The 57,671-nt window shown below is 63.9% G+C and carries 45 protein-coding genes and 1 pseudogene; 18 read left to right on the top strand and 28 right to left on the bottom strand.

The window, feature by feature from the left end; translation table 11 throughout:
* Positions 1 to 5 precede the first annotated feature (5 nt).
* The 6 genes from AB4Y81_RS13930 to AB4Y81_RS13905 all read right to left on the bottom strand — a co-directional run bounded on the left by AB4Y81_RS13930 (position 6) and on the right by AB4Y81_RS13905 (position 9,663).
* Positions 6 to 566, bottom strand: a complete 561-nt coding sequence (locus AB4Y81_RS13930) for a hypothetical protein (protein ID WP_189075714.1) — start codon at positions 564 to 566, stop codon at positions 6 to 8.
* On the bottom strand, positions 563 to 1,132 hold the full coding sequence (locus AB4Y81_RS13925) for a DUF402 domain-containing protein (RefSeq protein ID WP_189075715.1): 570 nt from the start codon (positions 1,130 to 1,132) through the stop codon (positions 563 to 565). The genes AB4Y81_RS13930 and AB4Y81_RS13925 overlap by 4 nt, the downstream gene beginning before the upstream one ends.
* Complete coding sequence (dxs, locus tag AB4Y81_RS13920) at positions 1,129 to 3,102, bottom strand: 1-deoxy-D-xylulose-5-phosphate synthase (RefSeq protein ID WP_018778677.1); 1,974 nt, start codon at positions 3,100 to 3,102, stop codon at positions 1,129 to 1,131. The genes AB4Y81_RS13925 and dxs overlap by 4 nt, the downstream gene beginning before the upstream one ends.
* 173 nt (positions 3,103 to 3,275) lie before the next feature.
* Positions 3,276 to 6,083: an aconitate hydratase gene (locus AB4Y81_RS13915; RefSeq protein ID WP_018778678.1), complete on the bottom strand. Its 2,808-nt coding sequence runs from the start codon at positions 6,081 to 6,083 to the stop codon at positions 3,276 to 3,278.
* Between the two features lie 230 nt (positions 6,084 to 6,313).
* The gene (locus tag AB4Y81_RS13910; RefSeq protein WP_441996106.1) at positions 6,314 to 7,690 is read right to left on the bottom strand and encodes a class I SAM-dependent RNA methyltransferase; all 1,377 of its coding nucleotides are present in this window, start codon (positions 7,688 to 7,690) and stop codon (positions 6,314 to 6,316) included.
* Entirely contained in the window at positions 7,687 to 9,663 is a 1,977-nt protein-coding gene (locus AB4Y81_RS13905; protein ID WP_039240785.1) for an APC family permease, read from the bottom strand. Before AB4Y81_RS13905 ends, AB4Y81_RS13910 begins: the two co-directional genes overlap by 4 nt.
* A gap of 114 nt (positions 9,664 to 9,777) precedes the next feature.
* Between AB4Y81_RS13905 and AB4Y81_RS13900 the strand changes: the two genes are divergently transcribed.
* Both AB4Y81_RS13900 and AB4Y81_RS13895 read left to right on the top strand, forming a co-directional pair.
* Complete coding sequence (locus tag AB4Y81_RS13900; RefSeq protein WP_026267290.1) at positions 9,778 to 10,449, top strand: potassium channel family protein; 672 nt, start codon at positions 9,778 to 9,780, stop codon at positions 10,447 to 10,449.
* Positions 10,449 to 11,183 carry a potassium channel family protein gene (locus AB4Y81_RS13895; protein ID WP_018778682.1) on the top strand — a complete coding sequence of 245 codons (735 nt, stop codon included), beginning with the start codon at positions 10,449 to 10,451 and terminating at the stop codon, positions 11,181 to 11,183. Before AB4Y81_RS13900 ends, AB4Y81_RS13895 begins: the two co-directional genes overlap by 1 nt.
* On the opposite strand, the gene AB4Y81_RS13890 is transcribed toward AB4Y81_RS13895, so the two are convergent.
* The 4 genes from AB4Y81_RS13890 to dut all read right to left on the bottom strand — a co-directional run bounded on the left by AB4Y81_RS13890 (position 11,150) and on the right by dut (position 13,705).
* Positions 11,150 to 11,932 carry a DUF3159 domain-containing protein gene (locus AB4Y81_RS13890; RefSeq protein WP_018778683.1) on the bottom strand — a complete coding sequence of 261 codons (783 nt, stop codon included), beginning with the start codon at positions 11,930 to 11,932 and terminating at the stop codon, positions 11,150 to 11,152. The genes AB4Y81_RS13895 and AB4Y81_RS13890 overlap by 34 nt on opposite strands.
* Positions 11,929 to 12,306 (bottom strand): hypothetical protein, encoded by a 378-nt coding sequence (locus AB4Y81_RS13885; protein ID WP_275779066.1) that lies wholly within the window; start codon positions 12,304 to 12,306, stop codon positions 11,929 to 11,931. Before AB4Y81_RS13885 ends, AB4Y81_RS13890 begins: the two co-directional genes overlap by 4 nt.
* Positions 12,299 to 13,057, bottom strand: a complete 759-nt coding sequence (locus tag AB4Y81_RS13880) for a DUF3710 domain-containing protein (protein ID WP_018778685.1) — start codon at positions 13,055 to 13,057, stop codon at positions 12,299 to 12,301. The genes AB4Y81_RS13885 and AB4Y81_RS13880 overlap by 8 nt, the downstream gene beginning before the upstream one ends.
* A 117-nt stretch (positions 13,058 to 13,174) precedes the next feature.
* Positions 13,175 to 13,705 carry a dUTP diphosphatase gene (gene dut / locus AB4Y81_RS13875; protein WP_018778686.1) on the bottom strand — a complete coding sequence of 177 codons (531 nt, stop codon included), beginning with the start codon at positions 13,703 to 13,705 and terminating at the stop codon, positions 13,175 to 13,177.
* Between the two features lie 94 nt (positions 13,706 to 13,799).
* Between dut and AB4Y81_RS13870 the strand changes: the two genes are divergently transcribed.
* A complete protein-coding gene (locus AB4Y81_RS13870; protein WP_018778687.1) occupies positions 13,800 to 14,297 on the top strand; it encodes a DUF3093 domain-containing protein in 498 nt (165 codons plus the stop codon).
* 24 nt (positions 14,298 to 14,321) lie between these two features.
* On the opposite strand, the gene AB4Y81_RS13865 is transcribed toward AB4Y81_RS13870, so the two are convergent.
* On the bottom strand, positions 14,322 to 14,621 hold the full coding sequence (locus AB4Y81_RS13865; RefSeq protein ID WP_018778688.1) for a DUF4193 domain-containing protein: 300 nt from the start codon (positions 14,619 to 14,621) through the stop codon (positions 14,322 to 14,324).
* A 288-nt stretch (positions 14,622 to 14,909) separates the two neighbouring features.
* Here AB4Y81_RS13865 and sepH point away from each other — a divergent pair, with 288 nt between their 5' ends.
* On the top strand, positions 14,910 to 16,235 hold the full coding sequence (gene sepH / locus AB4Y81_RS13860; RefSeq protein WP_210077268.1) for a septation protein SepH: 1,326 nt from the start codon (positions 14,910 to 14,912) through the stop codon (positions 16,233 to 16,235).
* Here the strand turns inward: sepH and AB4Y81_RS13855 are convergent.
* From AB4Y81_RS13855 to AB4Y81_RS13840, 4 genes are read right to left on the bottom strand one after another with little or no spacing between them, the layout of a single operon-like run.
* Complete coding sequence (locus AB4Y81_RS13855; RefSeq protein WP_018778690.1) at positions 16,232 to 16,954, bottom strand: thymidine kinase; 723 nt, start codon at positions 16,952 to 16,954, stop codon at positions 16,232 to 16,234. The genes sepH and AB4Y81_RS13855 overlap by 4 nt on opposite strands.
* A complete protein-coding gene (locus AB4Y81_RS13850; RefSeq protein ID WP_064722897.1) occupies positions 16,947 to 18,167 on the bottom strand; it encodes an alkaline phosphatase family protein in 1,221 nt (406 codons plus the stop codon). The genes AB4Y81_RS13855 and AB4Y81_RS13850 overlap by 8 nt, the downstream gene beginning before the upstream one ends.
* Positions 18,164 to 18,889, bottom strand: coding sequence for a DUF5998 family protein (locus tag AB4Y81_RS13845; RefSeq protein ID WP_018778692.1), 726 nt, complete (start codon positions 18,887 to 18,889; stop codon positions 18,164 to 18,166). The genes AB4Y81_RS13850 and AB4Y81_RS13845 overlap by 4 nt, the downstream gene beginning before the upstream one ends.
* Before the next feature lie 57 nt (positions 18,890 to 18,946).
* Entirely contained in the window at positions 18,947 to 21,634 is a 2,688-nt protein-coding gene (locus AB4Y81_RS13840) for a bifunctional acetate--CoA ligase family protein/GNAT family N-acetyltransferase (RefSeq protein ID WP_018778693.1), read from the bottom strand.
* Positions 21,635 to 21,689: 55 nt separating this feature from the next.
* Here AB4Y81_RS13840 and AB4Y81_RS13835 point away from each other — a divergent pair, with 55 nt between their 5' ends.
* Positions 21,690 to 24,203 carry a DNA gyrase/topoisomerase IV subunit A gene (locus tag AB4Y81_RS13835; protein ID WP_018778694.1) on the top strand — a complete coding sequence of 838 codons (2,514 nt, stop codon included), beginning with the start codon at positions 21,690 to 21,692 and terminating at the stop codon, positions 24,201 to 24,203.
* Positions 24,204 to 24,288: 85 nt separating this feature from the next.
* On the opposite strand, the gene AB4Y81_RS13830 is transcribed toward AB4Y81_RS13835, so the two are convergent.
* Positions 24,289 to 24,672: a VOC family protein gene (locus AB4Y81_RS13830; RefSeq protein ID WP_018778695.1), complete on the bottom strand. Its 384-nt coding sequence runs from the start codon at positions 24,670 to 24,672 to the stop codon at positions 24,289 to 24,291.
* Between the two features lie 129 nt (positions 24,673 to 24,801).
* On the opposite strand from AB4Y81_RS13830, the gene AB4Y81_RS13825 reads away from it, so the two are divergent.
* Positions 24,802 to 25,320, top strand: coding sequence for a DinB family protein (locus tag AB4Y81_RS13825; RefSeq protein WP_018778696.1), 519 nt, complete (start codon positions 24,802 to 24,804; stop codon positions 25,318 to 25,320).
* 3 nt (positions 25,321 to 25,323) lie between these two features.
* On the opposite strand, the gene AB4Y81_RS13820 is transcribed toward AB4Y81_RS13825, so the two are convergent.
* Genes AB4Y81_RS13820 through AB4Y81_RS13805 form a run of 4 tightly spaced genes read right to left on the bottom strand, consistent with a single transcriptional unit; the run spans position 25,324 to position 32,476 of the window.
* Positions 25,324 to 26,334 (bottom strand): GNAT family N-acetyltransferase, encoded by a 1,011-nt coding sequence (locus tag AB4Y81_RS13820; protein ID WP_441996105.1) that lies wholly within the window; start codon positions 26,332 to 26,334, stop codon positions 25,324 to 25,326.
* 9 nt (positions 26,335 to 26,343) lie between these two features.
* Entirely contained in the window at positions 26,344 to 29,763 is a 3,420-nt protein-coding gene (gene cydD / locus AB4Y81_RS13815; RefSeq protein ID WP_441996104.1) for a thiol reductant ABC exporter subunit CydD, read from the bottom strand.
* Between the two features lie 7 nt (positions 29,764 to 29,770).
* Complete coding sequence (gene cydB, locus AB4Y81_RS13810) at positions 29,771 to 30,853, bottom strand: cytochrome d ubiquinol oxidase subunit II (protein ID WP_441996103.1); 1,083 nt, start codon at positions 30,851 to 30,853, stop codon at positions 29,771 to 29,773.
* An 18-nt stretch (positions 30,854 to 30,871) separates the two neighbouring features.
* Positions 30,872 to 32,476: a cytochrome ubiquinol oxidase subunit I gene (locus AB4Y81_RS13805; RefSeq protein WP_018778700.1), complete on the bottom strand. Its 1,605-nt coding sequence runs from the start codon at positions 32,474 to 32,476 to the stop codon at positions 30,872 to 30,874.
* Between the two features lie 280 nt (positions 32,477 to 32,756).
* On the opposite strand from AB4Y81_RS13805, the gene AB4Y81_RS13800 reads away from it, so the two are divergent.
* The 3 genes from AB4Y81_RS13800 to AB4Y81_RS13790 all read left to right on the top strand — a co-directional run bounded on the left by AB4Y81_RS13800 (position 32,757) and on the right by AB4Y81_RS13790 (position 35,418).
* On the top strand, positions 32,757 to 33,143 hold the full coding sequence (locus AB4Y81_RS13800; RefSeq protein WP_018778701.1) for a BlaI/MecI/CopY family transcriptional regulator: 387 nt from the start codon (positions 32,757 to 32,759) through the stop codon (positions 33,141 to 33,143).
* A gap of 5 nt (positions 33,144 to 33,148) precedes the next feature.
* Positions 33,149 to 34,135 carry a M56 family metallopeptidase gene (locus tag AB4Y81_RS13795; protein ID WP_039240773.1) on the top strand — a complete coding sequence of 329 codons (987 nt, stop codon included), beginning with the start codon at positions 33,149 to 33,151 and terminating at the stop codon, positions 34,133 to 34,135.
* An 80-nt stretch (positions 34,136 to 34,215) separates the two neighbouring features.
* Entirely contained in the window at positions 34,216 to 35,418 is a 1,203-nt protein-coding gene (locus AB4Y81_RS13790) for an MFS transporter (RefSeq protein ID WP_441996102.1), read from the top strand.
* A 13-nt stretch (positions 35,419 to 35,431) separates the two neighbouring features.
* Here AB4Y81_RS13790 and AB4Y81_RS13785 read toward each other — a convergent pair whose 3' ends face one another.
* Positions 35,432 to 37,540 (bottom strand): DNA gyrase/topoisomerase IV subunit B, encoded by a 2,109-nt coding sequence (locus tag AB4Y81_RS13785; RefSeq protein ID WP_039240769.1) that lies wholly within the window; start codon positions 37,538 to 37,540, stop codon positions 35,432 to 35,434.
* A gap of 267 nt (positions 37,541 to 37,807) precedes the next feature.
* Here AB4Y81_RS13785 and AB4Y81_RS13780 point away from each other — a divergent pair, with 267 nt between their 5' ends.
* Positions 37,808 to 38,029, top strand: coding sequence for a DUF7455 domain-containing protein (locus tag AB4Y81_RS13780; RefSeq protein ID WP_441996101.1), 222 nt, complete (start codon positions 37,808 to 37,810; stop codon positions 38,027 to 38,029).
* Positions 38,030 to 38,255: 226 nt separating this feature from the next.
* Here the strand turns inward: AB4Y81_RS13780 and AB4Y81_RS13775 are convergent, their stop codons facing one another.
* From AB4Y81_RS13775 to AB4Y81_RS13760, 4 genes are all read right to left on the bottom strand, one after another.
* Entirely contained in the window at positions 38,256 to 39,569 is a 1,314-nt protein-coding gene (locus tag AB4Y81_RS13775) for an RNA polymerase sigma factor (RefSeq protein WP_018778706.1), read from the bottom strand.
* A gap of 244 nt (positions 39,570 to 39,813) precedes the next feature.
* Positions 39,814 to 41,085, bottom strand: coding sequence for a DUF4192 domain-containing protein (locus AB4Y81_RS13770; RefSeq protein WP_441996100.1), 1,272 nt, complete (start codon positions 41,083 to 41,085; stop codon positions 39,814 to 39,816).
* Between the two features lie 95 nt (positions 41,086 to 41,180).
* Complete coding sequence (locus tag AB4Y81_RS13765; protein ID WP_018778708.1) at positions 41,181 to 42,548, bottom strand: MFS transporter; 1,368 nt, start codon at positions 42,546 to 42,548, stop codon at positions 41,181 to 41,183.
* A gap of 34 nt (positions 42,549 to 42,582) precedes the next feature.
* Entirely contained in the window at positions 42,583 to 43,521 is a 939-nt protein-coding gene (locus AB4Y81_RS13760; RefSeq protein WP_018778709.1) for a proteasome assembly chaperone family protein, read from the bottom strand.
* A 289-nt stretch (positions 43,522 to 43,810) separates the two neighbouring features.
* On the opposite strand from AB4Y81_RS13760, the gene AB4Y81_RS13755 reads away from it, so the two are divergent.
* The 4 genes from AB4Y81_RS13755 to AB4Y81_RS13740 all read left to right on the top strand — a co-directional run bounded on the left by AB4Y81_RS13755 (position 43,811) and on the right by AB4Y81_RS13740 (position 49,360).
* Entirely contained in the window at positions 43,811 to 45,334 is a 1,524-nt protein-coding gene (locus tag AB4Y81_RS13755) for a leucyl aminopeptidase (protein WP_018778710.1), read from the top strand.
* A gap of 295 nt (positions 45,335 to 45,629) precedes the next feature.
* Entirely contained in the window at positions 45,630 to 47,012 is a 1,383-nt protein-coding gene (gene lpdA, locus AB4Y81_RS13750; RefSeq protein ID WP_018778711.1) for a dihydrolipoyl dehydrogenase, read from the top strand.
* A 113-nt stretch (positions 47,013 to 47,125) separates the two neighbouring features.
* On the top strand, positions 47,126 to 48,868 hold the full coding sequence (sucB, locus tag AB4Y81_RS13745; protein WP_055977730.1) for a 2-oxoglutarate dehydrogenase, E2 component, dihydrolipoamide succinyltransferase: 1,743 nt from the start codon (positions 47,126 to 47,128) through the stop codon (positions 48,866 to 48,868).
* Positions 48,869 to 49,006: 138 nt separating this feature from the next.
* Positions 49,007 to 49,360 carry a hypothetical protein gene (locus tag AB4Y81_RS13740; RefSeq protein WP_018778713.1) on the top strand — a complete coding sequence of 118 codons (354 nt, stop codon included), beginning with the start codon at positions 49,007 to 49,009 and terminating at the stop codon, positions 49,358 to 49,360.
* An 83-nt stretch (positions 49,361 to 49,443) separates the two neighbouring features.
* Here AB4Y81_RS13740 and AB4Y81_RS13735 read toward each other — a convergent pair whose 3' ends face one another.
* Positions 49,444 to 49,827 carry a VOC family protein gene (locus tag AB4Y81_RS13735; RefSeq protein WP_055977733.1) on the bottom strand — a complete coding sequence of 128 codons (384 nt, stop codon included), beginning with the start codon at positions 49,825 to 49,827 and terminating at the stop codon, positions 49,444 to 49,446.
* Between the two features lie 133 nt (positions 49,828 to 49,960).
* Here AB4Y81_RS13735 and AB4Y81_RS13730 point away from each other — a divergent pair, with 133 nt between their 5' ends.
* Complete coding sequence (locus AB4Y81_RS13730) at positions 49,961 to 50,389, top strand: OsmC family protein (protein WP_018778715.1); 429 nt, start codon at positions 49,961 to 49,963, stop codon at positions 50,387 to 50,389.
* 102 nt (positions 50,390 to 50,491) lie between these two features.
* On the opposite strand, the gene AB4Y81_RS13725 is transcribed toward AB4Y81_RS13730, so the two are convergent.
* Positions 50,492 to 53,995: a S41 family peptidase gene (locus tag AB4Y81_RS13725; protein ID WP_441996099.1), complete on the bottom strand. Its 3,504-nt coding sequence runs from the start codon at positions 53,993 to 53,995 to the stop codon at positions 50,492 to 50,494.
* Between the two features lie 85 nt (positions 53,996 to 54,080).
* Here AB4Y81_RS13725 and AB4Y81_RS13720 point away from each other — a divergent pair, with 85 nt between their 5' ends.
* Complete coding sequence (locus AB4Y81_RS13720; protein ID WP_035733932.1) at positions 54,081 to 54,980, top strand: TIGR01777 family oxidoreductase; 900 nt, start codon at positions 54,081 to 54,083, stop codon at positions 54,978 to 54,980.
* Between the two features lie 37 nt (positions 54,981 to 55,017).
* Here AB4Y81_RS13720 and AB4Y81_RS13715 read toward each other — a convergent pair whose 3' ends face one another.
* On the bottom strand, positions 55,018 to 56,604 hold the full coding sequence (locus AB4Y81_RS13715) for a serine/threonine protein kinase (RefSeq protein WP_441996098.1): 1,587 nt from the start codon (positions 56,602 to 56,604) through the stop codon (positions 55,018 to 55,020).
* 155 nt (positions 56,605 to 56,759) lie between these two features.
* Here AB4Y81_RS13715 and lipB point away from each other — a divergent pair, with 155 nt between their 5' ends.
* A complete protein-coding gene (gene lipB / locus AB4Y81_RS13710; protein ID WP_018778719.1) occupies positions 56,760 to 57,428 on the top strand; it encodes a lipoyl(octanoyl) transferase LipB in 669 nt (222 codons plus the stop codon).
* Positions 57,425 to 57,671: pseudogene (locus AB4Y81_RS13705) on the top strand (lipoyl synthase); the annotation flags it as partial. The gene lipB and the pseudogene AB4Y81_RS13705, both read left to right, overlap by 4 nt.

Here is a 57,671-nt window from a genome sequence, read left to right as displayed (position 1 = left end):
GCTACTTAGAGACTAAAGCCCATACCTTGCTTCGGCGAGTGCTTCACCTTGAACGCTGCGGGATCTCCATGGGGCGCGGCAGCCACGGTGAGCTTCGTGAAGTCCAGGTCTTCGCCGCGGACACAGATCTTGACGGCGTTGACGGCTTTGTTGACATCCGGGCACAGGCAAAAAATGTTGAGGTGGCCGTTGCCGATCTCAGAGCGGTCCACGATCCCCAGTCCACGCCACGCCAGTTCGCCGGTAAGGGCCGCTTTCGCCTTCCTTTCCAGATGGCGGTCGCGTTCTGTGCCGTCCTTGGTCTTCAGCGCAATCTGCGCCACCACCCAGAACTGCTCGGACTCGGGAATCTCGGCGTAGCCGTCTTCCTCGCACTGGGCGGCAAAGGCGGTCATCAAACCTTCGACAGCGGACTCGTCATCCACTCCGGTTTCGTTGGTCTTGCTCTGGTGGCCAACTACCCCGTGGTTAACCACGAACTGCTGGTCTTCGTCGTCGTACCAGGCTTCGCGAAAGTGCAGTACACCCTCGTCGTCTGTCTTGTACGTCCGGATAATCCCGGTCATGCGCGTCCTTTCCTGAACCACTCGGCGCTGGGACTGCTGGACCCCAGAACGTCGAACGGTGGTTTCATGGTGTCCACTGCTTCGTATAGCGCTGCGCATTCGGTACGCATGGCGTCCACTGTTTGTCCCGGATAGACCATGGCTGCCCGGTGTTCCTCGAACTCGTCCTCATCATCAACAAACACCCCGTGCGTGGTGGAACGGATGACGTCCAGGTCCATGTCGATCATGTGGAACTCGGTCACACCGGCTTTGATGGGAGTCCAGGCGTGGGCGGTGGCCAGGTCCACATAAATGCGGAAGTCGCCCGGGTAGCTGTCATCGTAGAACGTTGCCACGTACTCGCCTGTCCTGGGTACAAGCAAGATGGCATCAGAAGCGGTGTAGAACGCCGCCCCCGGGCGGGAACAGAACTCCCCTGCGCCCTGGAATATCCACCAGCCGTAAATGTCCTCACCAAGATAACGGCCGGGAACAACCCAGTGGGCGGTGCCGTCCCACTTCCTGTTCCGCGCCACAACAAGGTCTCCAGGCTGCAGGGCGCCCGGTCCGCGATCGTCCCTCACAGGGTGGGCAAGCTGCCTGTAGTGGGGTGCTCCTGACCCGGGAGGGGGCGTGCAAAGGGGACCTTGGTCCCCAAAACCTGGGCAACGACGTCGTGCGTTATCTTTTGCGCGGTGAGCCCGACGCGTTCCAGCACCTGGCTCCGGGAACCGTGCACCAGGAACTCCACCGGCAAGCCGACCTCGTTCAGGGCAGTATCCACGCCGGCTGCACGCATTTCCTGGCGGATGCGGGAACCAACGCCACCGGCGCGTACGCCGTCCTCGATGCAGATCACCAGGCGGTGACGGGCTGCAAGGGCGATGATTGATTTCCGGACGGGAAGGACCCACCGCGGATCCACCACTGTTGAACTGATGCCTTGGGCGCCCAGGCGGTCGGCCACGTCCAAGGCCAACTCGGACATCGCACCTACGCTGACGATCAGGACGTCGTTCTCAGTGGAGCCTGCAGGCCTGCGCGCAAGGATGTCCACGCCGTCGTGGAGCCGTTCGATGGCTTCAACTTCGGAACCGACACTGCCTTTGGAGAAGCGCACAACGGTGGGAGCATCGTTGATGGCAACAGCCTCACGGAGTTCTTCGCGGAGCCGGGTGGCATCGCGGGGGGCAGCCAAATGGAGGCCAGGAACAATCTGGACCATGGCCATATCCCACATGCCGTGGTGGCTGGGCCCGTCCGGACCGGTCACTCCGGCGCGGTCCAGGACAATGGTGACACCGGCTTTGTGCAACGCAACGTCCATCAGGAGCTGGTCGAAGGCACGGTTCAGGAAGGTTGCGTACACGGCAACCACAGGGTGCAGGCCGCCGAAGGCCATTCCTGCGGCCGAGGTCAGGGCATGTTGCTCGGCGATGCCGACATCGATGACGCGTTCAGGATGGCGCTCAGCGAACTTATGCAGCCCCACCGGGATGAGCATGGCGCCGGTGATGCCGACGATGTCCTCGCGCTCGTCAGCAATGTCCGCGATCTCCTCGGCGAACACCGAGGTCCACGACCTGGCACCGGGGATTTCAGTGGACTCCCCTGTTTCGGGGTCGATGATGCCCACGGCGTGGAACTGATCCGCCTCGTTGGCGAGGGCGGGTGCGTACCCGTGCCCCTTCTCGGTCATGGCATGCACAATGACAGGCCCGCCGTAGGCTTTCGCCGTGTTGAGGGCATGCTCCATGGCCTGGAGGTTGTGTCCGTCGACGGGGCCGATGTACTTCATCCCCAGGTCCTCGAACATGCCTTGCGGGGCCCACCAGTCCTTGATGCCCTTCTTCATGGCGTGCAGGCTCTTGTAGGTGAACTGGCCGGCCGGGCCGCCGTTCTGCAGCTTCTTCTTCCACCAGTCGAGCATCCGCTCGTACGCGGGGGCAGTGCGGAGCGAATCGATCGTGGGGCGCAACGAGGCAAGGTAGTCGGCAAAACCACCGACAGTGGGCGCGTAGGAACGTCCGTTGTCGTTGACCACGATCACGACGCGTCGCCGCTTGTCAGCGGCAATGTTGTTGATGGCCTCCCATGTCATGCCACCTGTCAGCGCACCATCGCCGACAACCGCGACGACGAACCGGTCACCTTCACCGGTGAGCTGGCGGGCGCGGGAAATTCCGTCGGCCCAGGACAAGGATGACGAGGCGTGGGAGCTTTCCACGATGTCGTGTTCGGACTCGGCCCGCTCCGGGTAGCCGGAGAGCCCACCCTGTTGACGGAGGGTACTGAAGTCCTGGCGACCCGTCAGAAGTTTATGGACATAGGACTGGTGGCCGGTATCAAAGACGATGCTGTCGCGCGGCGAATCGAACATCCGGTGGACTGCAAGGGTAAGTTCAACCACGCCCAGGTTCGGACCGAGGTGGCCGCCTGTCGCGGCGACGTTGGTGATCAGGAACTTCCTGATTTCGCCAGCCAATTCTTCCAGCTCTTTGCCGGACAGTTTGGCCAGGTCCTGTGGATCCTTGACGGTTTCCAAAAGTCCCAACGGCCCTCCTTAGGGTGAATGACGTGCTCGTTAACTTTAGCGCGTGCCCGGTGCCGCGCGTTCCCCCGGCCACCGCTTCGGCGGGGCGGAATTATCCCGGACGCCAGCAGCCCCGGCCGGTCAATCGACCAGCCGGGGCTGCATGGCACCGTAATCGGCTGAAACCAGCCGGATTATGCGGAGATCTGACGCAGAACGTACTGCAGGATGCCACCGTTGCGGTAGTAGTCCGCTTCGCCCGGGGTATCGATACGCAGCACAGCATCGAAGGACTTGGACGTGCCGTCCTCAGCCGTTGCCGTGACCTTGAGCGTCTTCGGCGTGGTGCCGTTGTTCAGCTCGGTGACGCCCTCAACTGCAAAGGTTTCCGTACCGGTCAGGCCCAGCGTTGCAGCCGACTCACCGGCCGGGAACTGGAGCGGAAGGACACCCATGCCGATCAGGTTGGAGCGGTGGATGCGCTCGTAGCTCTCGGCGATGACTGCCTTGACACCCAGGAGCGCAGTGCCCTTGGCTGCCCAGTCACGGGACGAACCGGAACCGTATTCCTTGCCTGCCAGGACAACCAGCGGCGTTCCCGCAGCCTGGTAGTTCTGGGCGGCGTCGTAGACGTAGGCCTGCGGTGCGCCTTCCTGGCTGAAGTCGCGGGTGAAGCCACCTTCGACGCCGTCCAGGAGCTGGTTCTTGATGCGGATGTTGGCGAAGGTACCGCGGATCATGACTTCGTGGTTGCCACGGCGTGAGCCGTAGGAGTTGAAGTCCTTGCGCTCCACACCGTTGGCCAGGAGGTACTGGCCGGCGGGGGTGTCCGACTTGAAGGAGCCGGCCGGGGAGATGTGGTCCGTGGTGACGGAATCGCCAAGCTTCAGGAGCACGCGGGCACCCGAGATGTCCTTGACGGGATCCGGCTGCGCCTTCATGCCCTCGAAGTATGGGGGCTTCCGCACGTAGGTGGAGTCCTCGGCCCAGGCGAAGGTGTCACCGGCAGGGGTGTCGAGTGCCTTCCAGCGGTCGTCGCCGTCGAAGACGCCTTCATAACCCTTGGCGAACATGGCCTCGTCGATCGAGGAGTCAATGACTTCCTGCACCTCGGTCGGGTTCGGCCAGATGTCCTTCAGGAACACCTCGTTGCCTTCGGAGTCGGTGCCCAGGGCATCGGTGTCGAAGTCGAAGTCCATGGAACCAGCCAGTGCGTAAGCGATGACCAGCGGCGGCGAAGCCAGGTAGTTCATCTTTACGTCCGGGTTGATGCGGCCTTCGAAGTTGCGGTTGCCCGAGAGGACTGCCGTCACCGAGAGGTCGTTGGCCTGGATTGCTTCGGAGATTTCCGGCTCAAGCGGGCCGGAGTTGCCGATGCACGTGGCGCAGCCGTAACCCACGATGTAGAAGCCGAGCTTCTCGAGGTACGGGGTCAGGCCGGACTTTTCGTAGTAGTCCGTGACCACCTTGGAGCCGGGGGCGACGGACGTCTTGACCCACGGCTTGGAGGTGAGGCCCTTGTCCACGGCGTTGCGTGCCAGGAGGGCGGCAGCCAGCATGACGGAAGGGTTGGACGTGTTGGTGCAGGACGTGATCGAGGCGATCGACACTGCGCCGTGGTCCAGTTCGAATTCGCGTCCGTCAGCGGTCTTCACGTGAACCGGCGACGACGGACGGCCGTTCGCACCATTGGCGGCGGACGCAACGCGTGCCGTCTCCGTGGTGTGCGAGTCGGCGTGCGTGAAGGACGGCGAATCGGAAGCGGGGAAGGATTCGTCCAAGGCCTCGTCCACGCTGCCGTCTTCGATGGAGACGTAGTTGTGGATGTCCTTGCGGAACTGCTCCTTGGCATCCGTGAGCTCGATGCGGTCCTGGGGACGCTTCGGGCCGGAGATCGACGGAACAACCGTGGAGAGGTCCAGCTCGAGGAACTCGGAGAAACGCAGTTCGCGGGAAGGGTCGTGCCAGAGGCCCTGCTCCTTGGTGTACGCCTCCACCAGGGCGACGTTCTCTTCTGAGCGGCCCGTCAGGCGCAGGTAGTCCAAGGTGACGTCGTCGATCGGGAACATGGCGGCCGTGGAACCGAATTCCGGGCTCATGTTGCCGATGGTGGCGCGGTTGGCCAGCGGCACAGCCGCAACGCCTTCGCCGTAGAACTCGACGAACTTGCCCACAACACCGTGCTTGCGCAGCATTTCGGTGATGGTCAGGACGACGTCCGTAGCGGTTGCGCCGGCCGGAATGCTGCCGTTGAGCTTGAAGCCGACAACACGCGGAATGAGCATGGAGACCGGCTGGCCGAGCATTGCTGCCTCGGCTTCGATGCCACCGACGCCCCAACCCAGGATGCCAAGGCCGTTGACCATGGTCGTGTGGGAGTCAGTGCCCACACAGGTGTCGGGGTAGGCACGGACGACGCCGTCAACCTCGCGGGTCATCACGGTGCGTGCCAGGTACTCGATGTTGACCTGGTGGACAATACCGGTTCCCGGGGGAACGACCTTGAAGTCGTCGAACGCGGTCTGGCCCCAGCGAAGGAACTGGTAGCGCTCACCATTGCGCTGGTACTCGATCTCCATGTTGCGTTCCAGCGCGCCCGAGTTACCGAACGCGTCGATCTGGACGGAGTGGTCGATAACCATTTCCGCAGGCGCCAACGGGTTGACGCGCTTGGGGTCGCCGCCAAGTTCCTTGACGGCTTCACGCATGGTGGCCAGGTCAACAACGCAGGGAACGCCAGTGAAGTCCTGCATGATGACACGTGCCGGGGTGAACTGGATTTCCGTGTCGGGCTCCGCGTTGGGATCCCAACCGGCCAGGGCGCGGACATGGTCAGCCGTTATATTGGCGCCATCCTCAGTCCGCAGGAGGTTTTCAAGCAATACCTTGAGGCTGAACGGAAGGCTGTCTGCGCCCTCTACGGAGTTCAACCGGAAAATTTCATAGTCGGTGCCGGCTACATTCAGTACGCCTTTGGAACCGAAGCTGTCCACAGTGCTCATGGCAGGACTCCTCTCGCAACAGTTTCATCTTTGTCGCGTGGTTGGCCGCTAGCCAGTTAGGTGGACCTTACTTAGCCGGGCGGCATCTCTGTTGGTCACCCCACCCCGGGGGTGTTCATTCCTGCGGAGCGGGACTACTACGCCCATCGTAGTGGCATTGTCTCCGCCACGGGCAGCCATCCGCCAAAGCCGCCCCGTCCGCAGTCTCGCGCGGACGGGGACCGGCCCAGCTAGGCGGCCGGAACGATCAGGCCAACCGTTTCGAGATGGTGGGTGTTGGGGTAGAGATCAAAAGCCCGCAGCGACTCCAGCCGCCATCCGCCCTGATGGAAGTAACCCAGATCACGCGCAAAGGAAGCGGGATCGCAGGACACATAGGCGATTGCACGCGGGCCGGTGGCCATCAATTGCTTGACCACGGTTTTGCCTGCGCCGGCCCTGGGCGGATCCAGCACCAAGGAGTCGAAGCTGCGGGACCGCTGGTGCAGGACCCGCTCCACGCGGCCCTGGACTATTTCCACCTGGGGCGCTCCATGGAGGTTCTTGCGGGCGTCCCGGCTGGTGCCCGGCGAGCCCTCGACAGAGAGGACCGAACCAGTGATCCCTACGGCGTCCGCCAGAGGGGCCGTAAACAGCCCGGCGCCGGCGTAGAGATCGGCGACCGCCGCACCGGGCTCCAGATACCCGCCGCGGGAAAGATAGTCCGTCACAGCTCCAACCAGGGTGTCCGGTGCGTCCTTATGGATTTGCCAGAAACCCTCTCCTGTTACCCGGTAGTCGTGGCCTGCGGCACTCTCCTGGACCCAGGTCCTCCCCCGCAGTTGCTGGACCTCGCCCTTGATGGGATCGAAACCCGCCACGGAGACGTCGCCTGGCAGTTGGGAGACGATGCTGTGCAAGCGTTTGGGGCTGCTGCCTTCCTCCGGAGCCAGGAGGATCAGGGGTCTGGAACCGTTGGCTGGGACAGCGACCTCCACGCGGGCTATGCCGGAAAGGTCAATGTCCCAAAGCCGGAGGTCGTTGATCCCCTGCAGGGCCAACGGCATTTCCTTGACCGGAAGCACCATGTCCGAGCGGTGGGCATGCATGCCCAAGCGTCCGTTGGAGGTCACCGCGAAGCTGGCGCGCGTACGCCAGCCGCGTCCGTCGTCGTGGTTCCCGCCGACTGCCTCCACCTCGGTGACGAGATCAAGGCCGGCGAGCCGTTTCAGCTGTTCGGCGAGAACCTCTGCTTTCAGGCCACGCTGCCGCTCGAGCGAGATGTGCCCCAGTTCGGCGCCGCCGACCGGCGGGGCACCCCGGTTCCAGGACGCCAGGGAATCCGCCGCCTTCCAAAAATGCGGAACGCGGTCGGGCGAAGCGTCCAGGACCTCCACGACGTCGGCGCGCCAGAAGCGCGACGAGTCACCCGAGTCGGTCAACCGGACGCGGACCTTCTCACCGGGGATGGCATGCCGGACGAAAATAACGCGGCCCTCGTGACGTGCGACGAAATGCCCGCCGTGGGCGATCGGACCGACGCTGACGACGAGTTCATCACCGTCCGCTGCCTGGGCTCCGTGAGTGTCGCTGTGCCCCGTGCGGGGCGGATTGCTGTGGGGGGTCATTGGGTATCCTGCAGTGCCTTTGCTTCTTCTGACGACTTCAGTTGCCACGGAACGCTGGCAACCATGACTCCGGGTTCAAAGTGGAGTCTCGTCTTGATTCTGAGTGCTGTCTGGTTGTGGACCAGCTGTTCCCACCACTTGCCCACCACATACTCCGGGATGTATACGACGATGAGGTCGCGTGGAGAGTCCCGGCGCATGGTTTTGATGTAGTCCATGATGGGCGTGACAGTTTCACGGTAGGGGCTGGCCAAAACAGTCAAGGGAACGGGAATTTCCAGTTTTTCCCAGTCCCTGACGGTGTGCTCCGTCTCTTCGGAATTGATGTCCACGGTCACGGCGTCCAAACGCGATGGCCTTGATGCGCGGGCATAGGCCAGCGCCCTCAGGACCGGTTTGCGCACGTGCGAGACGAGAAGTACGGCATGGACCCGGGTAGGCAGTGCGCGGGGAGAGGAGTCTTCGTCGACTGCGAGTTCCTTGGCGACATTGTCATAGTGGGCCCGGATGCTCCACATGATGAGGAAGAGGATGAACATCGCGAGCAGGGCGATCCAGGCACCCTGTTCAAACTTTGTGATGAGGACAATCACCAGCACCAGTGCCGTCATCCCGAAGCCCATCATGTTGATGGTGCGGGATTTGATGATGCGCCGCCGGACAACCTTGTCCTTGGCCAGCTTCAGCTCACGGCCCCAGTGGCGGATCATGCCCAACTGGCTCGCCGTGAAGGAGATGAAAACGCCCACGATGTAGAGCTGGATCAGCTTGGTGACATCTGCGTTGAACGCGAGGATGAGGACCAAGGCTCCGGCTGCCAAGGCCAGGACACCGTTGCTGAAAGCCAACCTGTCGCCCCTGGTGCGCAACTGGCGGGGAAGGTATCCGTCCTGCGCAAGGATGGAGCCCAGTACGGGAAATCCGTTGAAGGCGGTGTTGGAGGCAAACACCAGGATGATGCCGGTGGCTGCAACGACAATGTAGAAGAGGATGGAGCCGGAGCCGAAGATCGTATCGGCGATCTGGCTGATGGCCGGGGTTTGGATGTAGCCCTCGGGAAGCGGCTTGCCGTCCACCAGGAACTCCTTTGCCGGGTCCAGGACGATGTGCACCTTCGTGGCATTGGCCAGGTAGAGGATTCCAGCCAGCATCGAAGCGGCAATGACACCCAGGAGCAGCAGCGTCGTCGCTGCATTCTTGCTCTTGGGCTTCTTGAAGTTGGGTACGCCGTTGCTGATGGCTTCGACGCCGGTGAGGGCCGCAGCTCCCGAGGAGAAGGCCCGAAGCAGCAGGAAGGCGCCGGCAAGTCCCACCAGACCTTCATCGAATCCGGGCGCGGGAACGATTGTGAAGTTGGCTGACGGGGCCTCCCCCAGCTGTCCGGTCGCCGCCTGGAAGATTCCAACGGCCGTCATGCCCAGGATGGACGCCATGAAGATGTAGGTAGGAATGGCGAAGACCGTGCCGGCTTCCTTGATTCCCCGCAGGTTGACCAACGCAAGGATGGTGACACCTATGGTGGCGATCAACGCCTGCTGGCCGTGGAGCGAGGGGATGGCGGTGGTCAGGTACGTCGCAGCCGACGACATGGACACCGCGACGGTGAGGACGTAGTCAACCAGCAGGGCCGACGCAACCGTAAGGCCCGCATACTTGCCGAGGTTGACGTTCGCGATCTCATAGTCGCCGCCACCGGACGGGTAGGCATGGACGTTTTGGCGGTACGAGGCCACCACTGTGAGCAACACCACCATGACGGCGAGGCCAACCAGGGGCGAGAACGCCACGGCGCTGACCCCGGCCAAGGCGAGCGTAAGCAGGATTTCATCCGGGGCGTACGCCACCGACGACAGGGCGTCCGAGGCGAAGATCGGCAATGCGATGCGTTTGGGCAACAGCGTGTGGGACAGGCGGTCGTTCCGGACAGGCCGGCCCACCAGCACCCGCTTCGCGGCATTCAAAATTGTCAGCACTCCGCAAAGCTACTCTGAATACCCTGCGATGTCATGACGACGAAGGCGTGCTTAGCCAGCCGGCGACGGTAAAGTCATACCGAGCGGCAGGGACAACACACATTAGGAGACATGGTGGCTCACTTCGTGATCATGGGTTGCGGGCGTGTTGGCGCAACTCTGGCACACACTTTGGAGGATGCAGGCCATTCCGTGGCCATCATCGATCAGGACGAGCGGGCCTTCCGCCGGTTGCGGAAGTCCTTTACCGGGCGCAAGGTCACCGGAGTGGGCTTTGACCGGGACACCCTCAAGCAGGCCGGCGTGGAGGAAGCCTACGCTTTCGCAGCGGTCTCCAGCGGCGATAACTCGAACATCCTGGCCACCCGGGTGGCCCGCGAGACCTTCCACGTTGCCCACGTGGTGGCCCGCATCTACGACCCGGGACGCGCCGAAATCTACCAGCGTCTGGGCATCCCCACGGTTGCCGCCGTGCGTTGGAGTGCGGATCAGGTCCTTCGCCGCATCCTGCCCGAACAACACCTGGCGGGCGATTACCGCGAACCCTCAGGCCGTTTGGTCCTGGCTGAAGTGGACCTGCACCAGGATTGGATCGGCCACAGGCTCAGCTCCATCGAAGAGGCCGCCGGTATACGCATCGCCTTTCTTACCCGCTTCGGAGAGGGCCTGCTTCCGCAGGCCGGCACCGCCTACCAGGAAGGCGACACGGTCCACGCCATGCTGAGCCTGGACCGAACATCCGAGATCAGCCGGATCCTCGCCAAAGCACCCGCCAAGGAGTCTTAGTGAAAGTTGTCATTGTTGGCGCAGGCAGCGTCGGCTCGTCCATTGCGCGCGAGCTCCTGGCCCACCATCACCAGATCCTGCTCATCGATCTCAAACCCGAGGTCATCGGACGCAGCGGACTCCGCGGTGCCCGGTGGCTGGTGGGCGACGCCTGTGAGCTAAGCACCTTGCAGGACGCCAAACTTGACGATGCCGACGTCGTGGTTTCAGCCACAGGCGACGACAAAGTAAATCTGGTCGTGTCACTTCTCGCCAAGACCGAGTTCGGCGTCGGACGCACCGTCGGACGCGTCAACAACCCGAAGAATGACTGGATGTTCAACGACTCCTGGGGTGTTGACGTCGCGGTCAATACTCCGCAGCTCATGACGGCCCTCGTCGAGGAAGCCGTGGAGATTGGCGACATCGTGCGCCTGCTGACCCTGCAAACCGGTGTGGCATCAATCGTGGAGTTCACGGTTCCGCACGACTCCCATGTGATTGGGAGCACCGTGGGTGCGATTGAATGGCCCGAAGATTCAACACTTGTGGCCATTTTGCGCGACCAGGCCCCCATCACCCCCACGCGGGACGACGTCCTCGATGGTGGCGACGAGCTCTTCTTCGTCACCACCATCGCGGCGGAAGATGGTCTGCGGGCACTGTTGTCGAAGAATTCAGGCGCCGGCGAAGACTCCGGCGAACACGCCGCGGAAACGGCTCAAGCGTCCGACGACGACGGCTTCGACGGCTGAACTCCGGGCTTGGTGACCAGCCACGCCACCCACAACCCCAGGATGTAGAGCGGGGCACCCATCAGGAGCCGGGTGGTGGCAAGTGCGGTCAACCCGTCCTCGCCCATGAAGTACAGGGGAACCTGCACTACCAGGCGCAGGGCGAGCACAGCCACCACGATCCAGGTGCCGAGCTTGTAAGCACGGAGCCGCTCAGGATCCTTCCGCCATTCAAGGCCCTCATTGCGGACGAACCCGAAGAGCAGGCCGGCCACGGGCCATTTGAGCACGATGGAAAGGACCATGGCGGCGATATACGCGAGGTTGGTGAAGAACCCGAGCACGTAGAAGTCCTCGGCCTTCCCGGTGGTGTTCGCGAGCCAGGCGGAAATACCGACTCCAACCACGCCTGCCAGCGCCTGTGTCAGGGGGCGCCGCTGGATCAGGCGGACGACGGTAAAGACTGCTGCAGTCGCCAGGGCGGCAACAAGCGACGGCGTCAGGTCCCGGGTGATGGTAAAGGTCACCAGGAAGACAAGCCCCGGCAGGATACTCTCGGCAATGCCCTGCACACCACCGGCCGACTTCAACATGTCCACGTGGCCGGCGCTGTTGCGGTGAAGTCCTGCTTTTTCGGCGTATCCGGCGGCGATGTCGGACATGCGCGGCTTATCCGTGTCGGGCGCCGGTGCCTCCAGACCAGGCCCCTCGCCGCGTTGGGGCGAAGACGGTCCGGTGTCCTTGGGGTCTGATCCGTTGGCGACGGTCATAGGTGCTCCTGACGGGAAAGTATTTCGTAGCGCGGGTTGAACATTGCCGGGAAGCCGTCAAGCTGCGTCACCATGCCGTTGAGGCGAAGTTCCACGCCGGCTTCGATTCCCGGTACACGTGTCCGGCCGAGCCAGATGACGCGCAGGCGGTCGTAAGGCTTCCTGGCTCCCCCGCTCGTCGCGGAGGGCTGGATTCCCGGCCTGAGGGCGTCCACCACCATAGCGGAGAAAAATGGCTGTTCGCTGGGTGGCTGGTGCGTCACCGACTCGATGATCCCCGTGCATACTGCCCTTCCCCGCTCGGGAAGATCACGGATCCCCCGGTCCCCGGGGCGCTGCGACGCCACTCCCCCGCGGCCCGGCGAGTCAGCCAATCTGGGTGATCTCCGGGCCTCGCTCGGGCTGCTGAAGGGTGGAGTCCGACGGCGGCACGGCTCCCTGGGGAGCGGCGGCCGGGCCGGGAACGGCTGCATCCTTGGGCAAGCGCAGCTGCAGCAGTTCTCGTGGCGGCATCGGATTGTCGCCGCGGACCACTACTACGCGGCGGAAGAGCTCCTCCAGGCCTGCTGCGGCGTCACGTTCCAGGGCAGCCTGCCCACCGAGCACGCCGCGCAGGAACCAGCGGGGCCCGTCCACGCCCATGAAGCGGGCTGCGCGGAATCCCTTGCTTCCATCGGCGGCCTCGGCCGGCAGCTTGGCTACAAGTTCGGTACCGAAGTCTCCCTGGATTTCTTCCGTTTCGCCGCCTTGGCTTGCTACGGACTGGGTGATCTGTTCCCGGATTTCATCCCACAACCCTTCCGAACGTGGTGCAGCAAATGCCTGCAACTGCAGGCTGGAACCTGCCAGATCCAGCGTCACTGCCACCACGCGTTGGGTTGCTTCTTCCACCTCAAGGCGGAGCTGGAGACCTTCAGCGGGCGCGATCAGCAGGGCACCCAGGTCAACGTACCCCTCGCGACTGTCGATTTCATCCACGTCCAGGGGACCTTTGCCCAGACGGAAGTCACCCCGCGCCGGGGACTCACTGGTTTGGGGATCTTGCGCCTCGGCACCGGATTCCTCGACGGTGCCGGCGGTGTCAGACCGCTCGGCCTTGGACTTCTTGCCGCGCCCAAAAAGCATTGGGTTTTCTCCTTAGTAGTGGTCTGTCCCCAAGTAAACCGCAACCACGTTAATCCACGTTAACCGCGCAACAGCGTCAGAGGGCAGTCGGCAGCACGCGCCGATTGAGTAGTCGGCTCAGGCCTTCGGTGCGTTGAATCCGCCCGTGGAACCGAAGCCGCCGGTGCCGCGGACGGAATCGGACAACTGGTCCACGGTAACGAACCGCGCGTACTCCACACGCTGAATCACCATCTGTGCAATTCTATCGCCGCGCTTGAGGCTGATGGCGCTGTTTTGATCGGTATTGAGCAGTGTCACGGCAATCTCGCCGCGGTATCCGGCATCGACGGTTCCCGGAGCATTGACGACAGTCAGCCCGTGTTTGGTGGCGAGTCCCGACCTCGGATGGATGAGGGCGACGAAGCCGTCGGGCAAGGCGATGGAGACCCCCGTCGGAACGAGCTTCCGTTCCCCCGGGGCCAGATGCACGTCCTCGCGGGCGCGAAGGTCGGCTCCGGCATCGCCTGGGTGGGCGTAGGACGGTGCTTCCAGGCCGGCGTCGAGCATTTTCAGCTGCACGTCCAGGGTCGGGGCACCGTACGCTGCGGTGGTCTCCGCATCAGGGCTGGCGGTGTCTGTACTGAATACTGCGGTCTCGTTACTCACAGTGGTTCATTCTACTGTTATTGGCGCTGCCTGCTCCGGTTGCGGCCCCGCAGGCATGCACGCAGTGGTGTCAGCCGCCGGATAAGCTGGGTACATGCCTACGCCTGACCAGTCTTCCCCCGTGCCTGCCCGGAACACCCCAGCAACTTCCGGGGTCCTGTACACGGAGAAGCTGTGGCCGTCGTTGTGGATCTGGATTGTGGTCCTGGGCCTGTCAAGCGCAGGCCTGCTGATGTTCGGACCGATCAGCCCTATGGCCGGAATTATCGCAGCCCTCGCCTTACTGGCCATCATGACCACCATGCTGGTACTTTCCACTCCCACCATCACCGTCACCGCAGACACTGTGCGCGTGGGGCGTGCCAGCATCGACCGCGCGTTCGTGGGTTCGGTCCAGGCGTTCAAGAAAGCCGAAGCAACCGCCGAACGCGGACCGCGACTGAACGGGCTGGCCTACATGTGCTTCAGGGGTTGGATCGACCCCGTGGTCAAGATCGAAATCACGGACCCGGCCGACCGCACCCCTTACTGGCTCGCTTCCTCCCGCCGGCCCGACGAGCTCGTCGCTGCCCTCAGCACACCCCGCGCCTAGTTCCTGCCCGTGGGCACGGGCCGCCTAGCTTTCACATTCCGTGCAATACAGGTGACCGCCCCGTTCTGCAGCGATCTGGGACCTGTGCTTGACCAGGAAACAGTTGAAACAGGTGAACTCGTCAGGTTGCGGTGGCATGACCTGAATCAGGAGCTCTTCTCCGGAGAGGTCGGCTCCCGGGAGTTCGAACCCATCGGCAAGATCGGTCTCATCGACGTCCACTGCTGAGGACTGTTTCCCCGATTGGCGCGTCTTGAGTTCCTCCAGGGAATCCTCGCTGACGTCTTCCTCGGTCTTTCGAGGAGCATCGTAATCCGTGGCCATGGTCTTTCTTCGTCCTCCATACCTGCTCTGGGTGGGATCCGGGACGGCTCCCTGTCCGCCACCGGTGTATGGGTGCAACACCGGACGCACGGGATTTGTGCCCGATATCGGCCAGATTGTCCTCCGGCGTCCGGCAAAAGTCCATAGCCCCCCCGCCGCAGCACAGCATGGGGTCGAATCCGGCCGGTTTCTGCGGAATATCACGGCACGCCCTCGCTCCTAGTAGGAAAAGGCCCCCGCTGATGGCAGAGTTTCGAATGTCAGTTATGCCATGTGGTGGAGGGTGTTATGCAGGATCTACGGCTGGTAGGCGTCCACGACGACGGCGGGCACCTGCTCTTAAGCGGCCCGGGCGGTGCGATGTTCCAGCTGCCGATCGACGAAGCTCTGAGGGCGGCAGCGAGCCGTACCCCGGCTCAGGTGGCCGCCCGCGCCTCCAACACGCCGATCGCCATGTCCCCCAGGGACATCCAGGCCAGGATCCGCAGCGGGGCAACAGCAGCCGAAGTGTCCGAGTTGTCAGGGCTCCCTCTTGCCAATGTCCAGCGTTACGAGGGACCCGTCCTCGCCGAGCGCGAGTACGTTGCCCGGCAAGCGCGTGCCATCGAAGTGGCGTCCCCCGCTCCGGGCCACGACGCCTACCGTTCGGCTTTCGGGGATGCCCCCGCCACCCTTGGTGAAATGGTGGACCACAGGCTGTCCGCCCACGGCATCGACTCATCGACGCTCGAGTGGGATTCCTGGCGCCGCCCTGATGGTTCCTGGACAGTGGTTGCCAGGTTCGAGACCGCTCCAGGCTCGCACGCCAGCATTGGTGAGGAACCTCCCGCCATGTGGACGTTCAGTCCGCAACGCAAGTCACTGCAAAACGCAAACCGTTGGGCCCAGCAGCTCAGCGAACTTGAACCACTGGATGGCCCGGTGCCTGCCCGACGGCTCGCCGCCGTCTCGGACCGCCCTTTCGATTTTGAGACCGATGCCGAAACTGCCGCCCGTGCCTCGGCGAAGGAATCGGACAGCCTCCTGGAAATGCTCCGTTCACGCCGGGGACAGCGCTTGGGCGTCGACGAAGACGGCGACGACGCGTTGGCCGTCTTGTTGAGCAACGTGCCTGCGGCCCATCCCCGACCTGGCGACGACGCTACTGATGCCCCCGAGGACGACGGTCTTTCCCACGGCGCTTCCAGTGTCCCCGTTGCCGAGGAACCCGCACGCAAGGACGGACGGCCCTCAATGCTTTCCCGGCTGAGCCTTGCCCCCCGGCACGTCGAGGCTGATGACGATGACGATTCCCTGAAGCTTCACAACGGCGTCAGCACTGACACCCGCGAAATCACGGTGGTGGCCGGCCCGGTTCGTCCTGTTACTTCACTGACCGGCCGTAAGCCGGCCGGTCTCGACGAGCTCCTGGGTGGCGGCCCGGGCAGCGAAACTCCAGCCCCTGCTGCCGGGCGCCAGCAGGAGACGTCCACGGACGAAACAGCGGCGGATGAATCCACCGAGCCCGGGGCACCGCAACCCGCCGACGCCCCAGCCGAACGCCAACCAGCACGCCCCAAGAGGTCCAGCATCCCCAGCTGGGATGAGATCGTGTTCGGAGCGCGCGGAGACTAGCGCTGGGCCTGTTGTCCGGCTCCCGGCCAGAGGCACGCATCGATGTCGAACGGCAACGGCTGATCGCCGCCCGCCATGAGGTTGGCCCCGTGGGCCGTGACCCTTCGCATGTAATGGCGTCGGCACAGAGTCTCGTAACCGACGACGCCGGCATCGGCCCGGTCTTGCGCATCGGCGTCTGAGGCGGTGGGAGCGACATCACCCACCATGACCTGTTCGCCTTCCACCACCATGATGCCGTTGAGTGTGCGCGCATTCTGGGTTGCCCGGCGGCCACACCAACAGAGTGCCTCGACCTGCAGGACCTGAACCTTGTCGGCCAACTCGATGAGCCGCTGGGATCCCGGGAACAGCCTGGTGCGGAAATCGGACGTGATTCCAAAAGCGAAAACGTCGACGTCCATCTCGTCCACTACCCGCGCCAGCTGCTCCACCTGGACCGGCGAGTAGAACTGTGCTTCGTCGCAGATGAGGTAATCCACGCGAAGTCCGCTGGTGCGGCGGATCACGACTTCGTCCCAGAAGTCCGTGTCGCCCCCCACCTCCACGGCATCGGTCTGGAGCCCCAGCCTGCTGGAAATCGTGGAATCACCTGCCCTGTCGTTGCAGCTGAACCGGACTCCACCGCGGCCCCGGGCACGGTGGTTGTGGTCCATTTGGAGGGCCAACGTCGATTTTCCGCAGTCCATCGTGCCGGAGAAGAAGACCAGCTCAGCCACGTTTGCCCTGCCTGCCCGCCGCAGGGAAGCAGAGAAGCGGCACTTCGCGTTCGGCGCGGGTGAGTGAACCGTGCTGGCCCACCACCTCAAGCGAGGCTGGTCGGGCACGGCGGGTGTCGTACAGGGCCAAGGTGTCCCTGGCGGCAATCATGAGGTCACCAATGCGCGGAGCTACCTCGGGAAGGACGTCGCCAAACAAGCCGGCTGCCACTGCCTGGTCGCGGGTGAAGACCCAGATCCGTTCTCCAAAGCGCCGGCGCCAGGCATCAACCAGCGAATCGCGGTGTGCCTCTGTGGCGTCAGGTTCCAGATAGAGGTGCACCATGCGTGGTTCCCCGGCTGTGTGCCGGACACCGGCCACCAACGAGGCATCGGCCGCGTAGTCGATCCGCTGGGATGCAGGGACGTCGAGCATGCCGTGGTCACCGGTCAACAGGATGGTGGTCCCTGCCGGCAGCGTGGCGGAAAGCCGCTTCACCGTGGAATCAAGCTCTTCGAGCTGGTGCTCCCAGCGATCGGACTGGCAGCCGTAACGGTGACCGGCTTTGTCGAGTTCATTGACGTAGAAGTACATCAAGGACCGGCCACCACCGGACATGGCTTCAGCCGCAGCAGCAGTTCTTGCGTGCAAGCTGGTCCCTCCAATGAACCGGCTTCCCCGGAGCGCAGCCTGGGTCATGGGCGAATTCCCAAACTGGGGCAGGCTGACCGTGACAACGTCCAGCTCGGCGGCCACGCGTTCAAAGACCGTGGCATTGGGCTGCCAGAGAGCGGGATCCACCTGGGGGTCCCAGTTCCCAAGGAGGTTGACCACCTTGTCCTGTCCAGGGTCCAGGACGTCGTACCCCACCATCCCGTGCTGCCCGGCGGCCAGCCCCGTGCCGAGGCTGGCAAGGGAAGCGGCCGTGGTGCTCGGAAAGGCGGAGTCAATCCACTGCGGGACGCTTCTCTGGCCCGCCGCAATGACCGAACGCAGGAATGGCGTGTGGGAAGCCTTTTGCTTGAGCAGGCTCCTTCCCAAGCCGTCGGCCAGCACGACACAGACCCGGTGGGTTGACGGCAGCTGGAGCTGGTTGCTGAAACCGGGGACCCCGAGCGCCGCCGCGGAACTCGTCAGGACTTCAGCGATCGATTTTGTCCCGTAAAGGGGTGGAGCTGGAAGGTCAGCTGCCGCGGAGTCCACCGGCGCGGGGGTCTGCGCGGTGTCCCTCAACGCTGGTGCCCACGGCTCAGGCGGCTGCTGAAGACGCCCGAACGCGGCCTGGGGGCCGGAATGCCGGAGTGCTGGACCGGGGCGGGATTTCCCGTGTTGACTGCGCGCAGCGCCCTGGCGAAGAGTTTGGCGTCCTGGACGGCCTGCAGTCCATCGGCTTCTGCACTGATACGCAGAACGATGTCTTCCTGGGCGATGGTTCCGCTGTAGCCGTGGTCAGCTTCGCACTGGGGGTCTCCGCAGCTTGCAGGGCCCATGTCCAGCCGTTGTCCGCCGGACCAGGCGATGGATACTGTCAACTCGCGCACGGGATCGGATGGTTTGTAGTTTTGCGGCTGGGAGTACATGTAGCTAAGGACCACCGAACGGATCTGGGCAACAGGTACCGACTCCGTGGAGATCTGGGCAACGATCTGCTCACCGGCCTCGTCCAGTTGCTGGTCATCCACATGGGTAATCACCAGCATGTCCTCCGTGAGGACAAGGACGGTGATGTGCCGGCGGACCTCCGCGCGATCGAAGTGCGTCTCGAGGTGGACCAGGTGCGACAAGCACTCGCGGCCATCGAGGGCATCGTCAACGACGTCGGCCACCAAACGCGGGTAGAACCCTGCCTGCTGCAGGGCCTGCTCCAGGCTTTGTCCTTGGGAACTGTGGTGGTGTCCTGCGTGGTTCCCGGTGGAGGACGGGCGGGACTGAGGCGTCGGAGACTGGGTGCTCATTCCCCCATTTTCACAGATCGCATGGTGACTTCCTAACCGCGCACCGTGCCCCTGTGGCTAACTTCGCATCGCACGGCGGGCACTGTCGGTACGCTGGGCCGCGTTGCCGATCCACACCTCGGCTCCGAGGATCGTGGCGCCTGCCGGGCCTGCAAGTACGGGGTTGAACTCAACCAATGCAATCCCAGGGTGGTCGTCCTTGAGTTTGGCGAGCCGGGCTGCGATGTCTTCAAGGGCAGCGACATCAACGGCCGGGAGCCCTTGGTAACCGAAGAGCTTCCTGGAGGCACGAGGCGAACGAATGACATCGTGAAGATCCGCGGCCGAAAGTGGCGGCACCCTGTGGGCCCAGTCATCCAGGAGGTTCACCGCGTCACCGGCCAGTCCGAACGACACGACGGGCCCCAGGAGCGGGTCCTCCATGGCACGGAAGGTACACGCCTGCCCCACGGGGGCCATGGCTTGCACTTCCAGCGACGGAGAGCCGTAGGGCTCCAGGGCCCGGCGCATCTGTGCGATGTTCTGGCGCAAGGATCCGGCGTCCTGGATGTCCAGCCGCACGCCGCCCAGGTCAAGCCGGTGTCGAAGCGCCGGGTCGGTAGTTTTCAGCACCACGGGCCAGCCCGCCTTGTCCGCGGCACTGACGGCTTCCTCATCCGTGCCGAAACCGAAGCTGGGCAGCACCTCGATACCGTAGCCGGCCAGCAGGGCCGCAGCTGCACCGGCGTCGAGCTTCCTGATCTTTTCACCCGTGACACCGGCGAGCATCGCCGCGAGTGTGTCCCTGGTGCCGTCGACGTCGCAGCCTTCAGGTTCCACGAAGAGTCCCTGGTCGCGGTCCCGCCACTGGGCGTACCGGACAATCGACGCCAACGCAGCTACAGCTGCCCCGGCATTGGAGTAACAGGGCAGCGGTGGCTTACCGTCAGCTCCTACCATTCCCTCGACGTGGACGGAGGGGTCCAGGATTCCCGTGAAGGCCGCGATGATGGGCTTTCCCGCCTCCGCAGCGCACTCGGCCAGGACGCTGGCCAGGGCCTCCACCGTCAGGCCGCGGGCCGGGAGGAGGGCAGCCACCACAGCATGGACGGAGGTGTCCGCGAGGCTCTCCAGCAGGCTGGCCCTGAGCGCCGGCAGAGCGAGGGACATTCCGGCATCGAGGTCCACGTCGGTCACCAGGCGGTTGACGTCCAGGCCCAGTGGCACGGCACTGTCCGCCACCACCTTCGCCAGCGCAACCGAGTTCGAATACACGGCCAACCCCGGGCCCTGCGGCAGCGCTTGGGAGGAGGCGATCTGGGCGATGTCCATGAGTTGCTCGATGGTGTCCACGCGGATCACGCCCGCCTGCCGCATCATGGCATCCAGGGCCGCAGCGGGCGCCTGCGTGGTCCGGACCTCATGCCCGGGCGGCAGGCTGAGGCCAGTGACATCGGATTTGGCGACGATCACCGGCTTGTTGCGCGACAGGCGGCGCGCCAGCCGCGAAAACTTGCGCGGGTTGCCAATGGACTCAAGGTAGAGGCCCACGGCGGACGTGTCGGCGTCGTCCTCCCAGTACTGCATGACGTCGTTACCCGAAACGTCAGCGCGGTTGCCTGCGGACAGGAACGAGGACAACCCCAATCGACGGCGGCTGGCGGCCGCGTACACCGCCACACCCACGGCGGCCGACTGGCTGAACAGGCCAAGGCTTCCCCGGGGCGGCATGGCGGGGGCCATGGACGCGTTCAAGGAAACGGCCGGGTGGGTGTTCAGGATCCCGAGGGATTCCGGACCGATCACGCGCATGCCGTTGGCCCGTGCCCGCCGAACCAGCTCATGCTGGCGTGCCAGGCCCCGCTCGCCGTCGTCGGCAAATCCTGCCGTGGCCACAACGATCCCCTTGACGCCTGTGGCGGCACATTCGTCCACCACCTTGGGCACTTCGTCATAGGGAACGGCGATGATGGCCAGCTGGACGGGCCCCGGAATTTCGGACAGTTTCGAAAACGAGATCATGCCGGCGAGCTCGAACGCCTCCGGATTGACTGCATAGACAGGTCCCTTGAAGCCGCCTTCAATGATGTGCTCGAGCAGTTGATAGCCGACGGTCCCCCATTTGCGGCTGGCACCGATGACAGCCACCGACGACGGCGACAACAGGTCGCGTACGCTGCGCGCCTCAGCGCGGTGCTCACGGGACTCCATGACTGCCCGCGATTTTTCCGTGGGGTCGATGTTGAACTCGACGCTCACCACGCCGTCGTCAAAGTGGCGCTTGAGGTCATACCCGGCGTCGGCGAAGACCATCAGCATCTTGCGGTTGTCCGGCAGGACCTCGGCGGTGAACCGCCGGATGCCGTTCTCCCGGGCGGCCACGGCGAGGTGCTCCAGGAGGATCGAACCGATGCCGCGCCCCTGGTGGGCGTCGGAAATGTTGAAGGCCACCTCGGCTTCGCTGGGATCATCGAGCCGGTCGTAGCGGCCTATTCCCATGATTTCGCCACCGATGGTGATTACGAACGCGACGCGGTTGATGTGGTCGACTTCGGTGAAGCGCCGCACTTCCTTGCCGGACAGTTTGGGCTTGAAGGAAAAGAACCGCATGTAGATGGACGCCTGCGACTGACCTGCGTGGAAAGCCTGCAAAGCCTCGGCGTCCTCGGGCCTGATCGGGCGGAGGTGGGCCGTTCCGCCGTCGCGCAGCACGACATCGGCCTCCCAATATTCCGGATAAATGCCGACGCCGGGCTGATCCACCATAGGCTTAGCCTAGCTAAAACATCCGCTGTACAACTCTCAAGGATCCACCGACCCCATGGCCCGCAGCCAATCTTCCGCACGCAAAGCCGAACCGCTCGGCGATTTCACCGAGAACATCGTCGATATTGACGTCACGTCCGAGATGGAAGGCTCCTTCCTGGAGTACGCCTACTCGGTGATCTATTCGCGCGCCCTTCCGGACGCGCGCGACGGCCTGAAGCCTGTCCAACGGCGAATTCTGTACATGATGTCCGACATGGGCCTGCGCCCTGACCGGGGTCACGTCAAGAGCGCCCGTGTTGTGGGCGAGGTCATGGGAAAGCTCCACCCCCACGGCGACGCGGCCATCTACGACGCCATGGTCCGCATGGCGCAGGACTTTTCGCTCCGCCTGCCGCTGATCGATGGCCACGGCAACTTCGGCTCGCTCGACGACGGCCCGGCGGCTCCGCGTTACACCGAGGCACGCCTGGCGGCTGCTGCGCTGACCATGACCGACCACCTCGATGAAGACGTGGTGGACTTCGTCCCGAACTACGACAACCAGCTCACGCAGCCCGAAGTCCTTCCTGCAGCTTTCCCCAACCTGCTGGTCAACGGCACTACCGGCATTGCCGTTGGCATGGCGACGAACATGGCTCCGCACAACCTGGTGGAAGTCATTGCGGCCGCCCGGCACCTGATCGCCAACCCCGACGCCACCCTGGATGAGATCATGCGCTTCATCCCCGGTCCGGACCTGCCCACGGGCGGCCGCATCGTGGGACTGGACGGGATCCGGGATGCCTATGCCACCGGTCGTGGATCCTTCAAGACACGCGCCAAGGTGGAGGTGGAGCAGTTGTCCGCCCGCCGCACCGGCCTGGTGGTCACGGAACTCCCCTACATGGTGGGCCCCGAAAAGGTCATCGAGAAGATCAAGGATGCCGTCAATGCCAAGAAGCTGACAGGCATCAGCGACGTCGTGGACCTCACGGACCGCAACCACGGTCTGCGTCTGGTGATCGAGCTTAAAAACGGCTTCAATCCCAATGCCGTGCTGCAGCAGTTGTACCGCTACTCGCCCATGGAAGATTCCTTCGGGATCAACAATGTCACGCTGGTGGATGGGCAACCGCAGACGCTCGGCCTGCTGGAACTGCTCCAGGTCTATGTGGCACACCGCCTCAACGTGGTCCGCCGGCGGACAGCTTTCCGCCTCGGCAAGAAGAAGGACCGCCTCCACCTGGTGGAAGGTCTGCTGATCGCGATTGTCGACATCGACGAGGTCATCCAGATCATCCGCTCCTCGGATGAGGCAGCGGCCGCCCGCGAACGGCTCATGTCCATCTACGACCTCACCGAGATCCAGGCGAACTACATCCTGGAGCTACGGTTGCGGCAGCTGACCAAGTATTCACGGCTTGAACTGGAGAAGGAACAGGACGAACTGCGCCGGGAAATCGAGGCGCTCGAAGCCATCCTGGCCTCCGACGAATTGCTTCGCGACCTCGTGTCGGGAGAGCTGGGCGTCGTCGCCGAAAAGTACGGCACGCCACGGCGGACTGTGCTCCTGGAATCCGAGGCCGTATCCCCCACGGTTGCCGCCGCCCTGGCCGCCGCGCCAGGTCCCAAGGGGAAGGCAGCGGCCCTTCCCCTGGAGATTCCGGACGACCCTTGCTGGGCATTGCTCAGCACCTCCGGGCAGATTGCCAGGACCTCCAACCAGGAGCCGTTGGTTGAAGCCGGTCCGCGCGTCAAGCACGATGTGTTCCGGTCCGTGGTCAAGACCACTGCCCGTGGAGAAATCGGTGCCGTGACATCGCAGGGGCGGATGCTGCGCCTGCAGGTCATGGACATGCCGGTGCTGCCGCCTGTCTCAGGGCTTCCCAACCTGGCCGGAGGCGTCCCTGCCAAGGACTTCATCACGCTTCTCAAGGGAGAAACGCTCATCGCGTTTGTCCCCTTGGACGCGGTTCTGGCCGTCGGTACGCGGCAGGGAGTGGTGAAGCGCGTTCAGCCGGACTACCCGCTGAACCGCGAGGATTGGGAGATCATCGCCCTGAAGGACAAGGACTCGGTTCTCGCCGTGGAGCCCGCCCAGGAGGACGACGTCGATCTCGTCTTCGTGACCAGGCAAGCCCAGTTGCTGCGGTTCAGTGCCTCCAACGTCCGCCCGCAGGGACGCACGGCCGGCGGTATGGCCGGTATCAAGCTTGCCGCCGGTGACGAGGTGATCCACTTCGGTGCCGTGCGCACCAACGATTCCGCCGCCGTCGTGGTGACCATCGCCGGCACCACGGGTGCGCTGCCGGGCACGGCCCCTGGTACCGCGAAGGTGACAGCTTTCGAGGAGTATCCGGCCAAGGGCCGCGCCACCGGTGGCGTCCGCGTCCACCGTTTCCTTAAGGGCGAAGACACTCTGCTTCTGGCGTGGGCCGGGCATGGACCGGCCAAGGCGTCGTCCGCGGCAGGGGTGGCACGCGCCCTCCCCCATGAGCACGGAAGGCGCGATGGCTCCGGCGTCCCGTTGTCACAGCCGGTTGAAGCCATTGGTCCGAGCATGACGTGGGCTGACGCCTCAGAATAGTGCCCGCGCCGGGCATGGCAGAGGCCGGAGGTTCCAGACGACCTCCAGCCTCTGCCTCGCAGCGGCCGCGGGGCCGCCAGCCGGGCTAGCCGTTCTGGTTGATGCTCAGTATGTTTCCTTCGCTGTCGAGGAACCACGCTGCGGCACTGCCGTCGGGCATGGTCGCCACGCCGTCTTCGGTCTTCAGTCCGGGGAAGTCGTAGTCCTCGAACGTGACTCCTTTGCCGCGCAACTCCTCCACCGTGGCCCTGACGTCACTGACGGTCCAGCCCATTTGGGTGTTCTTCGCCGTCCCCGCATTCGGCGTCTGATACACGAAGAATCCGGTCCCGTCGCCGCACCTGTATTGGAGGTTGTCGTCGGCGTCCGGATTTTCGGGTTCCAGTCCGAGCTTCTCGCTGTAGTAAGCGCGGGCCCGGGCTATGTCCTGTGCCGGGAGAACGGCACCAACCTGCTGATCCTTGAGCATTGTTTTCTCTTTCCGGCTCTCCCCCCGGAACGAACTTTACTCCTGGCCGGTATGGGAAGAAATCGCAATAGGGCAGCATATTTCCTGACCTGTAACGGGCTGTGGCCGGGATGAGCCTAGACTGGCCGCATGCCGATCATCCCTGATGAAAAGGACTGGACCTGGGTCCTCTCCGAGCCCTGCCCCGAATGTGGTTTCGACCCCTCAACGGTGACTCCTGCAACGGTGCCCGGCACCGTCCTGAACATGCTTCCGCGGTGGCGGGCCGTCCTGCGGCGGGAAGACGCAGCCGTGCGCCCGAACGACCATACGTGGTCGCCCCTGGAATACGCGTGCCACGTCCGCGACGTCTTCAGCCTTTTCGACCAGCGCCTGAACCTGATGCTCGCAGAGGACGACGCCCGTTTCGCCAACTGGGACCAGGACCAGGCCGCGATCGACGGTGAATACGATTCCGCTGATCCCCGTGCCGTGGCTGATGAACTCGAGGCGGAAGGCACCGTGATCGCCGAGTCCTTTGCGCGCGTCGTGGAGGACGACTGGCAGCGCACCGGGACCCGGAGCAACGGTTCAGCTTTTACTGTGCTGACGTTCTCCCAGTACTTCCTGCACGACGTTGTCCATCACCTTCACGACGTGGATGGTTAGCAGCTAGAGCATCTTTTCCCACGTCATGCTGCGGTTCACCGGGGCATAGCCCATGCCCAGGTACAGTTGCAGCGCTCCCGTGGGATTCGCAGAGTCAACGTCCAGGGACGCTATGTCCATCCCTGCCAGGGCGTAGCGGCGCATGGCGTCGGCGAGCAAAGCCTGGGCGATGCCACGGCCCCGGTAGGAGCGTCGGACGCCAAGGAGCTCGGTGTAGCCTTCCTTGAAGCCGCGCTCCACGGCGGACTGGGGATCATGGCTGGTCAGTTGATACCCGGCCACGGCACCCGTGGAACTATCGATCACTACGGCGCTTAGGTCGTGCCGCCCTGTGGGTTCCTCGATGGTGAAGCGCCACGATTCCTCGTCGCGTGGTTCACTCCCCCAGTGGTCCCGGAAGGCATCGTTGTGGGCCAGGCGCACTGGCTCGAAGAGGGAGGAATCCAGGGTCCGGAGTTCCAGCCCGGCGGGCAACGGCGCATCCGGGATCCGGCCAGCCAACGGTCTGTGCATTTCGTTGAACCAGCGCACGGCACCATAACCGTGCCCCATCAGCAGTTTCGCCTGGTGCTCGTGCTTCTCTTCGGTTTGGACCCGGAGCCGGGGCGGGGTTACAGGATGGCCGGCGGCCGCGTCCGCCTCGAAGCGGCTGCGCGTTTGCTCTTCCTGCCAGAGAAGGACCGCCGAGCCAATGCCACGTTGCTGCCATTCGGGGTCAACACACGCCATCCCGGTTGCTTTGTCGCCGCCGGGGTTCTTGGCGATGCGGCCGTAGGCACGCGGCACGCCCTTGGCGTCCATGCCCAGCAGGGTGTTCGCTTGGGGTGGATTCTTGCCGGACTCCAGGATGTGGACGAGGTCGCCGCGTTTTTCATACCAGACCGGTTGTTCGACGGCGGCCGTCCTGGCGATCAGTCCGGCCCAACCGTCCAGGTCCGCCATGCTGGCAGGGCGCCACTGGAGGCCGGTGACCTCCGGGTCGGGCATGGCATGGCTTGCATCTTTGAAAGGCATGCCCTCAGGTTACTGAGCAGTAGGCCCTCCCACCAGTTCCGCCGCGCCCGGCCTGCGCACCGGTGTTCCTGCGGCGGACAGCTCAAGCCGCGCATCCGAGGGGTCTATGTCATCAGGGTTGTGGGTCACCAGGACCACGGTGACGTCCTTCAGACCCTTGCGAAGCACAGCCATCATTTCCCGCGCAGAGCCTGCGTCCAAATGTGCTGTTGGTTCGTCCAGCAACAGGACGGAGGCGCCCGTCAGCAGTGTCCTGGCCATGGCGAGACGTTGCCGCTCGCCGCCGCTGAGGAATGAACCACCCGGCCCGATGCGCGAATCCAGGCCGCCCGGCAGGGCCGCCACTACGGCGTCAAGGCCGACGGCGGCCAGCGCCTTGTACATGTCCGCTTCGCCGGGCTTTTCGGCCGCTGGCCGGCCAAGAAGGAGATTGCCCCGCACCGTGGAGTCGAAGAGGTGCGCTTCCTGCGGGCACCACGCGGCAGTACCGGTCAGCTTTGCCGTTCCTTCCGTGAGGGGAAGGAAGCCCAGCAGGACCGAGAGCAGTGTGGATTTGCCGGCCCCGGACGGTCCCGTGACGGCCAACCAGCGGCCCGGTGCGGCCACGGCGTTGAGTCCGGAGATGACGGTGGGCCCTCCTGGCCACGCTGCAGCCGCACCGCGCAGCTCGAGTCCCTCCTGGCCGGGCCGGTCAGGCAAAGGCAACGGACCGTCGTCGTGGTTTTCCCGGCCCCGGGGACCGTCCGTTGAGTCCAAAGCGCCGGAGGAGGCCACCTTTCCCAGGACGGCTGCGAGCGCCGGTGCCTGACGCGTCGCGGAGACGATGCCCCCGAAGGGTTCCACCAGGGCCAGCAGCATCAGGACAATGACAGCGGCGAGCTCCGGAGCCACCGTACCGTCGAGCACGGAGGGAGCGCTGAGAGCGCCTGCCCAGAGTGCCGACAAAGAACACGCGAGGACGATCACCGCTTGGCCCAGACCCTCGGCCCATGCGGCGCGCTTGGCCGACACGGTGGCGGCCCGGTCTTTGCCCTCCAGTGATCCGATCACCGGTTCGCTGGCGTTGTTGGCACTCAGTTCAGCCCTCGCATCCAGTGCCGCAGCAACTCCCCGGAGCACCACCGAACGCAGCTGTCGTTCGGCCTGTGCGGCGTTCCGGTCAGCCAGGACAGCCAGGACAGGAGCAACCACCAGTCCCACCACGGCGGCGATCACCACGGCGGGCAACGCGGCAGGCACGACGATGGCGGTCGCTGCGATGGCCGCGCCGCCAACTCCTACCGCAGTAAGGGGCGGCAGGGCCACCCTGGGCAGGAGGTCGCGGAGTGTATCGACATCGTCCACGATCGATCCCAAAACGTTTCCGCCCTGCAGCAGGCGCCGCAGCGACAATGCCCGCTGGCTCAGGGTTGACCAGAGCGATCCGCGAAGCCGTGTCATGGCCGCGAACACGGCGTCGTGGGTCAGGAGACGTTCGCAATACCGCAGCACGGCCCGTCCGATGCCGAAGAACCTGACGCCAACGATGGCGCCCAGCAGGTAGAGGATGGGTGGTTGCTGACTCGCCCTGATGATGAGCCAACCGGACAGGCCTGACAGGGCGACAGCGAACAGTGCGGCCAGCACCGCCACGACGCCGGCGGCTGCGAACTTCCAGCGGACGGGTTTGAGGATGCCCGCCAGGAGGCGAACGCTGCCGGCACGCGACCGGTCCGTGACGTTGAACGGCCCGGCGCTGCCGAGGGCCTCAGCCGGTTCCCGCGCGGTGCCCGTTCCGGTGCCCGTTGCGGTCAAGGCGACCGGCTGCGCGGCGGCCGCGGCGGCTGTCCCGGCAGATGTTGCCTTGTGTCCGATGGCTACAAGGTGGTCAGCGAGCGCACGGGTGGCGGAGTCGTGGGCCACCAGGATGACGGTGGCCGTGCCGCGAAGCGATTCGATGGCGCGACGGACGGCGGCGGCCGAGTCGTCGTCCAGGTGAGCGGTGGGCTCATCGAGGAGCAGCAGCGTTGCGCCTGCCTCGACGCGGGCCAGACCGCGGGCCAAGGCCACACGGCGCAGTTCGCCCGGGCTCAGTTCAGCCGGGTGCTTCGCTGCCAGGTGTCCGGCGGATGCCCTGCTGAGGATCTTGGCCACCGCTTCGGCGGTGTTGCCTTCGAACCCGTCAAGGTAAAGCTCGATCTCCTTCTGCACGTTGTCGGCTGCCATGACGGGATGCTGCGGAACCCAGGCCACGGCTGCAGGAGCCACCCCCGCCACGGTACCTGTGACGCGGGCTCCCGGCCCGTTGCCGATGAGTCCCGCCAGCACTCCCAGGACGGTGCTCTTTCCGGCGCCGCTGTCGCCGTCGAGGGCTGTGATGCTCCCCTGCGGGGCAGTGAAGTCGAGGGGTCCGACGGCGGCAGCGGTCCTGCCGCGGTACGTCACCGACAAGTCGCTGACGACGACGTCGGCGGGCTCCGTACGGCGCGTCGCGTCCGTGACGCGTCGGTGCCGGGGAGCTTCCAGTACGGCGTTGGTTGTTTCGAGGGCTGCCCGGCCGTCGTCGCTGGCGTGATGCGCGGTGCCGAGCTCCCGCAGTGGCAGGTAGCAGTCAGGGGCGAGGATCAAGGCCAGGAGGCCCGCTTCCAGGGCCATGTCCCCTGCTACGAGCCGGACACCGATGAATACTGCAACCACGGCTACCGAGATGGTGGCGATGAGTTCAAGGGCAAGCGCGGAGAGAAAAGCAGTGCGGAGCGTACCCATGGTCCTGCTGCGGTACTGCTCGGAGATGTCTTCCAATGCGGCGCGTTGCTCGCTGGCGCGGCCAAGCCCCACCAATACGGGCAGCCCCTTGGCCAGTTCCAGGATGTGGCCGGAGAGTTTCCGCAGGGTGGTTTGCGCATCCCGGACGCGGTCTTCGGTGTGTCGTCCGATCAACACCATGAACAGGGGCACCAACGGCACAGTCAGGACGATGACCACGGCGCTTACCCAGTCGGCGAAGAGGATCCGCGCTCCGATCAATAAGGGAACCGTGGCGCAATTGACCAAAGCGGGAAGGTACTGGGTGTAGTAGTCGTCCAGCGCATCCAGCCCGCGCGTCGCCAGTATCGCCAGGCCGCCGTCGTTCATTCCTTCAACAGGGGCCGAACCGCCGTCGTCCAAGGACCGCCTGAGAAGCCGCACGCGTAGTTCCTCTTTGACACCCAGAGCGGCGTGACGTGCCGCAATTCCTTGTCCCCACACGGTCAGTGACCGCAGCACGGCCCCGGCCGCACCCCACAGCAGGTCGCTGTTCCAGTCACCGGAACCCGATGCGAGACCGGCGAGCATGGCGGCCACAGCCTGCGCCATCAGGACAAGGGACAGCGCTTTGAGCGCGGACATCAGCCCCAGGACGTAGAGCGCCGAGCGGGTGGCCTGTCCGGAAGGAAACACCGGTTTCATGAGGCGGCTATTTTCCCGGTTGCGCGGGGTTGGAGGAGGCGCCTTCCTTGGAAACGAGTACTTTTGCCGCGATGGCGGGGAGGAAGCCGTGTGCCTCAGGAATGTGTGCCGCGCTGACACGCCGCCGGAAGACCCAGTAGGTCCAGGCCTGGTAGGCGATCACCAACGGCAGGCCCACGGCAGCCACAATGCTCATCAGGCCCAGCGTGTAGTCCGAGGAAGAAGCCGTGGAGATGGTCAGGTTGAAGGCGGGATCGATCGTGGAGGGAATAACCACCGGGAATGCCGCTCCGAAGATTGAGGCGGTGGCGCAGACAATGAATGCACCCAGGGCTCCAAAGGCCCGTCCCTCGGAGCCTGCGCGGGCCAGTGCCCAGGCCAGGACCACTGCGATGACGGCGGCAGCTACCAGAGCCCACGTCCATGGCTTGCCGCTGAGGAACTGGACTGCCACCATCCACCCGAACATCGGCAGAACCGCGGCCGGGACCAACCGCACAAACCAGCGGCGGGCACGGTGCCGCACCTCGCCGTCGGTCTTGAGGGCAAGGAATGCCAGGGCGTGCACCAGGGCGAAGGCCACCACTCCGAGGCCACCCAGAAGCGCGTAGCCGCTGAACCAGGACATCGGGCCGCCCTCCCGGTCTCCGTTGGCGTTCAGGGGCAGGCCCGTAGTGGTGAGCGCAAGTGCTGCACCGATGCCGAAAGCGGCAACGAAGGAGCCGACGGCGATCGCCCAGTCCCAGCGGTTGCGCCAGCGTTCGGAATCGACCTTGCCCCGGTATTCGAAGGCAACGGCCCGGAAAATCAAGGCAACCAGGACTGCCAGGAGCGGCAGGTAGAGGGCGGAGAACAGAGACGCGTACCAGAGCGGGAAGGCGGCGAAGGTAGCGCCGGCTGCGGTCAGCAACCACACCTCGTTTCCGTCCCAGACCGGACCGATGGTGTTCAGCAGGACCCGGCGGTCGGTGTTGTTTCGTGCGAACAGCTTCATGAGCATGCCCACGCCGAGGTCAAAGCCCTCAAGGAAGAGGTAGCCGGTCCACAGGACGGCGATGGCCACGAACCAAATGGTTGGCAACAGTTCCATTGTCAGTTTCCCCTGCTCCTAGTAAGCGAATGCCAGGACGTCGTCGCCGGACTTGTCCGGGGTGTCGTTGTCTTTGCCATCCCCGTTCGGGGACCCGTCCTTGTCTTTGCCATGCCCCAGTTCCGGCATCGCGGAGGCGACGCCACCGCGGACATATTTGACCAGCAGCTTCACTTCCACCACCAGCAGCACCGCGTAGATTGCCGTAAGCACTACCAGCGAAGTCAGGATCTCCCCTGCGCTGACCCCTGGGGACACCGCAGCGGCGGTGAACATGAAGACCTGGTCGATGCCGTTCATATCCGGATTAGGGGCAACGACGAACGGCTGCCGGCCCATTTCGGTGAAGATCCAGCCCGCGGCGTTGGCGCCAAAGGGCGCCAGGATTCCGAAGACCGCAATCCGCATGAGCCACTTGGACTCCGGGACTACGCCCTTACGCGTTACCCAGAGGGCCAGCAGCGCGGCCAGGGCTGCGACGCCGCCGAATCCGATCATCATGCGGAAGCCCCAGTAGGTCACTTCCATGACGGGAACGTATTGGATTTCCTGTCCGGCGCGGTCGCCGTAGAGCGGGTTGTCCGGCAGATTGGTGCCGTACTTCTCTTTGTACTCGCCGAGCAGGCTGTTGACTCCCTTGACCTCGGTGGTGAAGTCTCCCTTGGCCAGGAAGGAGAGGATGCCCGGCACTTCGATGACGGCCACGACATCTTCACAGTTGGAAGAGCCCACGTTTCCGACGCTCAGTATCGAGAACCCTGTTCCATCGTGGCAGGCCGCTTCCGCTGCAGCCATCTTCATGGGCTGCTGTTCGAACATGAGCTTGCCTTGGAGGTCGCCGGTGAAGGCCGTTCCTGCGAAGGAGATCATGGCCACGACGGCGCCGATGCGCAGGGACTTCATCCAGACTGTGTAGTCGGCTTTGTCCCGCCCGGGGATCTGCGGCGCATCACCGGGAATGATCCGGCCGTCCTTGCCCACGGTGTCGATCCCATCGTGGCGTCGACGCCACAGGTGGTACCAGGCGATTCCCAGAAGGAAGGCTCCGGCGACGGCCAGCGCACCAAACAGGGTGTGGGGCACCGCTACCAGGGCAGTGTTGTTGGTGAAGACGGCCCAGGCGTCGGTCATGACGGGGCGCCCGTCCACCATTTCAACTCCCACTGGGTGCTGCATCCAGGAGTTGGCCACAATGATGAAGTAGGCAGAGAAGACCGAGCCGATGACCGCGATCCACAGGCAGGCGAGGTGGACGCCGCGCTTCAGTTGCTTCCAGCCAAAGATCCAAAGCCCAAGGAACGTGGACTCCACGAAGAATGCCAGCAGCGCTTCGAGAGCGAGGGGCGCCCCGAACACGTCACCGACGAAGCGGCTGTACTCACTCCAGGCCATGCCGAACTGGAATTCCTGGACGATGCCGGTGGCCACGCCCATGATGAAGTTGATCAGGAAGAGCTTTCCCCAGAACTTGGTCATGCGCAGGTACTCGGGCTTGCCCGTGCGGTACCACATGGTCTGGATGATGGCCACGACCAAACCCAGCCCAATGGTGAGGGGCACCATCATGAAGTGGTAAACGGTAGTGATACCGAATTGCCAGCGTGCGATTTCCAAGGCGTCCATGGCTGTCCTTTGTGCGGTGGACCGAAGTACGATGACGTTAGTTCTACATGGCGTAGAAAACTTCTCTTCTACACAGTGTAGAACAAATGCCGGGCAACGAAACCCATTCTTCAAGTGGCATCGGCCACGCGCAAGAGGTCACCGGGCGTGGCGGCGCGCCGACAGTTCTACCTCACGTAGAATCAACGTAGGAAAAGCGGTAGATTTATTGTGGAATGTTGGATCATCGCTCCCCGCGGCAGTAACCCTGCAGCAGGAAGCGGAAGGTAGGGAAGTAACGATGGCAAGTCTTGGGGAACTGGAACGGGCAGTGATGGATCTGCTCTGGGCAGGCCAGGAAGCTGCAACCGCCAATACGCTGCGCGATCTTCTGGCGCAGGACTCGCAGGCCGGCGACGGCACCGCAGGCCATCAAGGCAAAGACCTGGCAGTAACCACCGTCCTGACCGTGCTGTCACGCCTGGAAAAGAAGGGTCTGGTGGAACGCGAGCGGGGAACGCGCCCGCACCGTTACCAGGCAGTCTCCAGCCGCGCCGACCACACTGCAGAACTCATGCACGAAGTCCTGGGCTCCGCTCCGGACCGTGAGGCTGTCCTTGCCCGCTTCATTGGCTCCGTCACCGAAAGTGAAGCCGCTACCCTGCGCAAACTGCTCGGCTACAATTAGCCACTATGTTCTGGACCTCATACCTGCTTGCGGTCCTGGCATTGATTCTGGCGTGGCCGGTTCCCGTCCTGCTGTCGCGCGCACAGTGGCCGGCACGGTCGCCCTTCACCGCCATGGTGCTGTGGCAGGCCATAGCCCTTGCCGGTGGATTGTCGATGATCGGCGCCATGCTGGTCTACGGTCTGGAACCGATTGGCGACAACCTCCTTGCCGGCCTCAGGAGCCTGGCCGGAATGGTGTTCAACAATGAGCCCACCACTGCTTTGGGTTTCTGGCACCTTTTTGCCCTCTCCGCCGCCGCACTCCTGACCGCGCATCTCGTTTTCACCCTGTTGCTGACGTACTACAAGATCGAGCGCCAGCGTCGCCGGCACCGGGAACTTCTCGCGCTGCTGGCATCACCCTCCGACGACGGTCCCGGGACCGTCGTGATCAACCATGAGTCCCCGGTTGCTTACTGCCTGCCCGGCGGCGCCCGTTCGGTCACGGTCCTGTCCGATGGCCTCATGGCCGCACTCGATCCAGCCGAGCTGCGGGCCGTCCTCATCCATGAGAACGCCCATCTTTCCCAGCGGCACGATCTTTTGCTGTGGGCCTTCGCTGCCTGGCGCCAGGCCCTCCCCTGGTTTCCCACAACCCGCCTCGCCCAGACAGCCGTGAACTCCCTAATCGAGATGCTGGCGGACGACGTCGCGCTTCGGACCGAAAGCAAGGGCACGCTCATCAAGGCCATCGCCATCGTAGCCAGCGGCAGCTCCCAGCCGGCCGTCAGCGCCGCCGCGCTGAAGGGTGGTGGCGCCGTCGTCGAGGGCAACGGTGTCAGCGCCACCGGAGGTGCCGATTCACCGCGTACGACGGCGTCACGCGTCAGCCGCCTGCTCTCGCCGCAGCCGCCCCTCACCAAGGGGCTGAGGGTACTGGTCCTTGCTGCCTCGGCGATGCTGCTGGCCGTTCCCACAGCACTGTTGATTGTGCCCGGTCTGCTCGGTTAGCCGGCAGGGATGGGCTCCGCCCACAGTGCCAGCAGCGCAGCTTCACAAGGACACCGCAGTGCCTTGTTACATTTAGGGGCGTGAATCCGCCCGAAAAGACCGGCCCTGCGCGCAGATCTCCCTACCAGCGGTGGCCCCTTTATGCTGCGGGCTTCACTACAGCTTCCGGGGCGCATGCTGTTGCCGCAGGTCTTGGCGCCGAAAGCCAGGACATCGGACTGAGCCTTCTCGGACTGGGTATTCTGCTCGCTTTGTATGACGTTGCCGAAGTCTTCCTCAAGCCTGTCTTCGGCGCACTGAGCGACCGCATCGGGCCCAAGCCGGTGATCGTGGGCGGGCTTCTGGCCTTCGCCGCCGCGTCTATGGCGGGTCTTTGGGCTGAACAACCCGGCATGCTCGCCGCGGCCAGGCTCGGTCAAGGCGTGGCAGCATCGGCCTTTTCACCGGCTTCCTCCGCCAGTGTCGCCCGGCTCGCGGGCAACAATACCGGCCGCTATTTTGGGCGTTACGGCTCCTGGAAAGGCCTCGGCTACGCCCTGGGGCCGCTATTGGGCGCCGGTGCCATCCTGGCGGGCGGTTTCGGGCTCCTGTTCTCCGTCCTGTCCGGCGTGGCCCTTGTGGTGGCCGTATGGGTCCTCGTCTCCATGCCGCATTTGGAACCATTGCCCAGGACCCGGTACACCCTGGCGGACGTGTGGCGGCAGAGCACCGGGAAGACGTTCCTGGGCTCCACACTGGTGCTCGCAGCGGCCACAGGGGCGCTCGGGGCTGCTGTTGGCTTCCTTCCGGCCCTTGCCGCCAGGGACGGACTGGGCACTGCCGGGAGCGTCGCCGTCGTGACTGTCCTGGCCCTTGCGTCCTCCGCAGTCCAGCCACGTATTGGCGCCCTGCGGGATCGCGGCATACTTACCGACAGGCCGGGCATGATCGCCGGACTGTCATGCATCGCCGTGGGGATCCTGATCGCGGCCACCTTGCCAGGGGCACTCTGGATCTACGCTGCGGCCTTGCTCATTGGAGTCGGGATTGGCGTGGCGACGCCGCTAGCGTTCGCCCATCTTGCAGATTCCACACCCAAGGCCAGGCTCGGCCGGACCATGGGCTCGGCCGAGCTCGGGCGGGAACTCGGCGACGCCGGGGGTCCGTTACTGGTGGGTGGTATCGCCGTTGCCGCAGGGCTGCCCTGGGGGCTGGGTGCGCTTGCAGTTCTGGTGGGAGCGGCAGCGTTCGCCGCCCCCGCCGCTGCCGCCAGCCACGCATCGTCCACCCGGGAGCCACGGTGATCCCCTGGTGGGGCTAAGCGTCGATACGCTCCCGGTCCAAGGTTGCTGCGCCGGCGATGATGAATTCCTTGCGTGGTGCCACATCCGAGCCCATCAGCAGGTCGAAGACTTCTTCCGCCCGCTGCGCACTGTCGATACCGACTTTCCGCAGGGTCCTGTGCCGGGGATCCATGGTGGTCTCCGCCAACTGCTGGGCGTCCATCTCGCCAAGGCCCTTGTAGCGCTGGATCGGTTCTTTATACCGTTTCCCTTCCTTGACCAGCTTCGCGAGGAGCACGTGAAGCTCGGCTTCGGAGTAGGTATAGATCATCTCGTTGGCCTTCTGGCCCGGGTTGATGACTTCCACGCGGTGCAGCGGCGGGACTGCGGCGAACACCCGGCCGGCTTCGACCATGGGCCGCATGTACCGGAAGAACAGCGTCAGCAGCAGAGTACGTATGTGGGCACCGTCAACGTCGGCATCCGTCATGAGGATGACTTTGCCATAGCGCGCCGCATCAAGGTCGAAGCTTCGGCCGGAACCGGCGCCCACCACCTGGATCAGGGCAGCGCACTCAGCGTTGGACAACATGTCGCCCACCGACGCCTTTTGGACATTCAGGATCTTTCCACGAATCGGCAGCAGCGCCTGGAAATCCGAGGACCGCGCAAGCTTCGCTGTACCGAGCGCGGAATCTCCCTCCACAATGAACAATTCCGACCGCGCCACATCATCCGTGCGGCAATCAGCCAGTTTGGTGGGCATCGACGAAGTCTCCAGCGCGTTTTTGCGGCGCTGGGTCTCCTTGTGGACGCGGGCTGAGATGCGCGATTTCATCTCGCTGACCATCTTCTCCAGCAGGAGGGCCGACTGTGCCTTGTCGTTGCGGTTGGCCGAGTTCAAGCGTGCGGTGATTTCCTTTTCAACCACCTTGGCAACGATCGCCCGAACCGCTGAAGTTCCAAGAATCTCCTTGGTCTGCCCTTCGAACTGCGGCTCAGCCAGGCGAACAGTCAGGACGGCCGTCAAGCCGGCAAGAATGTCGTCCTTTTCGATCTTGTCGTTGCCCGCTTTGAGCTTGCGGGCATTGGTTTCCACGGCCTTACGGAAGGTCTTCAGGAGAGCAGCTTCAAAGCCCGACTGGTGCGTGCCACCCTTGGGCGTTGCAATGATGTTGACGTAGCTGCGCATGGTGGTTTCATAGCCGATCCCCCAACGCAGTGCGATGTCGACTTCGCAGTCACGCTCCACTTCGGCGATCTTGCTGTGCCCGTTCTCATCCAGCACAGGAACGGTTTCCTTGAATTTCCCGGATCCGTGAAGCCGCCACACATCGGTAACGCCGGAGTCGGCTGCCAGGAATTCAACGAATTCACTGATACCGCCGTCGTGGTGGAACACTTCCTCGTGGACCCCGTGCTCACCGGGGGTGCCGGCGAGCTTTCGTTCGTCGCGGACCGTGATCCGCAAGCCGGGCACGAGGAAGGACGTCTGGCGGGCGCGGGCCACCAGATCGTCGTAGGAGAACTTCGCGTCGGGGGTGAAAATCTGGCGGTCCGCCCAGTAGCGCACACGGGTTCCTGTGACGCCCCGCTTGGCCTTGCCCACAACGTCCAGTACCGAATTCTCAACGAATGGTTCGAACGGCGAATCAGGTCCGGTCTTGGAGCCGGCATCGAGGAAGCGGCCAGGTTCACCCCGGCGGAAGGACATCTGATAGGTCTTGCTGCCGCGGTCCACCTGGACATCGAGGCGGCTGGACAGTGCATTGACCACGGAAGCGCCCACGCCATGCAGGCCACCGGACGCCGTGTAGGAGCCGCCGCCGAATTTGCCGCCCGCGTGCAGCTTGGTAAAGACGACTTCGACGCCGGACAGGCCGGTTTTGGGCTCGACGTCCACTGGAATGCCACGGCCGTCATCATGGATTTCCACTGAGTTGTCCGCGTGCAGGATAACTTTGATGTCGTGCCCAAAGCCGGCCAGGGCTTCGTCCACGGCGTTGTCGATGATTTCCCACAGGCAGTGCATGAGGCCACGTGAGTCGGTGGAGCCGATGTACATGCCCGGGCGCTTGCGGACCGCTTCCAGGCCCTCCAGGACAGACAAATGCCGGGCGTTGTATTCAGAACTCGGTGCCACGTGGGGGTGTGCTCCTTCGGGGGTATAACTCAGGGTGCTTCCCAGCCGTATGTCGCTGGTATTTCGCTGGTAATTCAAGGCAAACACTGCCCATACTAGGCTAGCCGCCGTGGCCCTTAGGTACTGGTTGCCACTCCCGGCGTCCGATGATCCGCATCGTTACGTTACGCACATGTGATACGCGGACAGCGAAAGTGACCCATCCTTGCCATGGATCTGCGTCGAATGCTGGTTATATGGATGTACAGAACTACTAAGGAGGCCGACATGACAACAGCAGTTGCAGACCGCACACTGAACGCCGCTGACCGGTGCGATCGTTGCGGAGCCCAGGCGTATGTCCGCGTTGTACTCGAGTCCTCCGGTGGTGAGCTGYTCTTCTGCGGCCACCACGCACGTGCAGTTGAAGCCACGCTCCGGCCCATGACTTCCGACTGGCATGATGAGACCGAGCGCCTCAATGAGAAGGCACCCGTACCCGTCGACTAACATACACGTCGACTGGACAATGCAACCGGCAAGAGTCCGGAACCACATCGAGCCAAAGGACCCCTCCCCACCGGGAGGGGTCCTTTTTGCTGTGTCCGCCTGCTTCCACAGGGCGCTGCTTAATGCCGGTTCCGCCGTGGATTGATGTCCGGGCGGTCAACAAGAAAGCGGCCCAGCCGGATAACCGACTGGGCCGCTTTGGTGCTGACGCACTTGCTTGGAACGTTTAGTCCAGGTAGTCCCGCAGGACCTGCGAGCGGGACGGGTGCCGCAGCTTGGACATGGTCTTGGATTCGATCTGGCGGATGCGCTCACGCGTCACTCCGTAGACCTTGCCGATTTCGTCTAAAGTCTTCGGCTGGCCATCAGTGAGGCCGAAGCGCATGGCGACCACGCCTGCTTCACGCTCTGACAAGGTGTCCAAAACTGAGTGCAACTGCTCCTGCAGGAGCGTGAAGCTCACTGCGTCAGCCGGAACAACTGCTTCGGAGTCCTCGATCAGGTCACCGAACTCGGAGTCGCCGTCCTCGCCCAACGGGGTGTGGAGCGAGATGGGTTCGCGACCGTACTTCTGGACCTCGACGACCTTTTCGGGTGTCATGTCCAGTTCCAGTGCCAGCTCCTCGGGCGTGGGCTCGCGGCCCAGGTCCTGAAGCATCTGGCGCTGAACGCGGGCCAGCTTGTTGATGACTTCGACCATGTGCACCGGAATACGAATGGTGCGGGCCTGGTCAGCCATGGCACGGGTAATTGCCTGGCGGATCCACCACGTGGCGTAAGTGGAGAACTTGAAGCCCTTGGTGTAGTCGAACTTCTCCACGGCGCGGATAAGGCCCAGGTTGCCTTCCTGGATCAGGTCCAGGAACAGCATGCCTCGTCCGGTGTAACGCTTCGCGAGCGATACAACCAGGCGAAGGTTGGCCTCGAGCAGGTGGTTCTTTGCACGCTTGCCATCGTGGATGACGAACTCGAGCTCGCGCTTGAGCTTGGGATCCATGGACCCGTCATCCGCGTTGATCTTTTCCTCAGCGAAGAGCCCGGCCTCGATGCGGAGGGCCAGATCGACTTCCTGTTCGGCGTTCAGCAAGGCCACCTTGCCGATTTGCTTCAGGTAGTCCTTGACGGGGTCTGCGGTTGCACCAGCTGACATGACCTGCTGTACAGGTGCGTCGTCATCATCGGCATCCGAGTAGACAAAGCCTGAGCCGGACGGGGCAGCCTTGTCTTTGGCGGCAGTCGCGCCGTCCTCGGTGTCGTCGTCTCCGACTTCGACTTCCTCCGCTGCTGCGGGGTCGAAGTCTTCGTCCTCGGCGCTGGGCTCCTCGGCGTCGGTGGCGGAGGAGCTGTTCGCTGCTTCGGCAGCGGCCTTCGCACCGGGCTTGGGTCCACGCTTCTTCGGGGCAGGCTTGTCAGAGTCGCCCTCTGAAGCCTTGTTGGCAGCACGTGTCGCAGCGCGCTTTGCCGATGTGGCCGCCTTCTTTTCCTCAGCGGACAATTCGGCCTGGGCGGCGGGTTCCTTCTCGACGGAAGACGGGGTCACAGAAAACCTTTCTAGCGGCGGTCTGTGGAATCACCATACGGGCAACACCACTATGACCCTGTCAAGTCCGCGATCAACTTCAAATGCGATCACCGCCTGCAGAGTCTTTGATTACAACTACCGGCGACACTGGATTGTTCCCGTCTCCGGGCCCATCCAGGCATTCAAACGCGGACCCAACCGGGTCTCGGCATCCATTGTCTCACGGTTTTGCGAAACGTACGCCTGTTGAGTGCCAAGGAAACTAGGCAGGTGCATTGCCCGGCCCCTTCCATGCGGAGTCGGGGCGGCGCGCCCACCCACACAGAACGCCCTCCCCCAGAATCTCCATGAGCAGCTCGGCCAAGCGGTAGYCTGGCTGGGCGTCTCCGGCCCGGCTCAGGCAGGCGTGTGCGAGGGAGCCGTTGCCCCTGCACCAGAAAATCCACCCTTGCAGGGTCAGCGCAGCGGCTGCCACTTCTCCCAGCTCGCCCTCGATGGTCAGTAGGGCAAGGGCCTGTTGCAGCACGTCGAGGTCGCTCCAGCAGGGCACCTCCGGATGCATGCCCAACAGGACATCGCCGTAGGTGTAAACGTCGGCGGACTCCCCGGATCCTGCAGTACGGGCGGCCCCCGACTGGTTTTCGGTGGTTGGCCCGACATCGGGCACGCCCAGTTCCCGAGAATCAAAAGGTGGGCTGTCCAGCCCATCCTCGACGAAGAGTCCGAATTCTTCAGCGCCGGACTTTGCAGCATCCGTGCCGGCTGCGGCCATCACCACCACCGCGTCCCGCCACGCCGTCACTTTCAGCGTGGTCCTAAGAAATCCGATGAGCGTCGCATCAGCGGCCGGGTCCAGGGGAGCATTCCGGAGGGCCCTGGTCATGACGTACCGCCACACAGCAAGGACAGCATCGAAGCAGGCCTCGCTGCGCCAGCTGCCAAGTATCTGTCGACCGAATTGCACCTCCGCTTCCGATACCCGGGATCCGTGCGGGCCGGACAAGGCGAGTCCCAGCCCTTCAAAGCCTTTTCGTGGGGACGGTCCGATGGCATTCCCCTGGTACACCAATTCCGCACTGAGCCGGCTTTCCTTGATCCGTTCAACGGCGAACCCGGGAAGCGGGCAACAGCCTTCATCGACGCAGTAGGCTCCCCGCCAGTATTCGGCACCCACCAGCCAAGCGTCACGCACTGAGAGATCGACGCAGTCGAGGCTGGCCCTGAGGGCATCGAGCAAGGGCGTCATCCGGCCAACCACTGAGCCGTCCTGCCAACCGCCATCGGTATACACGGCGAGGACCACGCCATTGGCAGCCTCATCGGCAATCAGATACTGGCGCACATGTTCAGCGAAACGGGCCATGGCTGCGTGGGAGGACAACGCCGGCAGGTCTACCCGGAGGGTTGCGCCCAGGAGCTTTCCCTGCATCGTGATGGCCACGAGGCTGTCCTCGGGCCAATAGCCCAGCATGTGGGGTATGTAGCCAAGGATGTCTTCGGGCTGGTGGATGTTAAGAGTTTTGTTGGTGGTCATGCCTCAAGCCTGCGCACCGGCGAAGACAAGGAACAGGCACAAACCCAGCTATGTGGAAAAGCCGTCAGGGTGCGGAGGCGGCAGCTGCGCGCCTTCTACTCGCCCGCCGCTCTAGTCCCCGCCGCCTTGGAGCGTGCCTCGCGCCGGCGCTCCAGGCGCTCACGCCGCTGCCTTGCGAGCGCGGTTGCCAACGGAGGGACGTGGATGCCCTGGCTTGCCATTTGGCGCCGGACTTTCCGCCGGGTTACCAGAATCAGGACGGTTCCGATCGCGAGCAGCAGGAACTGGACACTGAGGGCAATCCGGAACGGTGCGAGGCCGTACAACTCTCCGCCGGAGAATCCGCTGGCGTTCAGGAGGTCGAGCACCAGGCCAATGAGGTAGATGGCAATGAGGGCGGCGATGAAGCCGCCAACGTTGACGATTCCTGTTGCCGTGCCGATCCGGTGTGAAGGATTGAACGTCCGGGCGAAGTCAAAGCCGATCATGGAGCCCGGGCCACCGATGGCAAGCACCACAACCAAGAGAACCAGAAGCCAGAGTGGAGCCCGCTCAGGAAGAAGGAGCACGGCCGCCCACGCCATGGCCGTGGCGGTGGTGATCAGAAGGACCATTGCCGATCTGCGCATGGGGTGCCTGGAGACGAACCGTCCTAGTCCTGGTCCGGCAACGATGGCCGTTGCCACGAAGAGCGCCATCAGGGCGGACACCGTTCCGGCGTCCAGTCCCTGGGCTGAGAGCAGGAACGGGTATCCCCATGTCATCGCAAAGAGGTTGCCGCTGAACTGTACGGTGAAGTGGCTCCACAGGCCCAGCCTGGTCCCGGGCTGTTTCCAGGCGCTGGACAGGGAAACGCCCGTGGCCCGCAGGCCTTGGGCCGAAGCCTTGGCGGGGTGGCCTGGAGGGGCGTCCCGCAACAGGCAAAGGACCAGGACAACTGCCAGCACCGACATCGCAGCCAGTGTCAGGAACGCTGGCGTCCATCCGGCAGAATGCAGCAACAACGCGAACGGGACCACACTGAACAGCTGGCCCAGCTGGCCGCACATGCCAGTCAACTGGGTCACCAGGGGAACCCTTGCCGGGGCGAACCACAGGGGAACAAGGCGGATTACCGAGATGAACGTCATGGCATCGCCCGCCCCTACGAGAACGCGGCCCAGGACACCGCCGGGAATGCTCTCAGCGAAAGCAAGCTGGAGTTGTCCGGCGGCCATGAGGACAGCACCGCCGGCCACCATGACCCGCGACCCGAACCGGTCCACCAGTACGCCCACCGGAATCTGCAGCCCTGCATAGACCAACAACTGCAGGACGGTGAAGAAGGAGATGGCTGAGGCGCTGGCGTGGAACCGTTCAGTTGCCTCCAAACCTGCCACGCCGAAGGAAGTCCGCTGCGCTACAGCCACGAGGTAGGCGAAGATGCCTATGGTCCAAATAAGCCAGGCGCGGGGAGAAGTCACACCTCAATTATGCCGGTCAACGGATAAAGCTGATTTATTGAGGCGTGTCTTTACGTGCCAGGTACGCTTCCACAGCTGCTCCGATGTCCTCGGCGTTGGGCAGTTCGTCGTTCTCGTCGGCAAGCAGGGAGCGGCGGACGATTCCCTCGGATTTCTCGTCGTAGCGGGTCTCCAGGTTCGCCACCACCGCCTGCACTTCTTCGGAAGCTGCGATCTGCTCAGCGATCTGCCGGCCAACCTCCCGCCCGGCTTCGCGCAGGCGGTCAGTGGGGAGCATCAGGGACGTCGCCGCCCCGAGGTATTCCAAGCCCGCTACTGCCGCGGGAGGGTACTCGGCCTCGGACAAGTAGTGCGGCACATGGATGACGTAACCGGCGACGCTGCGTTCGGCCTCGGTGAGCCGAAGCTCGAGGATGTGGCCAATGGCTGCCGGCACCTCCACGGTGGGCTTCCAGCTGGAGATTCCTTCGATGAGCTCAGGCCTGTTGCCGTGCACCGTCACACCCACTGGCCGGGTGTGCGGCACAGGCATGGGGATTGAGTGGATCCACGTGACGAGGTTGACGTCCAGTTTCTCCACGATTCCGACCACGGCGCGGGCAAACCGCTCCCATTGCAGATCAGGTTCAAAACCGGCCAGCAGGAGGAAAGGCTGTCCCAGCCCATCCGTCAGCTTGTACAGGCCGAGCTTGGGCGCCTGGTAATCCTGCAGATGGTCCTCCACAAAGCTGATGTGGGGTCGGCGCGAGCGGTAGTCGATGAGCTGGTCGGCGTCGAACATGGCCACGACCTCGGCATCGAGCTCGTCCAACAGTTCCGCATTGATTTGCCGGACTACATGACCGGCATCGGCAAACCCCGTGAAGCCCATGACCATGTCCAGACCGCGCAATTCGGGGCTGTGGAAGGTCTCGATGTTGCTCGCGTAGAGCGCTTCAGGGTCCAGGAGGGTGCCGGATATCCGTTCAAACACGGCGTATTCCTTTCACGGGGCAAGTTCGGTTCTGTGGTTCGGGATGGTCTGTATGGTTACAACGCTGCACGCGGAGCTGGCATTCCTGCTCCCGATGTGCGGCAGCTCTCATTTAATTGCTGTCAGCGGTCGCTGAGAGACTACGATCGAAACGGGCCGACGTCCTCCAGTGACGCCCGGCCTGAAGACCAAGGCCGCCGTCGCACGTGGACGTCGGGCGCGTACCGGGGCAGGCCGCCTAACATGCGGCCCCGCCATGCAATGCAGAGAGAAGTGAGGACACATCCTCGTGGTCAAGACTACTGACATCATCCTGGGCATCATTGCCAAGGACCTGAAAAAGTCCCCCAGCGACGCACTCGTGATCGGAGTTGCACAAGGCACGGATGGGCCGGTGCTGCTTCCCAATCCGCTCAGTGCCAAGTCTGCCGAGTCTGTGGCAGGCTCCCTGAAGCTCCTGGGGATCAGCGGCGCGGCCGACCAGGTGCACCGCCTTCCCGGACTGCCCGAAACGGGCGCCGGAATTCTGGTCTTGGCGGGCGTGGGCAAACTTGCCAACGGCGGCAACCTCAGCGAAGAGGCTTTGCGCCGGGCCGCAGGATCGGCAGTGCGCCAGCTTGCAGGGCTGCCGTCGGTGACACTGGCTTTCCCGACGCCGGCACTCACGGATGTGGCAGCGGTCGCCGAAGGTGCCGCTTTGGGCGCCTATTCCTACACTGAGCACCGCTCCTCCACCGATGGCCTGAAGGCGCCGGTGGCCAAGGCACTGATCTTCTCTGACGTGGATGCAAAGACGGCCCAGCCTGCGCTCGATCGGGCAGTTGTCCTGGCAAGGGCAGTCAACGCCACCCGCACCTTGGTGAACCAACCGCCCAGCCACCTCTACCCTGAGTCGTTTGCCGAGTCCGCCAAGGAACTCGCCAAGGGCCTTCCGGTCAAGGTAACCGTCTGGGATGAGAAGCGCCTGGAGAAGGAGGGCTTTGGCGGCATCCTCGGCGTCGGCAAGGGCTCCACCCGCCAGCCGCGCCTGGTCAAGGTGGAATACGCTCCCGCCAAGGCCACCCGGAAGATTGCCCTCGTCGGAAAGGGCATCACGTTTGACACCGGTGGCATCTCCATCAAGCCCGCCCTCGGCATGGGCGACATGAAGAGCGACATGGCGGGCGCCGCCGTCGTCCTTAATACTGTCCTGGCGCTGGCTTCGCTGGGTCTGCCCATCAAGGCAACCGCCTGGCTCTGCATCGCAGAGAATATGCCGTCCGGTGCCGCAGCGCGGCCCGCCGATGTCTTCACCATCCACGGCGGCAAGACCGTGGAAGTACTGAACACCGACGCCGAGGGTCGCCTTGTGATGGCCGACGGACTCGTCGCCGCCAGCCTGGAGAAGCCGGATGTGATCATTGACGTCGCCACCCTGACGGGCGCGCAGCTGATCGCCCTGGGCCTGCGCACCGCTGGTGTGATGGGTTCGGATTCCGTCACGGCTGCACTCAAGTCCGCCGCCGACCGCGCAGGCGAACTGGTGTGGCCGATGCCGCTGCCGGAAGAACTCCGCCCAAGCCTGGACTCCCAGGTGGCAGACATCGCCAACATTGGTGAGCGCAACGGTGGCATGATGACCGCCGCGGTGTTCCTGCGCGAATTCGTGGGCAAGGACGATTCCGGCGAGCAGATCCCGTGGGCCCACGTGGACATTGCCGGCCCCTCCTTCAACAACGGCAGCCCCTACGGCTACACACCCAAGCAGGGCACCGGATGCACCGTCCGCACCCTGGTTGCCTACGCCGAGGACCTTTTGGCGGTTTCCGCCTAGCGGCACACTCCCCGCTTCCTCCGGGGTTGCGTGGTCCGGGCGATGACCCGGCAAGGGCCACGCAACCCCGGAATTATGCGGCGTGTAGCGCTGTGTCACAAGTGAACGTGAGTCTCGACACAAGCGCTCCACAAACACCCGCAGAGGGTGGAGCATGGGTAGGTGGTTCGCTAAGGTGAACTCGATAGTCACAAATGCAAGAGAACTTAGGTGCTGGCATAATCACGGCAGAACAAGTTCCAAAGACCAGATGGCACGCAGTCCCGTGTCATCATTCACGCGAGGGAGCGTTTTAGTGGCCGATCAGGCAACTGCGCAAGAATTCGACATCCTGGTACTCGGTGGCGGCAGCGGCGGCTACGCCACTGCCCTGCGGGCCGTGCAGCTTGGGTTCACCGTTGGCCTTGTGGAAAAGGCAAAGCTCGGCGGAACCTGCCTGCACAATGGTTGCATCCCCACCAAGGCCCTCCTGCACTCGGCCGAACTGGCTGACCATGCACGCGATTCCGCCAAGTACGGCGTGAACGTCACGCTCGACAGCATCGACATGTCGGCCGTGAACGCCTACAAGGACGGCATCATCGCCGGCAAGTTCAAGGGCCTCCAGGGACTCATCAAGTCCAAGGGCATCACCGTTATCGAGGGTGAAGGCAAGCTCCAGGGCAACAACACCGTCGTAGTGAACGGCACGGCTTACACGGGCAAGAACATTGTCCTGGCCACCGGTTCCTACTCGCGGTCGCTCCCGGGCCTTGAAATCGGCGGCAAGGTCATCACCTCCGACCAGGCCCTCACCATGGACTACATCCCCAAGAGCGCCATCGTCCTCGGCGGCGGCGTCATCGGCGTCGAATTCGCTTCCGTGTGGAAGTCCTTCGGCGTGGACGTCACCATCATCGAAGGCCTCCCCTCCTTGGTCCCCAACGAGGACGCCTCGATCGTGAAGAACCTCGAGCGTGCGTTCAAGAAGCGCGGCATCAAGTTCACCACTGGCATCTTCTTCCAGGGCGTCGAGCAGAACGACGACGGCGTCAAGGTCACCTTGGTTGATGGCCAGACCTTCGAAGCAGACCTCCTGCTCGTTGCAGTAGGCCGCGGTCCCGTGACCGCCAACCTGGGCTACGAAGAAGCCGGCATCACCATCGACCGTGGCTTCGTCATCACCAACGAGCGCCTCCACACCGGTGTCGGCAACATCTACGCCGTGGGCGACATCGTCCCGGGAGTCCAGCTCGCACACCGTGGCTACCAGCAGGGCATCTTCGTTGCCGAGGAGATCGCCGGCTTGAACCCGGCCATCGTCGAAGACATCAACATCCCCAAGGTCACGTACTGCGAACCTGAAATCGCCACGGTCGGTTACACCGAAAAGGCCGCCAAGGAGAAATTCGGCGACGACCAGGTGCAGACCCAGGAATACAACCTTGCCGGAAACGGCAAGAGCTCCATCCTCGGCACAGGCGGCATCGTCAAGCTTGTCCGCCAGAAGGATGGCCCCGTAGTTGGTATCCACATGATTGGTTCACGTATGGGTGAACAGATCGGTGAAGCCCAGCTGATCGTGAACTGGGAAGCCTACCCGGAGGACGTGGCCCAGCTGGTCCACGCCCACCCGACCCAGAACGAAGCTTTGGGCGAAGCCCACCTCGCCCTCGCGGGCAAGCCGCTCCACGGCTAAGTCTTTACCCAAGACAAACGGGTCGGGTGCATGCGGCGGAATCTGCCGGATGCACCCGGCCCGGACCAGCAGAATTCATCCGCACAAAGATCAATAAGGAGAACGGGGACGACATGTCTGAATCCGTTAACTTGCCCGCCCTCGGTGAGAGTGTCACCGAAGGAACCGTCACCCGCTGGCTCAAGCAGGTTGGTGACCGGGTGGAGATCGACGAGCCGCTGCTCGAGGTTTCAACCGACAAAGTAGACACCGAAATCCCTTCTCCGATCTCAGGCGTCATCGAAGAAATCCTCGTCGCTGAAGACGAGACGGCTGAAGTTGGCGCACCCTTGGTCCGCATCGGCGATGGCTCCGGCTCAGCTGCAGAGGCCGCACCTGCGGCACCGGCTGAGGAAGCACCTGCCGCTCCCGCGGAAGAGGCCGCACCGGCCGCCGCAGAAGCTCCCGCCGCAGAAGAAGCTCCGGCTGCGGAAGCACCCGCCGCTTCGTCCGGCGAAGGCCACGAAGTCACCCTCCCTGCGTTGGGCGAGAGCGTCACCGAAGGCACCGTCACCCGGTGGCTCAAGGCCGTCGGTGACACCGTTGAGGTCGACGAGCCCCTTCTTGAGGTATCCACCGACAAGGTCGACACGGAGATCCCCTCCCCCGTTGCCGGTACCCTCCAGGAGATCCGCGTCAACGAGGACGAGACTGCTGAAGTCGGTTCCGTCCTGGCAATCATCGGCTCGGGCGCAGCCGCCCCGGCCGCCGCTCCGGCTCCGGCCGCCCCGGCCGCCGCTCCGGCTCCGGCCGCCCCTGCAGAAGCACCGGCAGCACCTGCCCCCGCTGCAGCAGCCCCGGCTCCCGCAGCCGCCCCGGCTCCCGCAGCCGCTCCGGCCGCCGCACCTGCTGCTCCTGCCGCCGAATCGGCTGGCTCCTCCGAATCCGGCTACGTCACTCCGTTGGTTCGCAAGCTTGCCAACCAGCACGGCGTTGACATTGCATCTGTCTCCGGCACCGGTGTTGGTGGACGTATCCGCAAGCAGGATGTGCTTGCCGCCGCGGAAGCCAAGCAGGCTGCCGCTGCACCGGCTGCCCCCGCTCCTGCCGCTGCGCCCGCAGCCAAGGCTGCTGCACCGGTCGTTGCGTCGTCGCTGCGCGGCACCACGGAGAAGGCTCCCCGCATCCGTCAGGTCATCGCCCGCCGCATGCGCGAGTCTCTTGAGGTCTCCACCCAGCTGACCCAGGTGCACGAGGTCGACATGACCAAGATCGCCAAGCTCCGCCTCAAGGCCAAGAACTCGTTCCAGGCCCAGAACGGCGTCAAGCTGACGTTCCTGCCGTTCATCGCCAAGGCTGTGGCCGAGGCACTGAAGCAGCACCCCAAGCTGAATGCTGCTTACGACGAGTCCAAGCAGGAAATCACCTACCACAACGCCGAACACCTGGCGATCGCCGTCGACACTGACAAGGGCCTTCTGGTTCCCGTCATCTCCGACGCCGGCAACCTGAACCTCGCCGGCCTTGCCGGGAAGATCGCTGATGTTGCAGGCCGCACCCGCGACGGCAAGATCGGCCCGGACGAGCTGTCCGGCGGTACGTTCAGCATCACCAACATCGGTTCTGTCGGCGCCCTGTTCGACACCCCGATCATCAACCAGCCGCAGGTAGGTATCCTCGGCACCGGTGCCATCGTCAAGCGCGCTGTTGTGGTTGCTGACGAAAACGGTGACGACTCGATCGCCATCCGCTCCATGATGTACCTGTCGCTGACGTACGACCACCGCCTGGTGGACGGCGCCGACGCCGGCCGGTTCCTTCAGACCCTCAAGGCACGCCTTGAAGAGGGCGCGTTCGAAGCAGACCTCGGTCTCTAAGTAGTTCCGTCTGCAGGTACTCCCGCAGATCCGGAAGGGGCAGGTTGCCGGGGAAACCCGGGGACCTGCCCCTTCCGCTTTTAACACCAGCGCGTGGCTTTGCTACAGGACGTAGAACCGACTGGATAAGCTAGGGCCATGAGTATTCTCTTCAACATTCTGGTGTTCTTGCACATCGTCGGCGCAGCCATGATCGTGGGCTACTGGATCGCCACCCTCAGGGAGCCAACCGTCCACCCGCGCCAGCGCGATGGTGCGTTCCTTCAGCTCCTGACCGGCATCGCCATGATGGGTGTGATCCCCTTCTTGCCGGACGCCGATCCCAACTACTTCAAGCTCGGCGTCAAGTTCGCCATTGCCGTGGCCGTGGCCGTGCTGGCGGTCATCGGCTCGCGCAAGGTCAAGAACGGTGAAGCTGTGTCTACCGGATTGGCTCACGGTGTGGGCGGCCTTGCCTTGGTGAACATAGCAATCGCCACTCTCTGGAACTAGCTCCCACGCCTGCATCCTGATGCAAGAGGCCGCCCCACCGTGCGCACAGCCCGGTGGGACGGCCTCCGCCGTTAAGTACGCTGCTACTCCTGGGCGATACAGAACTCGTTTCCCTCAGGATCATGCATGACGTCCCAGTGGAAATCCGCCACGTCGTGCCCCTCAATGAAGGTAGCGCCCAGGGACTCCGCCTTTCGCCGCAAGGCAGCGGCATCGGCGTCGTGAAGGTCCAGGTGAAGCCGGCGCCGTCCTTCGGTAGGTTCGTTGACCTGCTGGAACGCCAGTTGGGGAAGACCCGGTTCGGCTGGACGCAGCCAGATAAAACCTTCGTGCTCCGCTGCAACGGGCATGTCCAGCAGTTCAGACCAGAAAGCGGAGAGCCGGGCCGCATCCACGGCATTGACCATGATCGACGCGATTCTTGGGCCTCGGCGTTGCACGCCGGTTACGTGTTCTTTTGTATCCATGGCGCCAGTTTAGGGGGTCACAATCCACCGACAGCGGAATGACCGTGCAGTCCTTGGACCGAATCCCTAGGATTGAAAGCGGTGGCACGCGGCGGAGGCCGGGTGCCGGAATACAACGACCCAAGGAGTGGACATGGCAGCAACACGCACCGCACACACGGTATGGAACGGCAACCTCATTGAGGGCGCTGGAAACACCACGCTGGACAGCTCCGGCCTGGGTACGTTCGATGTCACCTGGAAGGCCCGCACGGAGCAGTCCGGCGGCAAGACCAGCCCGGAAGAACTGATCGCTGCAGCCCACTCCGCGTGCTTCTCCATGGCCTTCAGCCACGCCTTGGCCGGTGAAGGATTCACCGCCGAGGAAGTCAACACCAAGGCCGACGTGACCTTCGTTCCGGGCACCGGCATCACCGGCAGCCACCTGACGATGACCGCCAAGGTTCCGGGTCTTTCCCAAGAGGATTTCCGCCGTATCTCCGAGGACGCGAAGACGGGTTGCCCCGTTTCGGGCGCGCTGGCCAGCATCGAAATCACCTTGGACGCAACACTCGCCGAGTAGCCACAGCAAGCGCGCATTGCAGAGGGGCCAGAACCCCCGCGCTTGATGCAAAAGAACCCCGTCACCAGCTGGTGACGGGGTTCTTTGTGCTTACCGGGCCCTCTACCTCCGGGCCTGTGGCCGTGAAGGCAACGGCTCCGGCCGCAGCTTCCGGTAGCCTTCGCGCAGCGGGGGCCGGTCGGTAGGCAGCTCCTGGATCATTTCCTTGAGTGCACCGATACCGTACTCGAGCTGGGGATCCGTGCCGGCTGCGTACGCGTGCGGCGGGAAAAGTACTTCGATGTCAGGCTCAACGCCCCGGTTCTCAACGTCCCAGCCGATTCCGCCGCTGAACCAGGTGGCGTAGCGGGGCTGCGTGACGCCCGTACCGTCGGCCAGCGAGAAGCGGTTGTCGATTCCCACCACGCCACCCCAGGTCCGGGTCCCGATGACAGGCCCGATGCCCCTGAGTTTTGAGACCTGCGTGATGATGTCGCCATCGGAACCGGCAAATTCGTCGGTCAGGATGATGACAGGTCCTCGGGGTGCGTGGTCCGGGTAGGTCCGGGGCTTTTCGCCGCGCGGCATGCTCCAGCCGGTCACCTTGCGTCCAATCAGCTCGGCGACCAGTTGCGAGGTGTGTCCACCGCGGTTGCGGCGAACGTCCACTATCAGTCCGTCGAGTGCCGTTTCGGTATCCAGGTCACGGTGGAGCTGGGCCCAGCCGTTGGCCATCATGTCGGGGACGTGGAGGTAACCGAACTTGCCATTGGAAGCTTCACGGACGGTCCTGCGGTTCGCACGCACCCAGTCCTGGTAGCGGAGCCGTTCCTCATCACGGATGGGAACCACTGCCACACGTCGCTGCGCGCCAGCGGAACCGCCGTGTCCGTCACCGTTCAGAAGCGTCAGCTCCACAGTCCGTCCTGCTGCGCCCACCAGCTGCATCGCCGGCGTCAAGGCTGCCGAAAGCCCGACGCCGTCAACAGCCAGGAGCACGTCGCCCACCTTCGCGTCCACACCGGGTCGCGTTAAGGGCGAGGTAGCCAACGGATCCGATGATTCCCCTGCGAGGATCCGGGTGATTTCCCAACCCTTGCTACTGAGCTGCAGCTCGGCACCCAGCCGCCCCTGGCCATTCCGCCCCGGTTCGTTGACGGCTGCCGGACGCACGTAGGCGTGCGAGGTTCCCAACTCGCCGTGGAGCTCCCACAGCAGGTCAACGAGGTCGTCATGGGAGCCGAGGCGGTCCACGATCGGCCGGTACCTCTTGTAGACGGAGTCCCAGTCCTGGCCTGCCATGTCCGCGGTCCAGAAGAAGTCGCGCTGCAACCTCCAGGCTTCATCGAATGCCTGTCCCCAGGCCGCGACCGGGTCGAGGGTCACGCGGATCCTGTTGAGCTCCACTTTCACGTGTTCTGCCGAATCCTCCTCCACCTTGCTATCGGCGGGCACCGAGGTGACGCTCTTGTCCAGGATGTAAACCACCCGACGCAGGTCACCGGATAGCCGGTAGCTGTCCACTGCAGGAACGATGGTGGTGGACTTGCGCTTGGCGAGGTCATAACGCACCAAGGATGGCGCAGACTTCTTATCCTGGGGCGTGCCTTTGCCCTCGCCGGTAACGCCTGAAAGTTCAGTGTCCAACCACAGCAGTGCGCCCTCGCCGACGGCGAGGTGGGAATAGTTACCCTGCGGAACCGGAACGGTGATGACCCTGTGGGCCAGTCCTTCGGCATCCACGCGCACGTCCGGGATGTCGCCGTCGTCGGACTTTCCGGCATCCAGCGGCGCATCCTCAAGCGTATCTACCGAGGGTCCGAACGGCGACGGCGTATCCGCCGCCAGCGCCACCATGTACGGCTTGATGGGGCTGGGGAAGGAGAGGTCGAAGGAGTGACCGTCGTAGACGGGGTCGAAACTCCGGTTGGACAGGAATGCCAGGAATTTGCCATCCGGGGTGAACCGGGGCCATTCGTCGCAGAAGCGGCCGTCAGTGACATCAATGATGCCCGGGCTGGCCTCGCCTGGGCGGGCAATCCTCAACTTGCTGCGTGAGCCAAAGGACGTGACCGGTTCGGACCAGGCGAGCCACTGCGAGTCGCCCGACCACGCGAACTGCTCGATGCTGCCATCGCCCACACTGACGAGCTTGACCAGCTTCCCGGTCGACGCATCAGCGACGAAAACATCACCAAATGAGGTCCCGACGGCGATCCAGCGGCCATCAGGGCTCGGCTCCAAAGCGCTGGTTCGAGTGGGCTGCGGAAAGTCGATGCGGAGCTGGGCGGCGTCCTCGGGCGAACGAACTGCATCAGAGGTAGAGACGCCGGCGGCCGTGTCGGGCGAGGGCGCAGCGTTGGCAGGAGTGTCGGCGTTGGCGACGGAAAGCGTTACCGGCGCGGCTGCCTCCCCGGCCGCTTTCGGTTGTCCCAAAACGTTTGAGGCGGAAACCGGCTTCGGCAGGGAATCGTCTTCCTTCGCCGGCGCCGGCGCCTCAGTATCCTTGGATACCTCCACCGAGGCAGTCAGCCGTGCCGCAATGCGCTTGATGTAAAGCGCTTCGACTCCCCCGTGGTCCGCCACGTAGGCGATCCTGCCGTCGGTGAGCGGACGGGGCAGGCGTGCGCGGACACCGGGCGTGGCCTCCACCACCCGCGAGGGGCCGTCCTTATGCCGAAGCCAGTGAATCGTACCGTGCGCTTCCACGGCGCTGGCCGTGCCTCCGGCATTCGGGAAGACATCGCCGAGGTGCGCGGAAGCCTTGAGGGGTGCGGGACGGCGCGCCGGTGAAGCTGAGCCGAGCGAGATCTCCAGCTTGGCCGGCTGCGCCTCAGCATCGAGGGAAGGAAGGACCCACAGCTCGCCGGCAGACTCGAAGACGACCCGCTGGCCGTCCGTGCTGGCGTGCCGGACATAGAAGTCTTCGTGATCCGTGTGCCGCAGCAAACCGGAGCCATCGGGAAGGACTGAATAGAGATTGCCGTAACCTTCGTGGTCCGACAGGAAAGTGATCCTGCCCTTGACCCACAAGGGGTCGGTGACGTTTCCATCAATTTCCGGAATCAGCCGTTCAAACTCACCGTTGCCGTCGGCGTCGATCCACAGCTTGCCGGCAGTGCCGCCACGGTAACGCTTCCACCAGGCGGGTTCGCGGGAAAGAACGCTCGCCAGAACCACCGGCTTCTCGTCGCCGATCTCCGGCCCGAAAGCAACAGCCTCTACCGGACCAAAAGGAAGTTCGACGGCGGCGCCGCCGTCGAGCGGGAGGCTGTAGGCGTGCGTGTGGCGGCTTTCCGCCTGCTGGAAGGCACTGGTAACCACTACGTGGCCCGCCGGAGTGAATCCCTTGACTTTCGTGGTGCTGTGCCCGAAGTAGCTCAGCTGCCGGTACCCTCCGCCGTCGACGTTGGCCGTGACGACTTCCGGGGACGTTCCCACCACGACCGTCCACACCAACCGTTTTCCATCCGGGGTGAACCGCGGGTTCCTTGCTTGAAGCTGCTGGGAGGAGACCCGCCAGGCGCGGCCCCCTTGGAGCGGTGCGACCCAGACGTCGTCTTCGGCCACGAAAGTGACCAGATCGCCGTGCACATGCGGGAAACGGAGGTAGCTGGAGGAGGTCATTGTTCGATCATAGTCAAGAGGCACCTGCCCTCGGCGGCAATGACAGGCGTTTCCGCCAGACGTTGGCCTTATGGTGAGATGGGTCATGCGCATCGTGATGTCCGGAGCTTCAGGAATGATTGGAACCGCCCTGGCCGGGCAATTGGCCGCCCAGGGCGATGAGGTTGTCCGGCTTGTGCGCCGGCCCGCCGACACGCCCGGTGAATTCACCTGGGACCCCGCCAAGGGCGAGCTGGACGAAGCAGTCCTGGATGGCGTGGATGCTGTGGTCAACCTCTCCGGCGCCGGCATCGGGGACCGGCCATGGACGAAGAAACGGATCGAAGTCCTCCGCGATTCCAGACTGCAAACCACGAACACGCTGACCGCGGCCATGGGGCGCCTTGCCAAGCCGCCCGCTGCCTTCATCAGCCAATCCGCCTCCGGTTATTACGGAGCGGACAGTACAGGCGTCCTCCGCGAGGATTCGCCCGCCGGCGGCGGCGTGCTGGGCCCGCTCTGCGTCGAGTGGGAAGGCGCTGCCATGACGGCACCGGCGGGCGTCCGGGTAGTGACTCCCCGAACGGGTGTTGTGTTGAGTTCCGCGGGCGGAGCGTTGGGGCCCCTGCTCCCCCTGTTGAAGCTTGGGCTCGGAGGTCCTTTCGGGAACGGACGCCAGTACTGGCCATGGATCACCCTGCAGGACGAGGCGGCTGCCCTCGCTTTCCTCCTGAGGTCCGGACTCGAAGGTCCGGTCAACGTTTGCGCCCCGGAAAGTGCTGACGTCAACACGATCGTGAAGGCGCTGGCGAAGGCGTATCACCGGCCGGCGTTTTGCCGGGTGCCCCGCCCTGCCCTGCGTCTTGTCCTGGGGAAGCTGGCGGATGAACTCGTGCTGGCCAACCAACGTATGGAGCCCTCCCGCCTGGCCGAAGCAGGCTTCCACTGGCAACACCCGTCCCTGGCCGAAGCCATGGAGTGGCTGCGTAGGGACACTGACCACTAAGCGCAGCAGGGTTCCCGGACGGCCTGCCGTGATGCGGTCATTTGCCCGGCCCGGTTACTTCCGAAAGCCACCAGCGTCCATCCGCACGGATCAAGGTCAGGCGAAGGGCTTGGGACGCGCCGGCCGTTTGCGTCCGGACCACCGCGCCCGCCGCATCACGTTCCTCATAAGCCGAGATGGTGGCCGTGACGTCTACCTGTGCGCGGTCCGCTTCCGGTGATGCGCCAACCGATGCTCCCGACAGTTCAGTAGTGAACCCCCCGAACGTCGTGCCGGACAGCCGCAGCTGTTCGCGAAGCCCGTGATCCGACTCCGCAGCCGGGGAACCTTGGGCATTGACCAGGTCCAGCAGTTGGAGCCGTCCTTCCCTCAGCGCGAAGTCACGAACAGCTGAGAGGGCACCCACAGCGACCTCTGGATCATCGGCTGTGAGGGCTCCGGCGAGCCCTTCCGGAAGATCATCCGCCTTTGCAGGCTCCATGGATGGACCGGGACCGGCAGACGGGCTGGCCGTTGGCTCAGCCTGGAAATTCCTTGGCTCGAGACCACCCCCTTGCCACAGGTTCCAAGCCATGACGCCGATCAGCGTGCCGCCCACCCCCACCAGAGCCACGCGGACAGCCAGGACGCTCCTGGAGGTACCGGGCCGTCGGGCTCCTGATTGTCCCTCCACCCGGGGCAACGGCAGGAGCCTGCGCATCCAGGAGTGCCCACGGCTTGCCCGGCGTGCCTGACGACCGTGCACTTCGCGCCGGGTGAGCAACTCAGGAATCACGGAATCATGCACCGCTCCGGACAGGTCAAGGGTCTCCGGGGCAGCACTCCTGAAGATAGCCGTGCCGAACTCCTTTGCCGTCGGCCGCATCTGCGGGTCCGGTGCCAACCCGGCCTCAAGGGCTGCGGCCAAGCCTTTCGGCACGTCAGGAACCAGCATTGACAATGGTGGCCTCACCTGGGGCGGCCCGGGTACGACGCCGGTCAGGCAGTACCAGCCGACTGCCGCCAAGGAGTACACGTCCCGTTGCGGCCGCAGCCCATGTTCTGAGGTCCCATGCGTGGATACCGGGCTGAACGGATCCTTGAATCCCGTGGTTCCGGCATCAAGGTTCTGATGCGGATCCCCCACCCTCACTGCAAGGCCCAGATCCGCCAGGACCGGCATGCCCACCGCTGTGAACAGGACGTTTCCCGGCGAAACGTCACCGTGCACGATGCCGTTGAGGTGCAAATAGTCCAACGCCTGTGCAATGGGCGTCAGCACCGTCACTGTTTCGCCAACGCTCAACCGTTTCCTCCCCGGCACCAGGTTCGCCAGCGATCCCCCTGCGGCGTAATCCATAACGATCCCGGCCGTCCCGCCGGAACCATCATCCGCTGGGAGGACCTCGTGGATGCGCACAAGATGTTGGTGCACCAGGTGCGACAGCAGCGTGACCTCGCGGGCGGCGCTCCCCAAGGCTTCAGCCTGCACTTCTCCACGCGGACATTTGACCACCAACAGGGCCCGGTCGCTGAGCCGGTTGACGAGCCAGATTTCGGAGCTGCTGCCCTGACCCAGGAGTCGGGAAATTTCGTAGCCCGGAAGCAGGGGTGCCACGGCATTGGCGGTTTCCAGAGTTTCCATGGATCAGGTCTACCGGACCTTGCGATTCTCTGCAGAAGTTATCCACAGCCACGGCACTTTTGCCGTTTTCGCACCTGTCGCGACAGCACGTGATGCGACTGAGAGCTTCACCACAAAACCATGGGCAATCCCCTGCTGGGTCTAAGCTTGAACGCATGACTCTTGAGTTTTCACAACTGGGTCTTGCCCCGGATTTCGTTGACTACGTACAGGGCTGGGACCTGCAGCGCGAGATCCACAACAAAGTTGTTGCGGGTGAGCAGAACAGCACCGTCCTGCTTCTGGAGCACGCCGCCGTTTACACTGCCGGCAAGCTCACGGAAGATCACGAGCGGCCCTTCGATGGAACCCCCGTGGTTCCCGTGGACCGTGGCGGCAAACTGACGTGGCACGGTCCCGGTCAGCTGATCGCTTACCCGATCCTCAAACTGAAAAACCGAGCCGGCATCCGCGACTACGTCGAGCGCCTCGAGGCCATCATGATCGCCGTCATGGTCGACTACGGAATCAAAGCCGTCACCGTCAAGGGCCGCGCGGGAGTATGGATCCTTGCCGACGACAAGGGACCGGACCGGAAGATAGCCGCAATCGGCATCCGCGTCCTGGAGGGTGTCACCATGCACGGCGTCGCCATCAACTGCAGCAATGACCTGGCACCCTACGACCAAATCATTGCCTGTGGAATCACTGACGCCAGCGTCACCACCATGACGCTGGAAACCGGCCGGACCATCAATCCCGCCGATATCGTTGACCGCTTCGTGGAAGAATTCCGCAAGCATGAAGAAGCACTCGTTTCCACCCCCGAAGGAGCACTCCAGTGACCTTGGCACCTGAAGGCCGTAAGTTGCTGCGCGTTGAGCAGCGTAATTCTGCGGTACCGGTTGAACGTAAGCCTGAGTGGATCAAGGCCAAGGTCCAGATGGGTCCTGAGTTTGTCCAGCTCAAGAACCTGGTGAAGAAGGAAGGCCTGCACACGGTCTGTGAAGAGGCCGGCTGCCCGAACATTTTCGAGTGCTGGGAAGACAAGGAAGCGACGTTCCTGATCGGCGGGTCCGAGTGCACCC

Source organism: Paenarthrobacter sp. TAF1 (assembly GCF_052113825.1).
In the GTDB taxonomy this organism is placed as follows: domain Bacteria; phylum Actinomycetota; class Actinomycetes; order Actinomycetales; family Micrococcaceae; genus Arthrobacter; species Arthrobacter nicotinovorans.
This window is presented reverse-complemented; position numbering and strand designations above follow the sequence as displayed.

Coding starts and splice junctions, on each gene's coding strand:
- AB4Y81_RS13930 (WP_189075714.1), bottom strand. CDS start 566: ATGACCGGGATTATCCGGACGTACAAGACAGACGACGAGGGTGTACTG.
- AB4Y81_RS13915 (WP_018778678.1), bottom strand. CDS start 6,083: ATGAGCACTGTGGACAGCTTCGGTTCCAAAGGCGTACTGAATGTAGCC.
- AB4Y81_RS13910 (WP_441996106.1), bottom strand. CDS start 7,690: ATGACCCCCCACAGCAATCCGCCCCGCACGGGGCACAGCGACACTCAC.
- AB4Y81_RS13890 (WP_018778683.1), bottom strand. CDS start 11,932: ATGACCGTCGCCAACGGATCAGACCCCAAGGACACCGGACCGTCTTCG.
- AB4Y81_RS13880 (WP_018778685.1), bottom strand. CDS start 13,057: ATGCTTTTTGGGCGCGGCAAGAAGTCCAAGGCCGAGCGGTCTGACACC.
- AB4Y81_RS13870 (WP_018778687.1), top strand. CDS start 13,800: ATGCCTACGCCTGACCAGTCTTCCCCCGTGCCTGCCCGGAACACCCCA.
- AB4Y81_RS13865 (WP_018778688.1), bottom strand. CDS start 14,621: ATGGCCACGGATTACGATGCTCCTCGAAAGACCGAGGAAGACGTCAGC.
- sepH (WP_210077268.1), top strand. CDS start 14,910: ATGCAGGATCTACGGCTGGTAGGCGTCCACGACGACGGCGGGCACCTG.
- AB4Y81_RS13845 (WP_018778692.1), bottom strand. CDS start 18,889: ATGAGCACCCAGTCTCCGACGCCTCAGTCCCGCCCGTCCTCCACCGGG.
- AB4Y81_RS13840 (WP_018778693.1), bottom strand. CDS start 21,634: ATGGTGGATCAGCCCGGCGTCGGCATTTATCCGGAATATTGGGAGGCC.
- AB4Y81_RS13835 (WP_018778694.1), top strand. CDS start 21,690: ATGGCCCGCAGCCAATCTTCCGCACGCAAAGCCGAACCGCTCGGCGAT.
- AB4Y81_RS13830 (WP_018778695.1), bottom strand. CDS start 24,672: ATGCTCAAGGATCAGCAGGTTGGTGCCGTTCTCCCGGCACAGGACATA.
- AB4Y81_RS13825 (WP_018778696.1), top strand. CDS start 24,802: ATGCCGATCATCCCTGATGAAAAGGACTGGACCTGGGTCCTCTCCGAG.
- AB4Y81_RS13820 (WP_441996105.1), bottom strand. CDS start 26,334: ATGCCTTTCAAAGATGCAAGCCATGCCATGCCCGACCCGGAGGTCACC.
- cydD (WP_441996104.1), bottom strand. CDS start 29,763: ATGAAACCGGTGTTTCCTTCCGGACAGGCCACCCGCTCGGCGCTCTAC.
- cydB (WP_441996103.1), bottom strand. CDS start 30,853: ATGGAACTGTTGCCAACCATTTGGTTCGTGGCCATCGCCGTCCTGTGG.
- AB4Y81_RS13805 (WP_018778700.1), bottom strand. CDS start 32,476: ATGGACGCCTTGGAAATCGCACGCTGGCAATTCGGTATCACTACCGTT.
- AB4Y81_RS13800 (WP_018778701.1), top strand. CDS start 32,757: ATGGCAAGTCTTGGGGAACTGGAACGGGCAGTGATGGATCTGCTCTGG.
- AB4Y81_RS13795 (WP_039240773.1), top strand. CDS start 33,149: ATGTTCTGGACCTCATACCTGCTTGCGGTCCTGGCATTGATTCTGGCG.
- sucB (WP_055977730.1), top strand. CDS start 47,126: ATGTCTGAATCCGTTAACTTGCCCGCCCTCGGTGAGAGTGTCACCGAA.
- AB4Y81_RS13740 (WP_018778713.1), top strand. CDS start 49,007: ATGAGTATTCTCTTCAACATTCTGGTGTTCTTGCACATCGTCGGCGCA.
- AB4Y81_RS13735 (WP_055977733.1), bottom strand. CDS start 49,827: ATGGATACAAAAGAACACGTAACCGGCGTGCAACGCCGAGGCCCAAGA.
- AB4Y81_RS13730 (WP_018778715.1), top strand. CDS start 49,961: ATGGCAGCAACACGCACCGCACACACGGTATGGAACGGCAACCTCATT.
- AB4Y81_RS13725 (WP_441996099.1), bottom strand. CDS start 53,995: ATGACCTCCTCCAGCTACCTCCGTTTCCCGCATGTGCACGGCGATCTG.
- AB4Y81_RS13720 (WP_035733932.1), top strand. CDS start 54,081: ATGCGCATCGTGATGTCCGGAGCTTCAGGAATGATTGGAACCGCCCTG.
- AB4Y81_RS13715 (WP_441996098.1), bottom strand. CDS start 56,604: ATGGAAACTCTGGAAACCGCCAATGCCGTGGCACCCCTGCTTCCGGGC.
- lipB (WP_018778719.1), top strand. CDS start 56,760: ATGACTCTTGAGTTTTCACAACTGGGTCTTGCCCCGGATTTCGTTGAC.